A 57671-nucleotide genomic window follows, 5' to 3' on the forward strand; every position below is an offset into this window, starting at 1 on the left:
ATCGCACGGGCGCTTAGCTCAGTTGGTTCAGAGCATCTGGTTTACACCCAGAGGGTCGGGGGTTCGAATCCCTCAGCGCCCACAAAAGGAAGTCAAAAAGGCTTCCTTTCTTTTTTCCCGTAGTTAAAGAGGTGCGATGGGATCGATCGGAAAATCTGTTTTTTTCATGTCATAAGGGGCAAAGTCCCGAATAATCCCTCGGCGTTTTTTACAGTCCGACCGTAACGGGTCATACGGAGATCAGTTCATAATCGAGTGTCCCGACCCCTATTTTTTCTGCGTGTTGAAGTCCGGCCAGCCAATTGGTATCGGGATGGATCAGATGGAATTTATCCGTCCCTTGCAGGTGTTCATGGGGATGAGCTTCCGAGAGTTTATTCCCTCCGATGACAGGGGCTGCAATGACCAGGTCGGCACAGGCTTTATCGAGCGCAACCGGATCGAACGAAGCCAAAATTCCCAGATCCGGAATAATAGCAGCATCATTGTGATTCCAGCAATCACATTCGGGGGATACGTTCATGATAAAGCTGATGTGGAAATGAGGTTTGTCCTTTAGTACGGCCTGTGTGTATTCTGCTATTTTATAATTCAGGCGTTCGGAAGTGTCGCTTTCGCCCATCACGGCGGCATCGTATTGACAAAGTGCCACGCATTGACCACAACCGACACAACGTGAATAATCTATTTCTGCAATATGTTGTGCATCGAAGTGGATGGCTTCGTGGGCACAATGTTTGATGCAGATACCGCATTTCTTACAGTTTTGGCTATCGATAACGGGTTGGGAAGCAGAATGAAGTTCGAGTTTCCCTCCTACACTGGCACATCCCATGCCGAGGTTTTTCAATGCTCCGCCGAATCCAGCCTGTTCATGTCCTTTAAAATGGTTCATCGTGACGATGATATCCGCGTCGGCAATCGCTGCTCCGATTTTCGGAGCCTGACAATATTCTCCCCCGATTTCTATTTCCCTGTACTCCGTCCCTTTAAGTCCGTCGGCAATGATTACCTGGCATTGAGCGGAAATCGGATTGAAACCGTTTTCCATAGCACTTTGCAGATGGTCTACGGCGTTGGCCCGGCGTCCGGAATAAAGCGTGTTACAATCTGTCAGGAAAGGTTTGGCACCTAAAGAACGTAAAACTTGTACCAGGCGGGCGGCATAATTGGGCCGTATGTAGGCTAGATTTCCGGGTTCTCCGAAATGAATCTTTATTGCTGTAAACTGCTGTTCGAATGAAATATCGGCAATACCTGCTTTTCTGACCAAACGCTCCATTTTATCCAACAGATTGCTGTTGGGGGTGGTCCTCAGGTTGGTGAAATATACTTTGGCTTTGTTCATGATGGTTATTTGTCGGCAGGATAAATGATCCCTGATTGTTTGCGTACTTCATCGATGATTTCAAGCGTGGCGAGCGAATGATCATGACTATTGATCGTCGATTCGCATAGCCTTCTTTCTATCAGATCGATAAATTCCGCTATTTCATAATAATATTCGTTGTGTGAGGCCGGGACCGAAAGATCCTGGATTTGTCCCCCTTTGGGGATAAATTTTACTTCACGGATGGTTTGAATACGATCTAAAATAAAAGTTCCTTTTTCTCCCTGGATTTCTGCAGGTAAAAAGGAATCTGCAATCTTTGAATACAGAACGGTAGCATTCAGGTTTTCGTATTCGAAGTTTACAGCCCCTTGGCCGTCTACTCCTGTCGAAAGTTTCAATCCTGTGGCGCTAATACGTTTAGGGCGGCCGAAAAGGACGACCAGGGGATATACGGTGTAAACTCCTAAATCCATCATAGCCCCGTTCGAAAGTTCGGGATTAAAAGCATTCAATACAATTCCCGCTTTTAATTTGTCATAACGCGAAGAATATTGACAATAGCTGGCAAAATAGCGTCTTAAGCATCCTGCTTCCGCTAAATGCCGGCGAAGTTGCCGGAAGTTAGGGGTAAGAGTCGATTTCATGGCTTCCATCAAAGTAACGCCATTTTGCCGGGCTACCCGGATCATTTCCCTGGCTTCTTTTGCATTAGAAGCCAGGGGCTTTTCGCAAAGGACGTGTTTCCCTTGTTGCATGAAAAGAATACTCAAAGCCGCATGTAAAGAATTAGGGACAGCGATATATACGGCATCGATTAAAGAACTGGCTGCCATTTCTTCGGGCGAAGTGAAGAGGTGTGGTATGCCGTGCTTAAGGGCAAAAGCCTGGCCCGTTTCCCTGCTTCGCGAACAGACGGCCGTGGCTTCGAAACGCAACTCTTCGCGGGCTGCTTCAAGAATCCAGTCGGTAATAAAATTGGTACCTATTATTCCGAAACGTACTTTTCTCATACTTTAGAGTACTTTCAATTCAACGACTGCCGGACAGTGGTCCGAGTGCTTTACCTGGGGTAGAATATAGGCATCTTTTAGCAGAGGGATGACTTCCGGGCTGACCATGCAGTAGTCGATACGCCAGCCTTTATTGTTGTTCCGCGCATTCGCCCGGAAACTCCACCAGGTGTATTGATGAGGTTCTTCGGGATGAAAATACCGGAAAGTATCGGTAAATCCTGATTCCAGGAACAGGCTCATCCATTCCCGTTCTTCGGGTAGGAAACCACTACTGTTGGCATTCCGTACCGGATCGTGAATGTCGATCGGACGATGGCAGATGTTATAATCCCCGCAAAGGATCAGTTTTTTACGGGTTTTGCTGAGTTTCATAACATAATGCCGGAAGTCTTCGAGCCATTTCATTTTAAAGGCTTGTCTTTCCTCTCCGGTGGTGCCTGAAGGATGGTAGACACTGACAATAGAAAGGTCGCCGTAATCGGCCCGCAAGAAACGTCCTTCCCGATCGTATTCCTGCATCCCCATTCCGTATTCCAGATGATCGGGGGTGATTCTAGTCAGGATGGCTACCCCACTGTAGCCTTTTTTCTCGGCTGAGAAAAAGAAAGAACGATAACCTAAAGCTTCGAATTCAAGTGTGGGAATTTGATCCGGTTGGGCTTTCGTTTCCTGTAAACAGACAATATCCGGTAGCTCTTCTGCCAGCCAGTCCGTAAATCCTTTCGATAAAGCACTACGCAGGCCATTGACGTTATAAGTGATAATTTTCATAATTGATTTTCTTTATTACAAAATTAAAAAAATATTGGTAATAGAATCATCCGAAGAATCAATTGTGAAATTAAAATTTGATCTTGCCGGCCAAAACACTGATCCCCACAAATCAGACTTTTTGATTTGTGGGGATAGCTCCTCAGGTAGTCCCTGATTTTAAATGTTATAGAAAGTCGTAAACGCTTTGATCACATAATCCTGATCGAGCACACCGGCTGTTTCACGAACAGAGTGCATGGCCCACATGGGGTTACCTATATCTACTCCGCGCATTTCCATTTGCGTCAGGAGGATATTTCCCAAGGTAGAACCTCCTGCCATATCCGAATGATTGACAAAAGTCTGATAAGGTACACCGGCCATCTTACAAATTGTAGCGAATACAGCTGCCGAATCACCGTCAGTTATATATTTTTGGTTTGCGTTGATTTTGATTACCGGTCCCTGGTTCATGATCGGATGGTTGGTCGGATCGTGTTTTTCGGGATAATTAGGATGCAAGGCATGAGCCATATCGGCCGAGATCATAAAAGAATTGTGTATGGCCCGGTAGAGCTCTTCGATTTTATAACCTTGGTTGAAAGCTACCCGTTCCAGAATAGTCCGCAGTATCGGTGATGCTGCACCTTGTTTGGTGCCGCTGCCTACTTCTTCGTTGTCGAAGATGGCTAACACTTTGGTCTTATTACATGGCTTGGAATCGAGAAGAGCCGTCAGGCCTGCATGAACCATAGCCAGGTCGTCCAACCGGCCGGAAGAGATAAATTCGTTGTTTAGTCCGAATAAAGTTCCTTTACCATATTCATATAAGGTGAGGTCGAAATCCAGGATATCTTCTGCCGGAATATTCATTTCCTGAGCAATAAGCTTCAGAAGGAAATTGTCTTTTTCGAAAGTCTCGTTGATCATGGCTATGACAGGAAGCATATCTCTTTGCTTGCTGAGCGGATTACCCTGATCGTTTACTGCCCGGTTGAAATGGATGGCGATATGGGGTATTTCAAGCAACGGCCGGTCGAAATTGATGAATTGAGTGGCCGGTTTAAGGGGTTTGTCACTCTTGACCATGACCCGTCCGGCCATAGACAGAGGCCGGTCGAACCAGGTATACATGATCGGGCCTCCGTAAACTTCTGTGTTCAGTTTCAGGTATTTCCCTTCCACCGGCATTTCTGCATGGGGTTTGATCCGGAAAGTCGGAGAATCACTATGTGCACAAATCAGTTTAAAGCCTTCTTCTGCCAAATTACCGTTGCCCGGAATAAAAGCATATAAAGAAGAATGATTCTTGGTCACGAAATATTTACCCCCGTGTTCGATATGCCAGGCTTCTCCTGAAAAAAGCTGTTTGAAACCATGAGCCTGAAGGCGTTGTTTGATGCTGAGGACAGCATGGAAGTTGGTCGGACTCTCGTGTATAAATTCGAGCAGATCCAAAGCGGCTTGTTTTTCCATAATTTATAGATTTATTTATAACAATTTTATTAGCGACAAATATACCATCGGTGGATGATCATTTTTTACCGACCTTAAATTAGAAAGAATATTTTAAATAACCTGCTCCTTCCGGGAAACATTTTGAATGGAAATGCCGATTTTTTTGTGGTTTGAAAAAAAATGGATTTGTTTTAGTGGTTTTGTTGTGTTTAATGTATTGATTATGAATAATTATAGATTATTTGAATTGTGTTGTAAATATTATTGATTTGATTTATAATTTAAGCGGTTATATATTTGTATCAAAGAAATAAGAAATAGTAGAAATCAATTAAAAATAAGAATTATGAAAACGAAAAATTTAATCGGATTGGATTCAGAGAATGCTCAACAAGTAGTAAACCTTTTAAATGAGTTGTTAGCCAACTATCAGATTTATTATCAGAATCTGCGTGGATTTCATTGGAACGTCAGAGGTAACCGTTTCTTCGTTCTGCATGCTAAATTTGAAGAGTTGTACAACGATGCTATCGAAAAGGTAGATGAAATTGCTGAACGTATTCTTACTTTAGGTGGTGTACCTTTGCATTCTTATGCAGCTTATACTAAAGTGGCTACTTTGAAAGCTAAAGAAAATGTTACTGACGGAGATGCTTGTTTGCGGGCTGTTGTAGAGGATGTGCAGGTATTGTTGAAACAGGAACGTGAAATTTTGAGTGTCGCTGCAGAGATTGGGGACGATGGGACTCAGGATGTGTTTTCTTCTTATGTTTCAAGTCAGGAAAAGCTGTTGTGGATGCTCGATGCCTATCTGAATCAGAAATGAGTAAGGTAAAAGGTATAAAGTAAAAAGTAAAAGGTGGAGAGATCGATTTTCCACCTTTTACTTTTTACTTTATACCTTTTACTTCTTCTTTCGCTTTGCTTTGTGTCACAAGGTACACACCTGTAAATACCAGTAAAGCGGCGATCGGTTTGTCCCAGCTGAATACATCTTGTCCGATAAGAATCGCTATAATGGAAGCGATGATCGGCTGTAAATTGTTGTACATACTGGCTGTAGTGGGACGAATTCGTTTCAAAGCCATAGGAACCAGGAAGTAAGCGATGCCGGTTGCCATAATGACTATATAACTCAGTTTCAGGATAACGAATGGGTTGCTTTCTGTGCCGAAGACTTTAGCTTCCGGCAGATCGGAAATACCGGGAGGAAAAGAGATAAGGGCTGAAAATAAAAACATCCATTTCATCAGAGTGATGGCGGAATAACGTTGTGAGATAGGACGGGTGATGACTAAATAGATGGCATAAGTGATTACATTAACGATGCAAAGTAGGTTACCTATCCAATTGCCGGATGAATCGGTATTTATAGCCGACGATTGAAAAATGATCAGTAAGGCACCCGATGCTCCGATCAAAACTCCGGCAGCTTTTTTGAATGTGACGGGCTCTTTTAATATCAGGGCTGCGATCAGCATAACCGCGAGCGGGGTCATGGCTGCAATGATGGTAATATTGACCGGTGAGGTGTACAGAAGGGCATTGGCAAAAGATACTTGTGCCCCTACCAGACCGAATAAGGCACCCCCAAAGATCGTCCATAGATCCCGTTTTCCGACTTCTTCTTTCGGAGCCAGTAAGCCGATACCCCAAAAAACAAGGGTAGCAAAAACCATCCTTACAAAGGTAAGAGCATACGGACTGATCCATTCCGGGACAATGGTTTTCGCTATGGGCGTATTTAAGCCGAAAATCAGATTCGTAGCCAGTATTGCTCCATGTCCCAGCCATTTGTCTTTTGTCATCTTGTTTTTTTTGTTTTCTGCGGTAAATATAAGATAAATCGGCCGAATAATCTTATTTCTCGCTATTAGTAATTTTACTACTTATCAAAAAAAAGGGAGAAAAAAAAGATTATATAAAAAATAACTCTTAACTTTGCATTTGTCAAGTTTCCTATCGAAGTGTCGATTGGAATTAAAAGGGAATACCGGTGAGAATCCGGAGCTGTACTCGCAGCTGTAAGTCCTAATTAAAGTTTATCGCACTCTTTGCCACTGGTGAAAGCTGGGAAGGCGCGATAAGCGGGATGAGCCAGAAGACCTGCTTGATGAGATATGATTAGTGACCACGGGATAATTGGCATTAAATCAAAATGAACAGAGGCTCCTCCAAAGATTACCTGCATTCTTTTTGATAACCGATTTCTCATTCGTTGCAAATCTATCGCAAAGAAAACGAATGTGTGCTTAAACTTTTTTGTTTAACTTTTAATAATTGAGTTATGAAAAAGAATTTTAGATTTATGGCAATGGCAGCTGTAGCAGTTGCCGCGGCCGTGTTTACGGGATGTTCATCCGATGATGACTTCCTTACTCCGTATGAAGAGAGTGCGATTCAAACCCGCGCTATGAGTTCTACCAATGCGATTATCAATTTTGATAACGCATCCGAAAATGTAATGGCTTCCGACCAGTATGGAGCCAACCTCTATTCGGCAACCGCAGATGGAAATCAGGTAACGACCGGCTACATCGCTCGAATCGGAGAAACCGACACATATATTCAATTCCCGATTAATTATTTGAAACAGGAATGGGTTACCGGACAACCTTGGCAATATGAGTATTGGAATGGAGGCTTTGCTATTTCCAATTTTCATAACATGACACAAGGTGACTACCAGAATCAATGTAGCGTGTATTGGCCTAACGGTGGTCATAGCGGTAATAATTTCGCTGTAGCTTTCGGTTATAGCGATTCATATAATGATTCACAAACAACCTATGACAAGTGTGCCAAGATATATCTGACTGATTCAACTGGATACAAAGTTACAATCCCTAATCGTGCTGTAACTGGAATGGCAAAAACCGGAAGATTCAATAGTCTTTGGGTCTGCAACACGACTTATGCTTATCTGGTCATGAAGGATGGGAACTCGTTTACCCAAGGTTCTTTGCAAGAACAAAACGGATGGTTCAAAGTGGTATTTGTTGCTTTGAATGCAGAAGGACAACCTACCGGTAAGAAAGTCGAATATTATTTGGCAAACTTTGATTCAAGCAAAAATACGGAATCAGGCTTGACGAATCAAATCCGCATGGGTTGGAATCAGGTGGATTTAAGCGGTTTAGGAGATAGTGTGTGTACCGTTGCGATTAACTTCGAAGGAAGTGATTCAAGCACGTACGGCCTGAATACTCCGGCTTATGTTGCCATAGACGATATAGATGTAACTGTAAACTAACATGAATCGGGGGCAAATGCTTTTTAACGATAAATAAAAGTGTTTGCCCCTTTTTATATCCCCGCTGGAGATTGACAAGCTACTTTCTTCAAGGGATTTTTTATTGATTAAAATCATCAACATGAAGAAGTATTTGCTTTTATTCTCCATAGCGGTATTTTTATTCTCTTGTAACAAGGACGAAGAAATATCGCAAGACGTGACCGTTCCCCCTGTTATCGAGTTGGACAGCGAGGACGGTATTTACGTGGTAAAGATAGGAAAAGAGGTCGTTATCGAGCCGACCTATCAAAATGTCGATTACGCCGTTTATTCATGGAAATGCAACGGCCGCATTATTTCCGATGAGCCGCAACTGATATACACTTTCGACGAATGCGGATCGTATTACGTTACCCTGCGGGTGGACACGAGAGATGCCAGCGCGGAAGAGGAGATCCGTGTGAAAGTCAATGAACTGGCGCCTCCTGTCATTTCATTGGTAACTCCCTCGACGGGGCTCAAAGTTGTTGCGGGACGTGAATACATCCTTACCCCTGACATTCAAAATGCTGAAGGAGCTACATACTTGTGGACTCTTGACGGGAAAGAGGTCGGCACGGAAAATACCTATACGTTCAAGCAGGATAAACTGGGGACTTATGAACTGACTCTGACCGTCACGAATGAGGACGGCAAAACGGAAAAGACAATCACAATCGAGGTGGTCGATAAACTTCCGATCGGAATAGAGATTCCGTCATCTTTGTACTTTGCCGAAGATAACACGAAATATATAGAATTGGGTCGTACCCTGTTTATTCGTCCCTACGTGTCGGTAAATGCCGAACCTTCTTACCAGTGGAGTTTGGACGGACAGGAAATCGACGGAGCCAATGCGTTGATATACGGATTCAAACCTACCCAAACCGGAGAATACACACTTACTTTTACGGTGAAATACAATAATCAAGATACGAAGGCAGCCGTTCTTACCCGGAATATTTCGGCCTCCGGCGTAGATGAAGTCAGTGTCGATATTCCGGTGAAATGTTGCGAAGCAACCGAGAAAAGAGCGTTTGCTGCCGGAAATTCCATTTACAGTAATAAGGTATACGAATTTGTTCCTGCTCCCGGACAATTCGTAAACGAAACGAATACGGCAGGATTCAACGGAGAACGTACACATGAATCCGCTTGTGCTTATGCCCAAAAACGCCTCGATAATGAGAAATACGTTTCTCTCGGCGGTTGGGGCGGATATATCGTAGTAGGATTCGACCACAGCATTGAAAATAAAGGCGGTTATGATTTCTCGATCAAGGGGAATGCTTTCGATTCATCGAATGAACCGGGTATCGTTTGGGTTATGCAAGATGTCAATGGGGACGGATTGCCCAACGATGAATGGTATGAATTGAAAGGCTCGGAATATGGAAAACCCGAAACCATTCAGGATTATGCCGTGACTTATTTCCGACCCGGTCTCAATATGGATACACCATGGCAGGACAACAAGGGGAATACGGGTGCGATTGACCGTCTTGGTAACTATCATCCACAAGAGTTTTATTACCCCTTGTGGATTGAAGCGGATTCTTATACGCTATACGGCACATGCCTGAAAGCGCGCACGGAACAAAGTCCTACTACGGGAATGTGGTCCAATAATCCGTTCGGCTGGGGATATGCCGACAATATCGGCGATGATATGCCTGACAAAAATAATCCCGGAGCGGCGGCAATCGGCAACTTCTTCAAGATTTCCGATGCAGTCAATATCGACGGAACCTCGGCGAATCTGACCCATATCGATTTTATCAAGGTGCAAACCGGGGTCAATGTCAAAGCGGGTTGGTTAGGTGAAAATTCCACGGAAGTATTCAAGTTCTGTGACGAAAATAACAATAATGACAAATAAGATTCCATCATGAACAAGCTATATTATTTCATCCTATTCTGTTTCGCTGCACTCTGTTTTACTGCGTGCAGTGATGACGATCTGGAATTCAGCGGAATAGAGGGTAAAGATCATTATATTTCCGATTTTGCCCTGAATGTTGGTGGTATTACTTATCAAGCCACGATTGCCGGGGATAAGATTACTGTTGAGATTCCATACAACACCGATTTGAAGGGTGCAACAGCAGCCTATACTTTAAGTGAAGGAGCCACCATTAACCCCAACCCATCGACCATACAGGATTGGGAGAATGAATGGAAATTCGTTGTTACCTCCAAAATGCAGGAAAGCAAAGTATTTTCCTATACATACCGATATGCCGACATCGAGCAGAGCGGCAGCGTGGTTCTCGCCACACAAGCCGAAGTGGATAATTTTGCCGAGACCGGAATAAATAGAATCGACGGCAACCTAACCATCGGAACGGCTGACGGGGAAGAAATCACCAATTTGGAAGGGCTCGCCAATTTGAAACAGATAAGCAACACCCTTATTCTCAATCCCTCCTACAAGGGTGCCGATTTGTCGGGACTGGACAATCTGGAGCAACTCGGCAGTTTCAAATTAGGCTCAATCATTTCTACGAGTAAAAATACTACGCTCAAAACGGTTAATCTACCCTCCTTGCTTGGAGTGGTCAGTGATTTTGTTATTAACAGTTCCGTCATTGAAAAAGTTTCCATTCCTAAGGTCACAACCATCGGCGAAGATCTGTATGTGACCTCTGACGCGTTACTCGATTTGGATGCAAATGCAGTCGAATCTATCGGTTCTTCCTTAATTGTTAAGGGTTCTGTGATACAAAAAGAATCAGCGACAACCGAAGCAATTGTCTTTTCAGCGCTCAAACGGGTTGGGAACGAACTTACAATACAGTATTTTCCCAAATTGCAAGGAATTTATCTGCCTGCATTAGAAAGTGTTGCAGGTACTGCCTCATTTACCGATATGGCCTTAATCGGGAGTATTGCAATGACTGAATTATATTCGGCAGGAGGTCTGACTATAAAGAATTGCAAAGAAATATCCACCATCGAGCTACCCGGCCTTACATCCTGTGGAGAGTTCAGTGTGGATGCAAACAAAGTCAATAAATTCAATATATCCGCTTTAAGGGACGCATTTGGAAATATGACTTTGAGCAATTTGCTCATTGAAGAGCTGGATTTGTCCCGAATAAATTTTAACGGGAATACACTTACCTTACAGTGTAACCGATTAAATAAGATTGTAGGATCGGAAACATTTAACGGTAATTTGCTGTTGCTTCCCAAAAACTGTCGATTGACAGAATTTACTCTGGAAGGTATCTTGAACATGCAAGGTAACTTTGAATGTAAAGATTATTTTTATGTCAAAAGGTTCATTATGCCATTTGTCAATGTGGCAGGAGATATAACCATTGCTTTGAATACTGGTTCTGTTGATACGGGAGCGGAAATCGAATTTCCTAAATTGCAGGAAATCGGAGGTGCTTTAACATTAGGAAAGAATATAAATGCAAATAAGATCGACTTCCCTTTGTTGAAGAGAATTCTCGGTTCATGTTCAGTTACTACATCATCCCTCAAGGATGACATCGAATTTTCTAATTTGGAAAGTATTGGAACAGAGGCAGGGAGCACACAGGCCGAATTTAATATTAACAAAACTAATATTTTATGCCCCAAATTAAAAACAATACACGGTGGCGTCAATATCATTACCGATGTTGCTATGTTTGGAATGACGGCAAATAATATATCTTATCCTAACGTGGAATCCATATCCGGAGATCTTTCAATAACATGCCCTTTCTCTGCTTTTGGTCCAAACGGCATAGTATCCATAGATTTTTCCGGTCTCAAATCGGTAAAGAGTATTAACATAAGCGGTCAAGGGGATATAAACAACTTCAGTACTTTCAAATATCTGTTCGAGAACAACATTCTTACAGAAGCATCTCAATGGGATGTAACGGATTGTGGCTACAACCCCACCTACCAAGACATGAAAGACGGGAAGTACAAGCCGGCTGAATAGATAACCGAACAATAAATTTTCTGCCGATCCTCGGTATGGATACCGTAAGGTACACATACCGGGGATTAACCGTAACAATAAAGATATGACCCGTCACAAACTGAAATACCTGCTGTGGAGCGCAATTGTGTCGCTGTCTCTCGCCTCCTGCATGAAGTGGGACTACGGCGATGCGGTGGAGGAGTTCAATGCCTCCGGAGCAGGACTGTTCATCACCAACGAGGGCAATTTCCAGTACGGCAACGCCACACTCAGCTACTACGACCCCGCGACCAAAACGGTGCAGAACGAAATCTTTTTCCGCGCCAACGGCATGAAGCTCGGCGACGTGGCGCAGTCGATGTGCATCCACGACGGCAAGGGCTGGGTGGTGGTGAACAACTCCCACGTCATCTTCGCCATCGACCTGAACACCTTCAAGGAGGTGGGACGCATCGAAAACCTCACCTCGCCGCGCTATATCCACTTCCTCTCGGATGAGAAAGCCTACGTCACCCAACTGTGGGACAACCGCATCTTCATCATCAATCCGAAGAAATACGAAATAACCGGTTACATTCAGGTGCCGGACATGACGATGGAGAGCGGCTCGACCGAACAGATGGTGCAGTACGGCAAGTACGTCTACTGCAACTGCTGGTCGTACCAGAACCGCATCATCAAAATCGACACCGAGACCGACCAAGTGGTCGACGAACTGAAAGTCGGCATCCAGCCCACATCGCTGGTCATGGACTGCAATAACAAGATGTGGACGGTCACCGACGGCGGTTACGAGGGCAGCCCCTACGGCTACGAAGCCCCGTCGCTCTACCGCATTGACGCCGAGACGTTCACCGTGGAGAAGCAGTTCAAGTTCAAATTGGGCGACTGGCCCTCGGAAGTGCAGCTCAACGGCGAGCGGGACAAGCTCTACTGGATCAACAAGGACATCTGGTGCATGGACGTGAACGCCGCCCGTGTGCCGGTGCGCCCGTTCCTTGAATACAGCGGCACGATTTATTACGGACTGACGGTAAACCCCGCCAACGGGGAGGTGTATATAGCAGACGCCATCGACTACCAGCAGCAGGGCAAGATATACCGTTATTCGCCCGACGGCGAACTGCTCGACGAATTTTATGTCGGCATCATCCCCGGTGCGTTCTGCTGGAAATAAAAAAGGAGGCAATATGAAAAGACTATATCTGTTATTCGCTTTGGCTGTTTGTCTCCCCGCCGCACTCTTTGCGCAGCAAACGGAAAGCAAGAAGAAATCGGCCTGGCATCTGACCATCCCCGAAGTCACGGTCATCGGTCATCGGCCGATGAAAGACATCGGCGTGCAGAAGACGAAGTTCGATTCGGTCGCGCTCAAGGAGAACATCGCCCTCTCGATGGCGGACATCCTGACGTTCAATTCGTCGGTCTTCGTCAAGAGCTACGGACGCGCGACGCTCTCGACGGTCGCTTTCCGCGGCACGTCGCCCTCGCACACGCAGGTGACATGGAACGGCATGCGCATCAACAATCCCATGCTCGGCATGACCGACTTTTCCACCATACCGTCCTATTTCATCGACCAGGCGTCGCTGCTTCACGGCACCTCGTCGGTGAACGAGACGGGCGGCGGTATCGGCGGCCTCGTCAAACTTGCCACGACGCCCCATGTAGGCGAGGGCTTCAACGTACAGTACGTGCAGGGCGTAGGTTCGTTCAAGACGTTCGACGAGTTCCTGCGCCTGACCTACGGCGGCGACCATTGGCACGTCTCCACCCGTGCGGTCTACTCCTCGTCGCCCAACGACTACAAGTACACCAACCACGACAAGAAAATCAACATCTACGACGACGACAAGAACATCGTCGGACAGTATCATCCCGTGGAGCGTAACCGCAGCGGGGCTTTCAAGGACCTGCACCTGTTGCAGGAGGTGTATTACGACACGCGCAAAGGCGACAAACTGGGGTTGAACGCCTGGTACATCCATTCCAATCGGGAGCTGCCGATGCTCACGACCGACTACGGCGACGCGACCGATTTCGAGAACCGCCAGCGGGAACAGACGTTCCGCGGCGTCGTGTCATGGGACCACATTAAAAGCAACTGGAAAGTCGGCGTGAAAGGCGGCTATATCCACACGTGGATGGCTTACGACTACAAGCGGGAGGTAGCCCCCGACAACTGGGCCTCCATGACGCGTTCGCGCAGCAAGGTGAACACGTTCTACGGTCAGGCGGAGGGCGAGTACAGCCCCTCGAAACGGTGGTTCTTCACTGCCAACGTTTCGCTTCACCAACATTTGGTGCGCAGCGAGGACAAGAACATCATCCTGCAAGACGGCAACAAGGCCATCGTGGGCTACGACAAGGGGCGCGTGGAACTCTCGGGCTCCCTTTCGGCCAAATGGCAGCCCATCGACCGCATGGGGCTGTCGGTGGTGCTGCGCGAAGAGATGTACGGCGATAAGTGGGTGCCGCTTATCCCCGCATTTTTCATCGACGGCATCTTGTCGAAAAAGGGAAACATTGTCGCCAAGGCCTCCGTATCGCGCAACTACCGCTTCCCGACACTGAACGACCTCTACTTCCTGCCGGGCGGCAATCCCGACCTGAGAAACGAGCACGGATTCAGCTACGACGCGGGCGTCAGTTTCGAGGTCGGCAAAAAGAGTATCTACAAACTGAGCGGCAGCGCGAACTGGTTCGATTCCTACATCGACGACTGGATCATCTGGCTACCCACGACCAAGGGTTTCTTCTCGCCGCGCAACGTGAAGAAAGTGCACGCCTACGGTGTCGAGGTCAAGGCGAACCTTGCCGTGCAACCGGCCAAGGATTGGCTTATCGACCTGAACGGCTCCTATTCGTGGACGCCCTCCATCAACGAGGGCGAGAAGATGTCGCCGGCCGACCAGTCGGTAGGTAAACAGCTGCCTTACGTTCCGGAACATTCCGCCTCGCTGACGGGACGCCTTTCATGGCGCTCGTGGGCGTTCCTCTACAAGTGGGCCTATTACTCGGAGCGTTTCACCATGTCGAGCAACGACTACACGCTGACGGGACACCTGCCGGAGTATTTCATGAGCAACATCTCGCTCGAAAAGGGGCTTTCGTTCAAGCCCTTGGATCTGCAACTGAAATTCGCCGTCAACAACCTCTTCAACGAGGATTATCTCTCGGTGCTCTCGCGCCCGATGCCAGGCATCAACTTCGAGCTGTTCATCGGCATCACCCCGAAGTTCGATAAAAACAAGAAAAAACAGTAAACGAAAATCCGCAACGATATGAAAACATGGAAAAACCTGAGCCTGATACTGCTGCTTGCGCTGGCATTGGCAGGCTGTCGCAACAAAAGTTCCAACCTCACCGATTTCAACCGGTCAGTCTATACGCCCGGATACGCCTCGGGCTTCGATGTCAAAGGCGCCGACGGCAGGCAGAGCGTATTGCTCACCGTTACGAATCCGTGGCAGGGTGCCGAGGGTGTCGAAACAGCCCTCTTCATCGCCCGCGACGGCGAGACCGCACCCGAGGGATTCGAGGGGCAGGTACTAGAAGGCGATGCCGGACGTATCGTCTGCGTGTCCTCGACCCATATCGCCATGCTCGATGCCATCGGCGAAGCCGGGCGCGTGGTCGGCGTGTCGGGCATCGACTACATCTCCAATCCCGATATTCAGGCACGCCGCGACAGTATAGGCGATGTCGGCTACGAGGGGAACATCAACTACGAGCTGCTGCTGTCGCTCGACCCCGACCTGGTGTTGCTCTTCGGCGTGAACGGGGCGAGCTCGGCGGAAGGCAAACTGAAAGAGACAGGCATCCCGTTTCTTTATGTCGGCGACTACTTGGAGGAGTCTCCGTTAGGCAAGGCCGAGTGGTTAGTGGCACTCTCGGAGGTCGTAGGCCGGCGTGCGGAGGGCGAAAAGGTCTTCGTGGAAATTCCCGTCCGGTACAACGCTCTGAAACAGCGGGTGGCGGACAACGCCCTCGACGCCCCGTCGGTGATGCTCAATACGCCCTACGGCGATTCGTGGTTCATGCCCTCGACCGGGAGCTATGCCGTGCGGCTGATTACGGATGCGGGTGGCGATTACATCTACAAGAAGAACACGGGCAACGCCTCGACGTCCATCGATATGGAGGAGGCTTACCTGCTGGCATCGGACGCCGACGTGTGGCTGAATGTCGGCATGGCGAACACGCTCGACGAATTGAAGGCCGCCTGCCCGAAGTTCGCCGACATCCGCTGCGTCCGGAACGGCTTCGTGTATAACAATAACGCCCGTATCAACGCCGCCGGGGGCAACGACTACTGGGAATCGGCAGTTGTGAATCCGGACATCGTGCTGCGCGACCTGATAAAGATCTTCCACCCCGAACTGGTGGAGGAACCGTTCGTCTATTACAAGCAATTATTTTAATTTTAAATACATCAAATTATGAAAGTGAAACTTTTTATTGTAGCCATTATTTGTTTGCTACAAAGTTGCTCAACAACAGATTTCTTAGATGAGCAGAGAGTTGAAACGATTTCAAATGATAATAATGAGGTCTCTTATGTTATTCCTCTTGAAGATGCACTAAAAAATGTCGAAAAGGTTCTTGACTGCATTAATGGTGCTTCTGTTTCAAGAGCATCATCTCTTAAATCTGTAAAGAATATACAAATTCTTTCTATTAGCAATACCATTTCTTCTCGTTCTTCTCACGTAAACGCTGACACTGCGATATATATCGTTAATTATGATGACGGTTTTGCATTACTGGGGGCAGATTATAGATTGGATCCGATATACGCGATCTCTACAGAGGGTAATTTTGATCTGTCTGATACTATCCAAAACAAAGGTTTAGCATTGTATATCAATAGCCTGAAATCTGAAATTACCACAAAAATTAATTCTAATGAATCTAATTCACGGGCTTCTATTCCGGAAGTCGATGGTAATATAAATAGTCCTTACCAAATAACAGATATTGCCCTTTCTTACAAACGGGGTCCATATGGTAAAAACCGACTTTGGGGACAAAGCACTCCGTTTAATTATTATTGTCCTACCATATCTGGGACCAAGACTCTTGTTGGATGCGTTGCGGTAGCTACCGGTTTAATTATGGCTCATCATCAACATCCCGATTTTATTGATGGGGAACCCCTAAATTGGACAGCAATAGAGAATGGGCAATCGGATTTGGCTTTGTTCTTATATCGTCTTGGAGGGTCTAAATATTTAGATATGGATTATGGTATTCTTTTAAGTGGTGCTCTATCTACTAATGTACCTAAAACTCTGAGATCATTAGGATATTCATGTGGAGAATTAGAAACATACGATAAAGATAAAATTGTAGCACATTATTCAGAATCGTTTAATCCAATATATATGAGAGGTAATACAGGCTCAGATGATTATGGGCGTTATACTGGAGGTCATGCTTGGATTATTGATGGGGCTATGGATATTTGGATGAAATACGTAATGCCGGGGCGATTAATGGAAACTCATGCTATCTATTTCTATTGTAATTGGGGATGGGAAGGAAGTGCCAATGGTTGGTATAAGCACTTTTCGTTAGCTCCCGTAAATGGGCCTGAATTAGTTGAACATGGGGACCAGAATTCTTCAGTCAATTACAATTTCAATGTTAATATACAAATGATTCTTGATATAAAGCCTTTGTAACATATGGATAGATATCTTATGATGACTCTACTATCATTGCTGTTTCTGTCTTGTTCTCATGAGGAAAATAGCCTTACGAGAAAGGATGGGGATTGGGATGATGACATCAAACTCTCAAAGCATGAAATAGTCTTTGGTTCTGACGAAGGAAGCGAAGTCATTAATTCGGAAGGCCTTTGGTGGTTGTCTGGAGTTAAGATTCCTCAATCAGACATTTGGTACAAAGGTAACGGAGACATCCATACTACCGGTGAACTTGGAACTTATGAATGGATGACATTGGAAAAGCCGACAAATAAATCACTTCTTATAAAAGTTGACAAAAACACCGGAGGAGAACGGAATTTCCAAATTGTGGTCACATGTGGCGACTTCTTTGACTATATCCTTGTAACTCAAAAAGGTGTGAAATAAATGCGCTCCCGCTCGGCCATACCCTTTACCGCATTGTCTGCACTTACGGCCGGTCTTTTTCTGCTGGATCTGGCCGTCGGTGCCGTGCGTATCCCCGTTGCCGACGTGTGGGCGGCCCTGACGGGCGGCGATTGCCCGCAAGCCACGGCGAAAATCGTGGTGAACATCCGGTTGATAAAGGCGGTGGTAGCTTTGCTGGCAGGCGCGGCGCTGTCGGTCAGCGGGTTGCAGATGCAGACGCTGTTCCGCAATCCGTTGGCAGGCCCCTATGTGCTCGGCATCAGCTCGGGCGCCAGCCTCGGCGTGGCGCTCGTGGTGCTTGCCGGCATCGGCTCGTCGATAGGCGTTGCCGCTGCTGCTTGGATAGGTGCGGCTGCCGTGCTGCTGGTAATCGCCACCGTAGGCCACCGCATCAAGGACATCATGGTCATCCTGATCCTCGGCATGATGTTCTCGTCGGGTGTCGGGGCGGTCGTGCAGATCCTGCAATACCTGAGCCGCGAAGAGGCTTTGAAAGCCTTTGTCATCTGGACGATGGGGTCGCTGGGCGACGTGACGGCGCAACAGCTTACTATCCTTGTGCCGTCAATCGTTGTCGGATTGCTGCTGGCCGTATGGACTATCAAACCGCTCAACCTGCTGCTCTTCGGCGAGGAGTACGCCGTGACCATGGGGCTGAATATCCGCCGCTCGCGCGGACTGCTCTTTCTCTCGACGACGCTGCTTGCCGGAACGGTAACCGCTTTCTGCGGACCGATAGGCTTCATCGGGCTGGCCATGCCCCACGTCGCACGGATGCTCTTTCGCAACGGCGATCACCGCGTGTTGGTACCGGGAACGATTCTTTCAGGTGCGGCGGTGCTGCTCCTTTGCGACCTCGTTTCCAAGTTCTTCACCCTGCCGATAAACGCCATCACCGCATTGTTGGGTATCCCGATCGTGGTGTGGGTGGTATTGCGCAACAAATCCTTTACGGCATGATACAACTGCACGATTTTTCCATCGGCTATGGAGAGCGCACGCTGCTCCACGAAGTGGAGGCCGCTATCCCGAAAGGCTCGCTGACAGCGCTTATCGGCCGCAACGGCACGGGCAAGTCGACGCTGCTCCGAGCCATAGCAGGACTCAACCGCCGCTATACGGGCGAGATACTGCTCGACGGACGCGATATTTCTGACATGAGAGCCGACGAAATGGCAAAGACGCTGGCATTCGTTACGACCGAGCGCACGCGTATCGCCAACCTTAAATGCGAGGACGTGGTGGCCGTCGGCCGTGCTCCCTATACCAACTGGATCGGACGGATGCAAGATGCCGACAGGGAGATTGTGGCATGGTCGCTCGCCTCGGTGGGAATGTCGGATTATGCTCGGCGAACAATGGACAAGATGTCGGACGGCGAGTGCCAGCGCATTATGATCGCCCGCGCACTGGCGCAGTCCACGCCCGTCATCCTATTGGACGAACCCACCTCGTTTCTCGACCTGCCCAACCGCTACGAACTCTGCTCGCTGCTGGCTCGGCTGGCGCACGACGAGGGCAAGTGCATCTTCTTTTCGACCCACGAACTCGACATCGCCCTGTCGCTTGCCGACAGCATCGCCCTCATCGACCCGCCGCAGCTGGTATGCCTGCCGACCGACGAGATGCGGCGGAGCGGCTGCATCGAACGACTGTTCAAGAATCAATGCGTATCATTCGATGCTGCAGCAGTTATAAAAGTACGGTCGTGACAACAGAATATACGATAGAATATTTTACGGCTGATATAGGCGTAGATGAATACATCGAACGCTTCCGCGACGAGGCTCGTTTCATCGAACTGTGTGAAAAGTGTCCTAACTTTGGCTGCAGTTGGGGGTGTCCTCCTTTTGATTTCGATACCGACGAATTTTTGCGCCAATATAAATATGCACACCTTATGGCGACGAAGATTATACCTGACCGAAATGATATTCCGGTGGAGATGACGCAGGAATTTATCAGGCCGGAACGGGTCAGGATAGAAAAGGAACTATTGGAAATGGAACGGAAATATGGAGGTCGTGGGTTTGCCTATGTCGGAAAATGCCTGTATTGCAGTGGCTCCGAATGCACCCGCAAACGCAACCGCCCCTGCCTGCACCCCGACAAAGTGCGCCCGTCGCTTGAGGCATTCGGTTTCGATATCGGTCGTACCCTTTCGGAACTTTTCGGAATAAGGCTCCTGTGGGGCAAGGACGGCATCCTGCCGGAATACCTCATGCTTGTAAGCGGGCTTTTTCATAATTCGGTGGCATATTGGCAGCGGTAATGCGACTGGCGAATATCTCTCGTAACAGTAATTGTGCCGTTTATTGTCATTCCGCACCTCCTTAATAAAGTTCTTAAACTTTACAGACTCATTTTTTTGTTGTAACATTGTGGTTTCGGAAACGTTTGAATTATTGTGGGTAAATACTAATATTAGAAAATGATTGTCTATGAAAAAGATGAAATTAGGTCTATTGCCTCGTATTATTATTGCTATTGCTTTAGGTATTGTGTGCGGACTTTTCTTTCCCGGTTGGATTGTCCGGATTTTTTTGACTGTTAATTCTTTGTTCGGTAATTTCCTGAATTTTATTATTCCGTTATTGATATTAGGCTTGGTGGCTCCCGGAATCGCCGATCTGGGGAAAGGAGCCGGACGTTTGTTGCTGATAACCGCTTTGCTGGCTTATGGTTTTACTTTGTTTTCAGGCTTTTTTACTTATTTTACCTGTGATCTTTCTTATCCCTGGTTGTTAAATACCTCCGATAAGCTGTCGGCTGTGGCGGATAATACCGTTGCCTTACAACCGTATTTCACTGTTGAAATGCCTGCTGTCATGGGAGTTATGTCGGCTCTGATATTGGCTTTTACGTTAGGTTTAGGAATGTCGGTGATCGACGGCAACCGGTTGAAGTCGGTTATGGATGATTTTAAAGACATTATCAATCAGGTGATTACTGCCGTGATTATCCCTGTTTTACCTCTCTATATTTTCGGTATTTTCCTGAATATGACCAATTCCGGGCAGGTTGCCGGAGTGATGAATGTATTTCTGAAGATTATTGTCGTTATTTTTGTGATGACCGTAGTCTTGTTGTTTATTCAGTTTTTTATCGCCGGTATGGTCGGTAAAAAGAATCCCCTCCGTTTGTTCCGCAATATGTTACCTGCTTATATGACTGCTTTAGGCACCCAATCTTCGGCGGCAACGATTCCTGTAACCCTGGAGCAAACGATACGGAATGGCGTACGTCCTGACTTGGCCGGTTTCGTTATCCCGTTGTGTGCTACGATTCATCTGTCGGGGAGTACCATGAAAATCGTCGCTTGTTCGATGGCCATCATGTTGATGAGTGGTATGGAAATAAATTTTGCCCAATTCGCCGGATTTATTATGATGCTCGGGATTGCTATGGTGGCAGCACCGGGTGTGCCGGGAGGTGCTATTATGGCAGCCTTGGGATTGTTACAGTCGATGTTGGGATTCGATGAAACTGCCCAGGGATTGATGATCGCACTTTATATTGCTATGGATAGTTTCGGTACGGCGACTAATGTTACCGGTGACGGGGCTATTGCAGTTATTGTAGACCGGATTAATTCCGGGAAATAGATACCTTTGTGAATACCGGATTTTTTGCCTCTGAATTATTTCTATATCTTTGCAGCGGAAAATCAAAATAATATGAACTTGAAGTATATACTGATCGTATGGGGAGCGATGCTATTTTGTGTGGGGTGTAGTGAAGATGACGTGGATTCCAGCTACTCGTTCGATGTGGCCGGGCTGAAAGCTACTGTGACAAATGACAAAGGAAGTGTTGTCGAGATGAATACTATTTTATTGGATTCTTTGCAACAACAGGGATTTGTAGGTGAAGTTAGTTTCTCTGAAGAAACCCGGGCCGAAAACGACCGTTTGGCTGAAGAAAAATTTGCAGAGAAACTGGAAAATATCAAAAATATCAAACCCGCCCGTTTGTTACAGCTTCTACCCGGAGAAAGGGTCATGGTAACTTTTGATTATCTGTTGAAACGCGGAAAAGATGTGCTCGAAGAGGAAGAAATAACCTTAGATGAGGCTATCGCGTTGTAGGGAACGGATTATTGTCCGTATCCAATGGTTCTGTCGGTAAATAATTGTTGTACAACGTATACCGAATCTTCGTAACTACCTGTATAATCCCAAGCAGATAAACACGACGGCTTGTACCATTCAGAAAAACCGCTTCGAATTTTTTTATAAACTACATTCCGTAGTTGAACCTTCAATCGGTCGATTTTGAAAATAAATATTAATCCTGATATTTATTGTTGTAATTTTGTTAATTATTTACTATTTTTGCATACCGAAAAGTATAAAAATATGCCGGATTTGAAAGATGAAATAGTGAATAAATCTTTTTTCCAATTTCTGAACAGAGGATATAAAGCTTGTTCGCTGAAAGATTTGGAGAAAGCTACCGGTTTGACGAAAGGTGCGTTTTATTATTATTTTCGGAATAAAGAAGAAATACTGAAAGCCGGTATCGAAAAGTATTTGTCCGTAGTCAGTGAGATAAGCGAAGAAGAGTTTTTGGAAGTCGGTTCATTGAAGGCCTACATAGATATCGTAGTGGCCCGGAAAGAACGAAGAGCTGAACAATTACAACAGATGTTCGACTTTTTTATTATAGATATCGCTTTTTTTCAGTTGGTTTTGGAAGTAGCCCCTCTCTTTCCGGAATATCGTAAATGGATTGACGAGTTGTCTAAAGATCGTTTGTCCCGTTGGGAATATATGATCTTGAAGGCGAAACAGCAGGGAGAGATCAAAGGTTCGCTCGATACTTCGGTATTGGCGCGTAACCTGATGTCGGTGTCGACCAGTATGTTGAATATCGAGTTGGGTACCGATAATTTGCACTTTATGTTTTCGGATATGCGTATGCAGTTTGAACAATATTATTTATTGATAAAAAAATGAATAATACCCGTCGGCAAATCATAGAAACCGCTTTTCTGCTCTTCTTGAAAAAAGGGTTTAAGGCTGTGCGGCTGAGTGATATAGAACGGGCTGCGAAAATTACCCGCGGTACTTTTTATTATCATTTCACCAATAAAGAAGAAGTACTGAAGGAGGGATTGTATTCTTATTATGCCTTGCTGAACTCAAAAAGAACCGAAGAATTCGGGCATATTTCGACATTGCGGGAATATGTCGACCTCACTATTCAGAAATTGACCGGGATACATAATTATTCAGCACGGACATTCAGTAGTGAAATTCCTGAAATTCTTTGCCTTTCGTTGATCGTGGAAGTGATCGCCCTATTCCCCGAATTTAAAAAAGTGGTTTTGGCTTCGAAAATGTTGCGACTTTCTAAGTTAGAACAGTTGATATTGAATGCCAAACGGGCCGGAGAATTGAGAAATGATGTGGATACCTCTATTTTGGCAAAGAATTTGCTGAATATTAGCGTCGGTGTGATAAACTATCTGATCATGCATCAGGATATATCTTATGCATTGTCGGCGGTGAGATCACAATATGAACAACTTTATTCTCTGGCTGTCGGAGAATAATTTTTTTATTGAAATACATACCGAAAAGTATAAAACAAATTACGTTATAATAGATAGAATTTATTATTCAATAACCGATCATATGAAGAAGTTGATTTGTGGAATATTAATGTTAGGAACGATTGCCGGTGTATATGGGCAAAAAGTGATGAGCTTGGAAGAGTGCAGGCTGTTGGCTCTGGAAAATAACAAAAAGTTGAAAATGGCCGATGAGCAGATAAACGCAGCAAAAGCTAAAAAAGAAGAGGCTTTTACCAAATATTTGCCTGCTTTGGATGCGATGGGGACTTATATGCGCAATCAGAAAGAGATCAATTTATTATCCGAAGATGCCCATTTGCCTGTCGGTACGATCGGACAAGACGGTAAATGGACGCTCGGTAAAGATCAGATTATGATCGGAGCAGACGGAAAACCTGTGATGAATAACGGCCAATATGTCCCTAAAGATTATGCTCTGTTGCCCAAAGAGGCGATGACCGTGGATGATAGAAATATGGCTCTTTTGCAGGTAGGACTGACACAACCGATTTATATGGGGGGTAAGATCAGAGCCTATAACCAACTGGCAGGGTTGTCCGAGAAATTGGCCGAGAGCGGGAGAGAACAGGAATTGCAAAATATTATCCAGGAAACCGACGAAGCTTATTGGCAAATCGTATCTCTGGTCAACCGACAGAAATTAGCCGTTAAATTTGTCGAGACTTTACAGAAATTCGAACATGATATCGAAGTGATGTACCGAACCGGCGTATCGACTAAGGCGGATATGCTCTCGGTGAAGGTAAAACTGAACCAGGCAGAGATGGCTCTGTTGCGGGTGGAGGACGGTTTGAGTCTGGCTCGTATGAATCTGAACCAAATCTGTGGATTAGCTGTAGATTCGGTTTATACCCTGCAAGAAGAATTATTGAATGTTTTGCCTCAGGCCGAACCGAAGTGGTTGAATATCGAGCAGGTATATGATAACCGTCCGGAGATCAGTAGCCTGACGCTGGCAACGGATATTTACCGGAAGAAAGAAAAGATTGCCCGTTCGGCTTATCTGCCGACAGTGGCTTTTATGGCTAATTATTTTGCCATGACCCCTTCTTTCTTCGATGGGATAAGTACCGGATTCGACGGGATGTGGAGTGTCGGTATCGGCGTTAAAGCACCTATATTCCATTGGGGGGCTTCCCGGAAAACGGTGCGTAGTGCCAGGGCGGAGACCAGTCTGATGAATTTTAAATTACAGGAAGCCCGCGAAAAGATAGAGTTACAGGTAAGCCAGGCCCGGTTGAAGGTCAAAGAAGCTGCCCGGAAGATGGAAGTGGCTGAAAAAAATCAGGTGAAGGCCGATGAGAATTTGAAGTATGCCAACCTGGGATTTCAGGAAGGGACGATCCCGGTATCCAATGTGTTGGAAGCCCAAACGGCTTGGTTGGCTGCTCATGCCGATTTGATCGATACACAGATAGAAATGAAATTGTGTGAAGTGTATTTGCAAAAAGCGTATGGTATATTAGGCAAAGAATAGAAATTATAAACGAAAAGATAGTATGGAAAAGATGAATGGAAAATTGGTGACTTTTACCGGAATCATTGTTTTGGTGCTTTTGGTGGCAATTTTCGGTTTTCTGTTTTGGGAGCCGAAACCTGAGTATATTCAGGGAGAGGCTGAGGCAACGGAAGTACGTATTTCCGGAAAAGTGCCGGGGCGGATCGAAATATTCCGTTTTAATGAAGGAGAACAGGTGAGCCGGGGGGATACGGTGGCTATCCTGGATAGTCCTGAGGTGCTGGCCAAATATAGTCAGGCCGAAGCGGCGGAGGCTGCTGCCCAGGCTCTGAACGAAAAGGCTGAAAGAGGTACCCGCTCCGAACAGATCGTAATGACTTACCAAACCTGGCAAAAAGCAAAAGCCGCTGCCGAGGTAGCGAAAAAAACATACGACCGGATCCTGAAACTTTATGAGAGTGAGGTTGTGCCGGCCCAGAAGAAAGATGAGGCCGAAGCTAATTACAAAGCTATGATGGCTACCGAACAGGCTGCTAAAGCCCAATACGAGATGGCACGCAATGGTGCACAAAGAGAAGATAAACAAGCTGCAGAGGCTCAACTGAACCGGGCGAAAGGGGCTGTCGCAGAAGTGGAGGCTTATGTCAAAGAGACTTATTTGATCTCTCCGATAGACGGAGAAATTTCCGAGCGGTATCCGAAGGTCGGAGAATTGGTCGGTACAGGGGCACCGGTGATGGATATTTTGGATTTATCGGACATGTGGGTATCTTTTAATGTGCGTGAAGACCAGCTGAACGATTTCAGGGTAGGAGAAACATTTAAAGCTTTTGTGCCTGCTTTGGATAATCGCGAAGTGGAATTGAAAGTCACTTATCTGAAGGATATGGGAAGTTACGCTGCCTGGCGGGCTACCAAAACGACAGGGCAGTATGATGTAAAAACTTTCCGGGTAAAGGCAAAACCGGTGGACAAAGTAGATGGACTGCGTCCGGGAATGAGTGTTTTGAAAAAATTATGAGTACGCTCGGTTTGTTATCGGCTTTAATGAAACGGGAATTCAGACGTCTGGCTTCCCGGCGGATTTATTGGTTTATTCTGATTTTAGCTCCGGCATTTTGTTTTATCTTTTTTGCCGATTTGTTGAAACAGGGGTTACCAATGAAATTGCCGATAGCCGTGGTGGATGAGGATAATACATCCTTGTCACGGCAATTGGTGCGTTCTTTGGATGCGATGGCCCAAACCGAAGTGGTGATGCGGACGGCTAGCTTTAAAGAAGCCCGGGAAGCGATGCAAACAAGCCGGATCTACGGTATTTTCCATATACCGGCGAATTTCAGACAGGAGGTGTCTGTCGGTAAAAGACCTGAAATTTCATTTTATACAAATGAGACTTATCTGCTACCGGGCTCATTGGTCTATAAAAATATGCGCTTGCAGGCCGCTTTGGCAAACGGGGCTGTACAACAGACCGTATTGTTGGCAAAAGGCGGGGGAGGACCGCTATTGAAAGCCAGGCTGTCACCGATTACAGTGGATACGTTTCCCTTGAATAATCCCTGGATCAGCTATGCCATCTATCTGGCAAGTATTTTAATGCCTGCTTTCGTTTTTATGTTTGCCATGTTTACCGCCACTTATAGCATCAGTCAGGAGACTAAAGAAAAAACGGCAGCCGATTGGTTGCGTCGAAGCAATGATTCTATTGTATTGGCTTTGCTGGGAAAGCTATTGCCTCAAACGCTGATCTTTGTCACTACCGGCTTACTGTATCTTTCTATATTGTACGGTTATTTACATTTTCCTTTGAATAGTGGATTTTTTCCCATGTTTTTAGCTATGTTGCTGTTGGTACTGGCTGCTCAGGGGTTTGCTATTTTTGTTACCGGTATTGCACGGCGCAATCGGATCGCCCTCAGTTTTTGCGGGCTTTGGGGAGTTTTGTCATTCTCTGTCAGTGGTTTTACTTTCCCGGTTCCGGCTATGCCTCAGCTGATGCAGTTGATGTCTGATTTATTTCCGATGAGGCATTACTATCTGCTCTATGTCGATCAGGCTTTGAACGGTATTCCTATGGCCTACTCCTGGAAACCTTATCTGGCTTTGGTATTGTTCGTTCTGTTGCCGTTACTGACTTTGCCTAAATTGAAATTGGATTTACAGGAAAATCGTTATTTACCCTAATGGGAGGTTATGATGAAAGATATCTATTTTATATTTCGGAGAGAGTTTTACCTGGTTTTTCGGGACCATGCAGTACTTACTTTCTTTATTTTTCTGTGTTTAGGCTATCCCCTGATTTATACTTTTATTTATAGTAATGAGGTTGTAAGACAGGTGCCCGTTGCTGTCATCGATCAGTCCAAGTCTCCTTTAAGCCGTGAATTTTTGCGGATGTGGGAAGCTTCTCCGAATGTGAAAGTCGTAGCCCACTGTAACGATCTCGGAGAAGCGCAGCTTTTCATGTGGCAGAAAGAAATATACGGTATTTTAGAGATTCCGGCGGATTTCAGTAAAGATATAAATCGGGGAGAACAGGCCCATGTCGCTTTGTTTTGCGATATGGGGGCTTTACTCAATTATAAAGCTTTACTTCAGGCGACAAGCGATGTGGCTATCACCCTGGGGAAAGAAATACAGGTAGAAAATTTACCTTATGCTTCCCGCATTCAGCAAGAAATAACCGCCTCGCCGGTAGAGATTTCGGAAGTCAAAATGTTTAATCCTCAAAGTGGTTTTGCTTCTTTTATCATCCCGGCAGTATTGATCCTGGTGATCCAACAATCTTTATTGTTGGGAGTGGGAACGATTGCCGGAACAGCCCGCGACAGGAATCCACGCCATAGCCTGGTGCCCGTCGATAAACATTACTGCAAACCCTGGTGCATTGTCATCGGTAAAGCCTGTGTTTATATGCCGGTTTATTTTGTGATGGGATTTTGGGTGTTCTTTATTGTACCCCGGATCTTTAGTTTAACTCAAATCGGCGCTAAATCGGAATTGATGTTATTCCTGTTCCCCTTTTTGTTGGCTTGTGTCTTTTTTGCTATTACAGCTTCTTTTTTAAGTAGGGAGCGGGAACAGCCTTTTTTATTGTTTGTCTTTACCTCGGTGCCGCTCATGTTTATTTCGGGTATTTCGTGGCCGAAGGAGGGGATTGCCGGTTATTGGATCGCCCTGTCGAAAATTTTTCCTTCTACTCACGGAATCGACGGGTTCGTAAAAATGAACAATATGGGGGCTACCCTTGGAGAGGTGTTGCCGGAGTATCTAAATCTCTGGATTTTAGCGATTATTTATTTTATTTTGGCATGTTTATTGTATTATAGAGAAATTGTTAAAAGTCGTAAAGTACGTTCGTAAACGAATAATTAATAGGTGTGTACTATGATCAGACATTATTTATTCCCTGTGGTGGGAATTATCCTTGGATTTTCTGCTTGTCGTTCGTCGGAAACCAATGAAAAGCAGGTCTTGATGGTGAAGACCGAGACAGTAAAAAATTATGAGAACGAATTACAAGTGACCTATCCGGGGCGTGTTAAGGCTGCGGCCGACGTAGATCTGGCATTTCGGGTAGCCGGACCGATCATCCGGATTCCGGTGCAGGTGGGTAGTTTTGTGCGTAAAGGAGAAGTGATTGCAGAGATCGACCCGCGGGATTATGAATTGCAGTATAAAGCTACCGAAGCCGAATACAAACAGATTAAATCCGAGGCTGAACGGGTGATAGAACTGTATAACCGTAAAAGTGTACCTGAAAATGATTACGATAAAGCGGTGTATGGTTTGCAGCAAATCACCTCTAAATATAATGCGCATAAAAATGCTTTGAAAGATACCCGGCTTGTCGCTCCTTTCGATGGGTATATCCAGAAGAAATATTTCGATACCGACGAAACGGTGGCTGCCGGAATGCCGGTTATATCGATGATCGATACCCGTTATTTCGAGGTAGAAATCGATGTGCCTTCCAGCGATTATGTCCGTCGTCACCTTTTTAACCGGTTTACGGCAGTTGCCGATGTCTTTCCGGATCGGGTTTTTCCGTTGGAATTGATCGATGTGACGAAAAAGGCTAATCTGAATCAGCTTTATCAGATGCGTTTGCGGTTGACTCCTGATCCTGCTATTCCTTTGGCGGCAGGTATGAGTGTGAATGTAACGATCGATTATGAAGCGGGAGGCGACAATTTGACAGTGGTTCCATTGAGTGCTATTTTTCAGGACAAGGAAAAATCGTCGGTATGGGTGTATCGGCCGGCGGATAAAAAAGTGACTCAAAGACAGGTTAAAATCCGGCAAATATTGAAAGAAGGCAGAGTGGTTTTGGACGAAGGCCTGCAAAGTGGTGAAATCGTAGTCACTGCCGGTGTACATAAACTGAAAGAGGGTATGGAAGTCGAGAGGTTGAAGCCTGTTGCCGATACGAATATCGGTGGTTTGCTGTAAACGGTCGATCCGGCCTGAAACTGTTGTCTTTTATTAATTCTGATTGGAATGAATCTTGCTGAATATGCATTGAATAATAGGGCACTGGTCAAATTTCTGATTGCAGTGCTTGTTGTTGGCGGAATCTTTTCGTTTGTCTCTATGAGTAAACTGGAAGATCCGGAGATCAAGGTAAAACAAGCTCTGGTCGTGACTGTCTATCCCGGAGCTTCGGCTCATAAAGTGGAATTGGAAGTAACGGATGTGCTCGAGAAAGAAATCCGGGCGATGGGAGATATTGCCAGTGTGGAGTCGAAATCGATGGCTGATCTGTCTATTATTACGGTCGAGTTGGAGAGTACGGTTCCCCCTGCCGAATTGGAACAAAAGTGGGATATCTTACGGCGGCGGGTGACGAATGCAGCTTCACAACTGCCCGACGGATGTGTGACTCCTGTGGTAAAAGATGATTTCGGGGATGTATACGGCATGTTCTATGCCATGACTACCGATGGCATCGCCGACGAAGAAATGGTTGAGTATGCCAATCTGGTGAAGCGTGAGTTACAGGATATACCGGGAGTGAGACGGGTGGATATTTATGGCGACCGAAAACCTTGTATCAATATAGATATCATACAGGACAAAATGGCTAATCTGGGTGTACATCCCGCCGAGATTTTAGCTACCTTGAACAACCAGAATAAAACGGTTTATTCGGGATATTTCAAGACGGGAAAGAGTAGATTGAGGATAGGCGTAGACGATAGTTACGAATCGATCCGTGATATCGAAAACCTGTTGATTCAGGGACATGAAAACGATCAGCTGCGATTGCGGGATGTGGCTTCGGTCACACGGGGATATCAGGATCCTTCCCGGAATGAGATGCGTTATGATACTGTTCGTGCACTAGGGATATCGATCTCTATGGAAAAAGGAGGGAATATTGTGACTTTGGGCGAAAAGGTGGATGCTCGTTTAGAGCAATTGAAATCTTCCCGTATACCTGTCGGCATCGATTTTCAAAAGGTATTTTTCCAACCCGATCGGGTGAGGGAGGCTATCGGTACTTTTATGATCAATCTGGTGGAGTCGGTGCTGGTGGTGATTCTGGTATTGATGCTGACGATGGGATTCCGGAGCGGTGTGATTATCGGTACCGGTCTGGTCATTATCGTTTTGGGGGCTTTCGTGATTCTATATTTACTCGATGGAACTTTACAGCGGGTTTCCCTGGCGGCTTTGATCGTTGCGATGGGGATGCTGGTGGATAATGCGATTGTGATTGTCGACGGAATCCTGGTGGATTTAAAACGGGGTATCCCTAAGCCTGCCGCTTTGACCAATATTGCTAAAAAGACAGCTATGCCCCTGTTGGGAGCTACTTTGATCGCCATACTGGCTTTCTTCCCGATTTTTATGTCGCCCGATACGGTGGGGGAATATGTGCGGGATTTGTTTATCGTTCTGGCGGTGTCGTTATTATTGAGCTGGATTTTGGCTCTGACACAGATTCCGATCCATGCCGATTATTCCTTAAAAGTGAAAAATGAGCATTTGAGTGAGGAACAATTATACGATAGCGGGATGTATCGGTGGTTCAGGAAATTCCTGACCTATATGCTCTATCATAAGAAATTTGCTGTAGGAGCGGTTGTCATCTTATTGGCTTTGAGTGCCTGGTGTTTCCAATATATTCCGCAGGGATTCTTCCCGGATTTGAGTTACACCCAGTTGTATATCGAATATAAAGTGCCTGAAGGGGGGACTTTGGAAGCCGTCCAGGGAGATATTGCAGAAATCGAGGCTTATTTACTTTCCCGCCCGGATATTACACATGTGACTTCGAGTTTCGGCGGTACGCCTTCGCGCTACAATCTGGTCCGCTCGATTGCTTTGCCGGCGATGTCGTACGGTGAATTGATCGTCGACTATACGGATGCCGATGCCCTGAAAAGTTCGATTCCCGGGCTACAGCAATATCTCACAGAACATTATCCGGATGCTTATGTGCGGATCAAGCGTTATAATCTGATGTATGAGGATTTCCCGGTCGAGTTGATGTTTTGCGGACCCGATCCGGCTGTATTGAAGAGCTTGTCGGCTCAGGCTGAACAGATCATGAACGATGAACCGACGGCTACTTTGGTAACGAATAACTGGGAGCCCGAAGCGCCGGTATTGATGGTCGATTATTACCAGCCGATCGCCCGGCAAGCCGGTTTATCCCGTACGGATGTCGGCTTATCTCTGCTCTCGGCTACCGATGGATTACCTGTAGGCTCTTACTACGAAGGAACCACAGCTATGCCTATTTATATCAAAAGCGTAGATAATGAAGGAGAAGAAACTGCTGCGCTGGAAAATATTCCGGTTTGGAGCGTCCTGCCTTCGCTTACCGGTTTGGATGGCGAGACGATAAAAGGGCTTTTGATGGGAACTGTCAAGAAAGAAGACCTTTTGTCGGAAGTGGTCGGTTCTACTCCGTTGTCACAGGCTACCCGGGGAGTGAAAATCGAGTGGGAAGATCCTGTCGTTTGGAGGTATAATGGACAACGGGCCATAAAAGCACGTTGTAACAATGCGCAGGGATATACCGCCGAGAGTGTACGGGGCAAGTTGATCCCGCTCGTCGATACGATCACCTTGCCTGAGGGATATACGAAACAATGGCTGGGCGAACACAAAGCGAGTAGCGAAGCCATGCGGTATCTTTTTAAAAATGTGCCCTGGGCTATTGTTATGATAATTGTTATTTTGATCATGCTGTTTAAAGATTTCCGTAAACCTACGATTATTTTCCTTTGTTTGCCGCTGGCAGCTATCGGCATTGTCTTCGGGATGCTGATCAGTGGAAAAGATTTCGGTTTTGTCGCTATTGTGGGAGCCTTGGGATTGATAGGTATGATGATTAAAAATGGAGTGGTATTGCTGGATGAGATCACTTTGCAGATTGCTTCCGGCAAAGGGAGGTTAGTGGCTTTACTGGATTCGTCGTCTTCGCGTTTCCGGCCGGTAATGATGGCTTCTTTAACGACTATCCTGGGGATGATTCCTTTGCTGGGCGACGACTTGTTCGGTTCTCTGGCGGTCACTATAATGGGCGGATTGCTGGTAGGTACGGTGATCACTTTGGTGTTTATACCTGTATTGTATGCTTTATTCTTTCCCATCGAAAAGGAAGATAAGGTCGGAGCTTTGCATAAAAGCGATAATGAACAATTGGCTAATGAATGATCGACGAATGATGAAAACAACGCTATTAATCCTGACAGTTTTATTCTTTTCCGGAGTTTGTCCGGCTCAGATAGTCGAGCTCGATTTACAGAAATGCCGGAAAATGGCGGTAGAAAATAGTAAAAAATTGCAATCGGCAGAACAACAAGGTCAAAAAGCCGGTTTTGACAAAAAAGCTTACCGGGCTAATTTCCTACCTAAACTTTCGGCTACAGGTTTATATGCCTATGTACACAAGAAGATGAAATTCGATATCGACGGGGGGTATCTGCCGGTATACGATGTGAACGATGTCGGACAGGCAGTGCCGCTGAATAGTTTGTATATGCCCGAAGGCAAACCTGTATTGGGAGCCGATGGGATACCCCTGTTCAAACAATATGCATTTATGCCGGATATCGACCTGGCTTTGGGTATTGAAAATGCTTACACGGTAGGAGTGATGTTGGAACAGCCTCTTTATATGGGGGGGAAAGTGCGTTCTGCTTTTCGCATGGCTTCGATAGGTAAAGAAATTGCAGACCTGAATGTGAAATATAATCAGGCGGAAGTACTTGCCGAAGCAGATGCGGCTTATTGGCAATATCTGAAAGTCTGTGAACAGGTCAAAGCTGCCGGAAAATACCTCGAAGTTGTGAAAGAATTGGTGCGTAATCTGGAAGATGCTTATCGGACGGGGATGGCCGCACAGAACGATCTGCTGAAAGCGCAGGTTAAACAAAATGAGGCGGAATTGATGGTACAAAAGGCACAGAACGGTCTGGCTTTGTCGGGAATGAATCTTTGCCGGATTGTCGGGGTTGATCTGATGAGTGAGCTGACGGTCAGGGATAGCCTCGGAGAAGGTATCGTTTCCGGCCTGTGGGAAGAAGGGGATAATATCACCGGCCGTCCCGAATACAATATGTTGGAACGGCAAATCGAACTGAAAGAAAAAGAAGTAGCCTTGACGCGTTCGGATTTTTTGCCTCAATTGGGAGTCTCTGCTTCGTATGGATATAGTGACGGGATTACGTTAAACGGCAAATCGGACGGTATCGCTTCTTTTGCAGCTTTGGCTTCGTTGAAAATACCTATTTATCATTGGGGAGAAGGACGTAATAAAGTCAAAGCCATGAAAGCCGAAGAAGAGATGGTGCGTTTGAAAAAAGAAGAAACCGAGCAGATGATGCAGCTCGAAGTGGCCCGGGCCCGCTATAATGTCGAAGATGCTGCTACCCGGGTTCGGCTCACACGACGGTCACTTTCTCAGGCCGAAGAAAACCTGCAGGTGAGTAAGAATCGTTTTGAAGTAGGAATGGAGACCCTTACCAATTACATGGAAGCACAGGCACAATGGCAGAAGGCTTGGAGTGATTGGATAGAGGCTAAGGCTGAACTTCGTGTGAATGAAACCTATTATTTGAAATCTACCGGAAGACTTAGTGACTAAGTCTCCGGTTTTTCTATAGGATTTTGCTCCTGGATTTCTTCTTCCGGTGTTTTTTTCGGTTTTTTCAATAACGTACGCAGGTAAAACAGCCGTACCGTTTCCGGAGAGACTTTATAGCGCATTGCAATTTTCTGAAACGAGAAACCTTCGGTCCTTAAATCTTTGATTTCTTGTTCATGTTCGAATAACTTACCGGCCCGCAGACTGCCTTTGGGACGTCCTAACTTTATTCCTTGGGCTCTGCGGCGTGCCAGAGCTTCGCGTGTACGCTGAGAAATCAACGTACGTTCGATTTCAGCACATAGACCAAAAGCGAAAGCGAGTACCTGACTGTTGATAGAAGAATCGAATTTATATCCTTCCTTAATACTGTGAATGGTGATCCCTTTTTCAATCGATTGATGAATAATGTTCATGATATTCATCATTTTCCGGCTTAGCCGGGAAACTTCGGTAATTATCAAGACATCACCTTTTTGCAGTTTTTTGAGCAGTATTCCTAATTCTCTCTCACTTTCTTTTTTTGTTCCACTCACGGTTTCTGTACACCACATGGTAATTTTCAGTTCTTGCCGATGGCAGAAATTAATTACCTCGCTTTTCTGATTCAGAATGGTTTGCTTATCTGTGCTCACCCGCAGATAAGCAGCAACTATAGGAGCTCTGTCCTTCAGTTCCTGTTTCTTTTTTTCGGGCATAGTTGTTTAGATCAGTATGAGATACTGTTAATGCTTTTTTTCTCTTTTAGTTCACAAATATACGAAAGTTGGCCAGTTATGAGAAACTTTTGTGAAAAATGAGATCTGAAAATTAAGAGATTTGAACAGTTTTTGTTTTTTTAACTTACCGATGGGAAAGAAATAAAATTAGTTTTCAAATTCCACCTACTTCGTGAAACATATATTCGATGTCGTAAGTATATATTAAGACTTTAATATTCAGTATATAATAAATAAATGTCAGATACGATGAGAAAAAGTAGGAATAGAATTATGAAGATGAAATGGCTGGTATGGGGTTACATAGCAGCATCGATAGGGATTTTAGGATCTTGTCGGAATAAGCAGGTTCAGGTAGATATTCCGCAATTAGTAAAGACAGCTCCCGTGAATGGACATGATGGGATGACTTCTGTCACTTATCCTGGAAAAATTCAGGCTGCATCGAATGTGAAACTGGCCTTCCGGGTAGCCGGACCTATCCGTAAAATTTATGTAAACGAAGGACAATATGTGAAAAAAGGACAATTATTGGCCGAATTGGATCCCCGGGATTATCAGATTCAATTTAATGCTACTCAGGCCGAATATACCCAGGTGAAAGGCGAAGCAGACCGGATTATAGAGTTGTATCGCCGTGGAAGTGTTTCGGTGAATGAGTACGATAAAGCTGTCGCTGCACGTAAAAGGGTGACCGCTTTATATAATGCACACCGGAATGCATTGAACGATACCCGTTTGAAAGCTCCCTTCGATGGTTATGTACAAAATAAGTACTTCAACGCTCCTGAGATTGTGAATCAGGGTACTCCGGTGGTATCGATGATCGATAACGATTATTTTGAAGTGGACGTCAATATCCCTTCCGGAGATTTTATCCGGCGTGAGGATTTTATGACTTTCCACGCGAATGCCGATGTTTGTCCCGATTCGATTCTGCCTTTGGAACTGCTCGACATCACTCAGGGGGCAAATTACAACCAGTTGTTTACAGCTCGTTTCCGTTTAAAACGGAATCCGGTTCTGGCGCCAGGTATGAGTGTCTCCGTTACAATCGGATTTAAGCCCTCTTCAGAAGCGATGAGTATTGTTCCTGTCTCGGCCTTGTTTATGAAAGACGGACAGTCGTTTGTCTGGTTGTATAATGAGCAGGACGAAACGATCGAACCGGTGAGTGTCGCCGTAGAACGCCTGACAAAAGATGGAGAAGCAATTGTGAGATCTGCTTTGAGGAAAGGGCAAACGGTGATTTCTGCCGGTGTCAATGATTTGAAGGAAGGGCAGAAAGTAAAACTTTTACCTCCCGTCCCGGCTTCGAATGTTGGAGGGCTGTTGTAATGTAAATAGGAATGTCGGGCTTTCAGACCGGTATAGGACTAAATAGGAAAATCTTAAATTATGAACTTTACAGAATATGCTTTAAAAAATAAGGCGCTGGTTTATTTTTTTGTTTTTGTATTGGTAGTCGGAGGAATTTATTCCTTCTTTACCATGAGTAAATTAGAAGACCCGGCCATTACGGTGAAACAAGCTATGGTCGTAACTACTTTCCCCGGTGCATCTGCCTGGCAGGTGGAATTGGAGGTGACCGATGTACTCGAGAAATCGATCCGTTCTATGGGAGACCTGGATCATGTAGAATCGCGTTCTATGGACGATATCTCACTTATTCTGGTCGAATTGAGCAGTACGGTACCATTAGCAGAATTACAGCAGAATTGGGATATCCTGCGCCGTAAAGTGGCGAACGTACAAGCTCAGTTACCGGCCGGCGCCCAGCCTTCGATGGTCATGGACGATTTCGGCGATGTATACGGGATGTTTTATGCAATGACATCGGATGGCTTCGATTATCAGAAAATGATGGACTATGCCCAGTTGGTAAGACGTACTGTGCTGGATATCGACGGGGTGAGCAGTGTCGACATATATGGAGAACGGCCGGCCTGTATCGATATCGATATTCAGGAATCGAAAATGGCCAATTTGGGGGTTCATCCTGCCGAGATCATCCTCACCCTCCGCGGACAAAATGCAACGGTCTATTCCGGTTACTATAACAGTGGGGAAAAAAGAGTACGCGTAGGAATAGACGGCGATTTCAATGGAATTGAAGATATCCGTAATCTCCTGATCCGGGGACACGAAGAAGACGATATCCGTTTGGGAGACGTGGCCGATATTACCAAAGGGTACGTTCAGCCTCAGCAAGAGGGATTGAAATATGATACGCTGCCGGCTATCGCTATATCGATAGCGATGCAAAAAGGGGGAAATATCATCCAGTTGGGAAAAGTAATCGATCAAAAATTGGACGAACTGAAGCAAAATATCATTCCTGCCGGTATAAATTTCGAGAAAGTATTTTTTCAGCCTACCCGGGTAAAAGATGCGATCAGTGTATTTATGGTCAACCTGATCGAATCTGTATTGATTGTGATCATCGTGGTGATGTTAGCCATGGGATTCCGTAGTGGTTATATAATCGGGATCGGATTGGTGGTAGTTGTTTTGGGTTCTTTTGTGATTTTACATATGATGCACGGCACTTTACAAAGGGTATCCCTGGCATCGTTTATTGTAGCTATGGGAATGCTGGTCGATAATGCCATCGTTATTACCGACGGGATTATGGTGGATATGAAACGGGGGATTCCCAAGCCGGATGCTTTGGTCAATATCACGAAGAAAACGGCTTGGGCATTGTTGGGGGCTACTACGATCGGTATCCTGACTTTTTTACCGATCTATATGTCGCCCGATACAACCGGCGAATATGTCCGTGACCTTTTTATCGTATTGGCTGTATCGCTATGGCTGAGCTGGATATTGGCGCTGGCTTATGTTCCGATCCAGGCCGACCGGGCTTTTAAACCCAAAGTGGTCGAACCGGGAGAACCCGATAATCCGTTCAATGGCAGAATTTACCGGCAATATCAGCGACTTCTCCGTTTTGCCATCCACTATCGTTGGATCTGGATTGTAGCTACTGTGATTTTACTGGTTTTTAGTGTTTACGGTTATCGGTTTATAAAACAGGGATTTTTTCCCGACTTGAGTTATAATCAATTGTATATCGAATATAAAATGCCTTTCGGTACCAATCCTGAGACTGTCGAAAAAGATTTGGCCAGTATGGAAAAATATTTGATGAGTCGGCCTGAAATCACCGCCGTAACCACAAGTTTGGGTGGAACTCCCTCGCGTTATAATCTGGTCCGTACGGTGGCCGAGCCCGCTTTAAGTTATGGGGAACTGATCGTTGATTTTACTTCGCCGGCGGCTCTGAAGGAACATTTGAATGAATTGCAGGCTTATCTTTCTTCTCATTATCCGCAGGCATATGTGCGGATGAAACAGTACAACCTGATGTATATGGATTTCCCGATTCAGTTTATGATTTCAGGTCCCGATCCGGCAGTATTAAAATCACTCTGTGCACAGGTTGAAGGGATCATGCGGGCAGATTCATCGGTAATGCTGGTAACCAATAATTGGGGCCCGGAGACTCCGGCGATGCGGGTGGATTATCAACAGCAGACTGCCCGGGATGTAAACCTGAGCCGGGAAGATGTCGGGTTGGCCGTACTGGCTGCTACCGACGGCTTGCCGATCGGTTCTTATTATGAGGGCGAACATCCTTTACCGATCTATCTGAAAAGTGTGAACGATCAGGGACAACGACCCGGGCAGATCGGTAATGTCCCGGTTTGGAGTATGGTTCCTTCGACGAATGGAATAGGCCTCGGTACAGTGAAAGAGTTGATGACCGGAATGATCGGTACCGATGATGTATTAAAACGATTGATCGGTTCAGTACCGCTCAACCAGGCTAGTAGTGGAGTGGAAGTCGGCTGGGAAGTACCGGTCGTACGTCGTTATAACGGACAGCGTTCTATTGCTGTACAATGTAATAACGCTCCCGGATATACGACTACCGCAGCCAGAAATAGCTTGCTTCCGAAAATCGAGGCATTGGATATTCCTCCTGGTTATACTACAGCCTGGCAAGGCGAATACCTGGCAAGTACGCAGTCACAGTTTTATTTGTTTAAAAATGTACCGATCGCTATCGTGCTCATATTGGCTATATTGATCGCTCTGTTTAAAGATTTCCGTAAGCCACTGATGATCTTGTTGTGTTTACCGTTGGCCATTACGGGAGTGGTGGCCGGAATGCTGATCGCCGGTAAAGAATTTGGTTTTGTGGCGATTGTCGGGGCCTTGGGATTGGTCGGCATGATGATTAAGAATGGGGTAGTTTTGGTAGATGAAGTCGATATTCAAATCCGTTCCGGGAAAGATCCTTTTCTGGCTTTGGTAGATGCTTCTACCTCCCGTTTACGTCCGGTATTCCTGGCGGCGATGACGACTATTTTGGGAATGATCCCTTTGGTGAACGACGATATGTTCGGGGCTTTGGCGGTTACGATTATGGGAGGACTGTTTATCGGAACAATCATTACTCTGGTGATTTTACCGATATTATATTCTTTATTTTTCCGTATCCGTCCTGCTAAACACGGAGAAGAAGAACAACAGCAACAACAACAAATACGAATCAATTGGAGGTAATATGAAGGCACTTTTAATGATTTTGATCTTTTTTCCTGGAGTTTTATTGGCTCAGGTGGAGCTGGATTTACAGTTATGCCGGGAAATGGCTATTCGCAATAGTAAGGAGATGGAAATCGCCGACCGGCAACACCGGAAGGCTATGTTCGATACCAAATCCTACCGGGCGGATTATTTGCCTAAATTGTCTGCTGTCGGAGTCGGATTTTATAATCAGAAAAAATATAATTATAAATTGAAAGGAGGATATCTTCCCACTTATAAACCGGGAGAGAATGGGCAATTGGAACCGAATGTAATGATCGATCCCGCAACCCAGAAACCGGTGATTGGAAGTGATGGCAATCCGGTTTTCAATGAATATGCTTTTTTACCGGATATCCGTTTACAATTGAAGTTGAGAGGGGTTTATATGGCTGGGGCTCAGCTCGAACAACCGGTCTATCTGGGAGGTAAAGTCCGGGCTGCACATCGGATGGCACAATTGGGAGAGGACATCGCTGTCGAGAATATCCGGTTGAGCCGTTCTGAAATCGTGGTAGCGACAGACGAAGCTTATTGGCAACTGTTGAGAGTCGGCGAGCAGGTGTCCGCTGCCGAGAAGTACAGACAGGTCCTGAAAGAACTCCTGCAAAACCTGCGGGATGCTCAGGTGGTCGGAATGGCTACACCCAACGATGTACTGAAAGCCCAGGTCCGCTACAATGAGGCTGGCTTGATGTTGCAGAAAGCACAGAACGGACAGGTGTTGGCGAGCATGAATCTATGCCGGTTGGTCGGCCTCAATCTGCAAACGGAATTACACCTGCAAGATTCTTTGACAGATAAGATAGATCCTCGCATCTGGGCTTTGGATACTTCTGTGGAACAGCGCCCCGATTATACGATGTTGGCTCAGGAAGTAGACCTCAGGAAAAAACAAGTCGATTTGACACGGGCTGATTTTTTACCTCAGATCGGAGTGACCGCCGGTTATGGCTATGGAGGAGGATTGCAATTGAATGGAGATGATGAGGCAAGTGCTACTTTCTCGGCTATGGCAGCAGTGAAAATTCCCGTATTCCATTGGGGAGAAGGGAAAAATAAAGTAAGATCCGCCCGGATGGAGGAAGAAATCAGCCGTCTGAATCTTGAAAAAACAACGGATTTGATGCGTCTGCAAATTACTTCCGCCCGGTTTTCTGTTACAGATGCCCAAAAACGGGTAGAGATGGCCCGGAATGCCCTGTCGCAGGCAAAGGAAAACCTGAAAATCAGCAATGACCAGTATCAGGTGGGTATGGAAAACCTCACTGCCTTGCTGGAAGCACAGGCACAGTGGCAAGAAACCTGGAGCCAGTGGATCGATGCGAAAGCCTTGTTACACCTGAGTGTATCCCAATACCTGAAAGCGATTGGAAAGTTGGACTGAAGATAAATTCGAAGACTACTTATGAAAATTTTGATTTGATTTTTCTTTTTGAATTTATTATCTTTGTTTTATTAATTATAAATTTTATTAAATGAAAAGAAGACTAATGTTATTTGTGTTTCAGTGTTAATTATGGGAATTGGTATTATTGGAAGTAATTGGAGTGTGAATGAGCATACTGCTGACTTTTTAGCTTTTGCTAATATGGAGGCATTAGCTCGTGGGGAATCTGGAAGTGGGATCACTTGTTGGAGGACTGTTTCGATGAATGGGGCTGGTAGGCCTGCTCATTACACTTATTGTGGAAGTTGTGATGCTGTATTGGCCCGGGAGGTTGCTGATAAAGATTATTCTCATTTATTTGTATCTCTATGAGAAATCTGTTTTGTCTGTTTTTGGGTGTGGTGCTGGCCATAGCTTGTACGCATAAAGAGTTTTATTCTTTTACAAATGAGAAGAATTTAGAAATGATATCGGTTAAGATCGACGAGATTCTTTTGGCCGATTTTATGATAAAGAAAGGGAATTATTTGTTCATGATCAGTACCCGATCGGATTCTATGGTTTATTTGTATGCTTTACCTGATTTGCAGTACTGTAAAAGTTTTGGGATAAAAGGAAAAGGTCCCGGTGAGTTTATCTTGCCTATGTTTGTAGAAGCTCCGGGAAATGATGTTTATATATGGGGATATTCCGACGTTAGATTGATTCGTTGTTTTTCAGTAGATTCTAATGCACATATTACTGTAAAGCAAGATTATCATTTGGATAAATACGAAACTTTTAATTTTATGCATTTGATCCGGGATTCTATATGTGTATATAGTTTAATGCCTACACAGCCTTTGGTAAAATTATACGATTTGAAAAATGGGAAAAATATGGGGGAATTGAAAATTGGATCTAAAAATAGGGTAAATTCCTATTTGTCCGATGGAGATGGGGTGATGGCTGCCAATGATTCGGTGATTATTGTCGCTTATCATTATAAAAAGCAGATCGATATTTATGATGTCAGTACTTTGAAACTGAAAAAGCGATTGATCGGGGATTACCGCCCTCAAAAATTAACAGACGATTTTACAGAAAATAAATATCATTATGTAGATATAGTTGCCGGAAAGAAAAGATTCTATGCTCTATACCGGGGATGCAGAAATAAAGATGCCAAAGAAAATAGTGATATTCTGGAGTCTTTCGATTATGATGGAAATCCTGTTATTAAATATAAATTCAATGATTTAAGTCCCGATATTTTTTATGTAGATGATGAAGCTGCTGTTTTATATGGTTATAAGTCCGCATACCCGGACTTAATGCTAAAATATGAATTAGAAGAAAGACTTCCGACTTATCAGGTCGATATTGATGAAAAACAAAGCTTTCGTTCCGTGTGCCGAAACTGACGTTTGGCGATTACTGGTTGGAACTGCCCACGCGCTTCAGTAAAGGGCAGTTGACTTATTTACTATATGGCAAAGAACTGTCTTCCTCAGGCTCTTACCTGAAGCTGTGGGTGAAAAAACGATTAAAAATAAGTTTTGACGGCAAAAAGAAACTGGAGAATTTCGATGTCCTGTGACATGTCAATAAGTTCTGTCGGCTCAAAATTAGCAATTATTTATGAAGGGGGTACTTTAAACCTAACCGGATGTATGGATAGCTGAGTTACCCGCTCGGAATAGTTTTCTGTAAGAAATTGATTTTAAATCTGATTCTAATATAAGAGATCAGGAAACCTTCTTTCATTGAAATTTATGGTTTTCAGCTCCGGTTTAGCTTGCCATGCAATGATAACACCGGAGACGAATAGGTACAAAAATCTCCTGCAGAGTTCTGTATTTGAGGAGGATAAATAGAACATCTGCAGGAGATATTTTAATTTGAAATCCGATGTTTTATTTTACGGGAAATTCCGGTATTGCCGGGACTTCTTTCTTTTCGGTTTTCAGTTTTTCCAGGATCACTTCGATGGCTTTGTTCAATTGTTGGTCTTCGCCGTTGAACTCCAGGTAAGGATCGTTTTCCAACAGAATATCCGGATCTACCCCGTGACCTTCGATGATAAAGCCGCTACCGTCAGCTGCAAAAGGAGCATAGGAGGGGGTGACGATAGAACCTCCGTCGACTACCGGAATGGTGCCGCTGTAACCGACTACTCCTCCCCATGTCCGGTGGCCGATGACCGTACCCAGTTTATTGAATTTAAAACGATAGGGGAACAGGTCTCCGTCGGATGCCGAGTATTCGTTTACCAATAACACTTTCGGTCCGAGGAAAGTGCCTACCGGACTTACCGAACCCGAAGTCTGGTTGGTATGCATCGTATAAAAATGAGGGGTACGCATCAGGCGCTCGGTAATCATCGGAGATACATTTCCACCGCCATTGCCCCGATCGTCGATGATCAGGGCTTTTTTACCCAATTGCGGGTAATAATGCTTGACGAATTCGTTCAGCCCGTCGACACCCATGTCCGGAATATGGATGTAACCTACTTCTCCGTTGGTGGCTTCACTCACTTTCCTGATGTTATTTTGTACCCAATTGTAATAATAAAGTTGCGATTCGTCGCTGAGTGGGGTTACTAATACCTGGCGGGCTCCTGCTGTTTCAGGCCGGGTATTCACTGTGAGTTCTACCGTTTTGCCAGCTTTGCCGATCAGTTCGCTAAAGAGATTCTCGGTTTCTTTCAGCGATTTGCCGTTGATGGCCAAAATATAATGACCTTCTTTTACCTCCACGCCGGGCATAGTCAGGGGCGAACGGGTCGCTTCGTTCCAGTTGGCTCCTTCTATGATTTTGGTCACTTTAAAATAACCCGAAGGATCTTTTTTGAAACGGGCGCCTAACAAGCCCATCGGGATTCTTGCGGGTGTCGGATGTTCACCGTTGGCAGAATAAGCATGGCCGACACTCAGTTCTCCGATCATTTCTCCGATGACATAAGTGAGGTCTGTCCGGTGATTGACATGAGGAATCAGGACTTTGTATTTTTCATACACTCCTTGCCAATCTACTCCATGCATATTTTTAGCGTAGAAGAAATCTCGCATTTGCCGCCAACTTTCATTGTAGATTTGCATCCATTCCTGATGATAGTCGATGTATTTTTTCAGGTCCGAAGTAGAAATCGGGTGATTTACACTTACCGGGGCATTAGGGATGTCGATGACCTGAAAAGCCCTGCCTGATTGTGCAATTGCTTTTTCATAACCCGGACCGAAAATGATCCGGCTATTCAGATCTGTTTCCTTCCGGTCTTTCAGGTTATATATACTGGTATTACCATAACGGTTGAAATAAACCTGATTACCGATCATATGCAGATCGTGGTAATTTCCTGCTGAGACTGGTAGTTCGATAATCCGGTTGGCGATATTCGTATAGTCGTATTCATTTTTCGGATGCTCTTTCGTTGCTTTGGATTTCTTGGTCTCCCTGGTGGTCGGTGTTTGTTGGGGAGCTTTCGGATTGTCGTTTTCCGGAGCAAAGGGAATGGTGGCATCTTGGGTAAGAGGCAAAATGTATATTTTATTCATATTGTTGTACACATGGTTCCATTCCGTACTACTGTAGGTCGGGTTGAAGGTACGGGCAGATACGAAAACCAGGTATTTACCGTCTTTACTGAAATTCGGTGAACTGACATTATACCAACCGTCGGTCATTTGATGTTTTTCTTTGCTATTCCGGTCATAAATGATGATATTATCCATCTCTTTTCCCGGTTGGATGTAGGTGATATACCGGCTATCTTGTGACCAGTTGAACGAGTTGATCGGTCCGACACCGGAACTGGCGATAACTTCGGTTTTCCCATCGCTTACCTGAGTCAGATTAAGGGTATTCTTTTTTTCACTCCAAAGAATGGAGCGGGAATCGGGAGCCCATTTCAGATCGAAGATATAGGTTTTCAAATCTTTCGTCAGCATTTTTTCTTCTCCGGTAAAAGCATCTCTCAGCCAGATATTGAATTCTCCGTTTTTGTCCGAGATATAGGCGATCCATTTTCCATCCGGCGACCATTGCGGATTGCGGTCGTTGGCATTTGAGGAATTGGTCAGATTATAGGTAATACCGGATTTTGCCGGTAGGGTGAAAATATCTCCCCGGGCGGCGACGACAACCCGTTCTCCGTTGGGGGCAACGTCCATTCTGCTGATTTGTCCGCTGACATCCTTCCATTCCGGTCGCGCCCAATTTTGGTCGTTATCGATCTCGACAGGAATCGGGGAAGCCTTTTCGGTCCGGGTGTCGAATTTATAGAGGATACCGCCTTGTTCATATACGATCTGATCTCCTCCCAGGGCTGGGAATTTGATGTCGTAGTCTTTGTTGAAGGTTAATTGGCGGGTAGTCTTATCCGATAAGTTATAAACATAGAGATTCATGATGTCGTCCCGGTCGGAAATGAAGTATATTTTATTCCCGTCTGCGGACCACATGGGAATGATATCCTGGCGGATTTCGTCTGTTATTTTCTGTGATTGGTGTGTGTCGAAATCATAAATCCGAATGTCGTCGGCCATACCTCCCTGATATCTTTTCCAGGTACGGAATTCTCTGAATACATAATTGTAAGCCAGTTTTTTCCCATCCGGGGAATAAGATGCGAAGCCTCCGTTTTTGAGGGGGATTTCGACAGCTTCTCCTCCCTCGGCGGGAACAGTCATTAATTGTCCGGTAAAGTCGTTGAAAGTGAATTGCCGGGTGCGGAACAGGATATGTTTGCTGTCCGGGGTCCAGCCGATGACGATGTTGTTAGGGCCCATCCGGTCGCCTAAATCATCCCGGTTCAGGGTTGCGGTATAGGTCAGACGCCGGGGAATACCACCTGCCGAAGGGATCACAAATACTTCTGTATTTCCGTCGTATTGCCCGGTGAATGCAATGTATTTTCCATCCGGTGAAATACGTGGAAACATTTCGTATCCGATATCCGAAGTTAATTTGCGGGCTGTTCCTCCTTGATCGCTTACCGTGTATAAATCGCCGGCATACGAAAAAACGATCTGTTTACCGTTGATATGGGGAAAGCGGATTAAACGTGCTTCTTCTGCTTTGCCGATCGATACGATCAGAAAACAAATGAATGTGAATATAAAAGTTCTCATGTGTGATGAATTATAGGTTTGAACACAAAGATAACAATGAATATTTAATATAAAGAAATAAAAACTGCAGAGTCATAATAAATAATTACAAAGAGAAAAAAAAGCTTGGTGAGAATATCCCTGTAATTTTATGCTCTGCAGAAAACGAAAGGTTCGTTTTTTGGTCGGTTTACGACTTGGGAGGGTCAACCGACAAATCCTATGATTATGATCGTTCGATAACTAAATTTTTGTTGTATCCGTAGAATGGTTTGTAACCTGACAAAGGTAAGGTGAAATCTATTTTTTTTTGAATATCGGTTTCGGACATTGTGGTGGACAAATAGAGAAATAATGTTTAGTTAAATAATTGATAAATATGTGTTTGATGTTTTTGAAATGGGTGGACACTCCATTTCAATTTGCTTTTGTCTACCCAATTTTAATCTTTTTATCGGTTAGAAAATCCAGTTTATAAATTTTTCAGAAACTCATCCAGATCGATTTCTTTTTGAAGTTTCGTCGAGATTTTATGCGCCAGTCGGTTTTTTCTCTTTCGCAGGGCTTCGGGGCTTGCGTGGAAAATGGTGGTCATGTCTGTCATCCTCCACTGGTGGTGAATCATACTGGCTAATAATAATTCGTCTGTATTACATTCGGGAAACATGCGTTGAAACCGGATACTGAAGTTACCGTCAAAATTCGTCAACCGGTAGATTAGTCGCCCGGAAGAATTTGCTTTTTGCTGGATTAAAGCTTCGTAAAGTCTTTTGTAACTTTCCGAAGATAAATGATGGAGGCTTTTTTCCCGATTTAGCAGGCGTTCCAGTTCATCATAGGCAATATGATTTTCGGTGATGAATTCTTTTGTCATCATAAAACTCCATTCCCGGTGTTTGATTGTTTCGGATAATTTTTCATACTGGACTTTCAATTTCCGGTGGCGGAAGTAAAGGAAAAGAGAGATAAGGGAAAAAGTAAATAGGCAAATGATGATGAGTAACAGGATTTGCGAGTAGTTTATCATCGGGGTATGGGAGATGCCGGATGAATTCCGGACTGAAAGGAGGGTGTCTTTCAATCGGAGGGTTTCGTCTTTCCAATAAAGGGCTTCGGCATAATTTCCATGTTGTATTCCGATATTGGCTTGGGTTTGACAATAGCTGATGAGACGGCAGATCGAATCCTGAGTTACCGGTGTAGATCGCTTGTCTAGCCATGAAGACGGGTTAGGGGTGTGGGTTGCACATGAAATTATCAGTGTCAGTATAAAAGTGAGAAAGATAGGTTTGCTCATGCGACTCCGTATTTTGTTTGCAAACATATACTATCTTTAACGGATTATCAATGTTTTTCCGGTTCACTTTTTTAAAGACAATAATTTTTAAGCAAAATACACAACTTTCTAGGTTAACTATTTTTCTTTTATGATTCTGCTTCCTGAATGATTATGTGAATTTTCGATTTGTGGATTCCCTTTTATAACCAAGCGGGAATGCCCGTATAAATCATAGGTCAACCGTTGGTTTACTTGTATCTCGGCTTTGGCTCCGATGGATAATTGGATGTCCGCATTTTGAGTTTCCAATTCCCGGGCTTCCAGACGGGCTGCTGTTTTCAAAATGGCTTGTAAGTTTTGGGCTTCTCCTTTGATCTCCAGGATTCCGGAGGTGCGTGCCTCTGCCTGAATATCTTCGGCTTTTAGTCTGATCCGGATCTGGCCTCCGGTTGTTGCTTCCAGACGGATTGTCCGGAGGTTCCAGATTTGAGGCCAGGCATCTATTCTGGAATGGTTGGAGGCTTTCAGACTCCCGAGGGTCGGCATACTGATCAATACATTCATCGAAGCGTATTTGACGATATTTACGCTGTCCGGAATATAAATTTTTAATACCTTGTTTTTGACCGTAGTTTTAATATAAGAAAACAGGTTATCGTCAGCCTCTACGGTGATCGGTTCCATTTCTCCCCGGACGATAGCGACATCGATTCCCCGGGAAATTTCGATACTGGTGAAATCTGCTGTTTCACGCTGTTGTGTCAGGACATATCCCGAACCTTTTACATTTTTCTGCCCCCAGACAGCAGAAATAGTCAGATAGAAAACTAAAAGTAATAATCCCGGTCGTTTATAAATTTTCATAGCGTTGAATTTTTCTCTGTTTAACGCTTTTATCCGGATCCGGGTTCGGTGAGAATAAAAAAACTGCCGTTGCCGGCAGTCTCTCAAGTTTGTGGTATAGATAGTAGTAATTGGTTATAAGTTTATCCGGCATTGATAAATTTCTTCACCAGTGCCTGAATATTTTCAGGATGGTTACTGATGTCTTGCCGTAAGGTTTTATCGTGATATGAATTTAGTTTGTCGATCATTCCATCGATTAAGCTGGCACTGAAAACGCCCTGAGCTTCATATATGGCTCTTTGGTTAGCGAGGCATTCGGCCGATTCTGCACAAGAAGTCGGTAGATGGCTCAATCGTTCTGCTATATGCTTATGGGCATCGTCGAAAATGTTGACATTGACATACCGTTCCTCTGCATATGGGAGGGCATCGGGCATTTCGAAACCATGCCGTGCGGCTACTGCAAGTCCGGCTAATAACAAATACACATCGGCCGATCCGTCCGGACAACGAAATTCTATGGTTTGTTTAGTACTCAGGTCTGCATGGCCTGCTTGCTCGAGAGGATTGGCATCGGTGATCATTTCATTGGCTCCCTGTGTCCAACCCAGAGGTACACGTACCAGCACCGAACGGTTACGGTCGCCCCAGCAGATATTGGTCGGAGCTTCCTGATGCGGTACCAGACGAAAATAAGATGTCGGATTTGTATTACCGAAAGCTGTCAAAGAAGGAGCTATTTCCAATATACCGGCAATAGCTTTTTTGGCCGCTTCCGTAAGTTGACCGTTTTCGATATACATGTTTTTTCCTTCTTTCATCAGACGGGTATGGATATGTAATCCGCTTCCGGCTTTTCCTGTCGTGATCTTGGGTGCGAAGGTCAGGTCTACCCCATATTGATAAGCAAGTGTCCGGAGTATCCATTTGGCGATAACCAACTGGTCGGCAGCTTCTTCTATATCGACCGGCAAAAATTCGATCTCATTCTGTTCGTATTGCAAGTTACCGATCGTGAAATTCCCGACTTCAGAATGGCCGTATTTGATTTGTCCTCCCGCTTGTGCGATGGCACGCATTGCTTCCTTTCGGAGATTGGCCCATTTGCAGAAAGGCATAGATTCATGGTATCCTCGCTGATCCGGTGTCTCGAATAAGTCTTCTTTCTCGCTGATGACATAATATTCCAGTTCCCCCATAGCCTGAAATTCCATACCGGTAACTTTCTTAAACTCTTCGTGTGCCTTGCGAAGGGTATACTCCGGAGCGCTCTCCAAAGGTTTACCGTCTTTCGTATAGTAACTGCAAAGAATGTCTAGTGCAGGAATATCACTGAAAGGGTTCAAAAAGGCAGTCCGGTAACGGGGTATCACGTATAAATCGCTTGAACCGGCCTGTATATAAGGAAATAAACTGGATCCATCCACCCGTTCACCATAGGTCAGAATGCTATCCAGGTGTTCCAGGCTGTTAATAATGAAGTTCAGTGTTTTCAATCGTCCGTCTGCTCCGGCATAACGAAAATTGATCATTTCAATATCGTTTTTCGTCACATATCGAATAATATCCGCTTTGGTGAACTCTTTTTGAGGCTTATTCAAGAATTTCACCAGTGGATTGGGATTAAGTATCGTATTTCCTTCCATAAATCTTTTGTTAACGGTTACGGAGCAAAACTATGAAAATTTTTCTAAATCGAGAACGTTTGCGTAACAAATTATAAGTTAAAATTCTTTTATTTTTAGGTATTGTTAGTTTTTGTCGCTCTTCTTCTCGGCAAATGACGGGAAAAAAAAGAAGGTATAAATCTGATTTGTGGATAATTATGCATTTATTTTAAATAATAATTCGATTATATTCAAGTGTTTTTCCGGGATGGTGATGAAATAATTGCATAAATATTTGTTTATAATAAATATTTATGCATATCTTTGTCCTGTTGTTTGAATGAAGAGGTTCGTTCAGGCACAATTTAGAAATATCAATATAAATCATTAAAATTTTCAGGTGAGATGAAAATAGATGTTATGGTTGCTTCGGTCGGGCATTTGAAGTATGTAAAAGTAATAAACGATACCATTGATGAGGCTGCAAAAGCCCGGGGGACGGGTATTGCACGAAGAACCGACGAATACATCGCCGATAAAATCAATCAGGGAAAAGCGATTATTGCTCTAAACCGGGAAGAGTTTGTAGGATTTTGTTATATCGAATCCTGGGGACATGAAAAGTTTGTGGCTAATTCAGGATTGATTGTAAAGCCGTCTTACCGGGGAATGGGAGTCGCTAAGCGGATCAAAAAAGCTGCTTTCGATTTGTCCAGAAAAAAGTTCCCCCATGCAAAATTATTCGGTTTGACGACCGGTGAACAAGTGATGCGTATCAATACCGAATTGGGATATGTACCGGTGACCTTTGCTAAACTGACGGACGACGAACAGTTTTGGGCGGGATGTAAATCCTGTGTCAATTATGATATCCTGCTCCGGACGAATATGACGAAATGCTTGTGTACCGGTATGGTGTACGATCCCGAAGTTGCTGCAAAAAGAGAAGCGGATAAAAAGCTGGAAGAGAAAAAACAAAGCAACAGGATTGTAAAATTGTTGAAAAAAGTGATTTAATAGTCAGGATAAAACCATGAAAGAAAAAGTAGTACTGGCCTATAGCGGAGGATTGGATACCTCTTATTGTGTAAAATACCTGAGTGAAGAATTGGGCCTGGAAGTATATACCGCTTTGGCAAATACCGGAGGATTTACCGAAGCCGAGCTGAAAACTGTCGAAAAAAAAGCTTATGCATTGGGGGCGAAGGAACATGTTAACCTGGATGTGACAGAGGATTATTATGAGAAGTGTATCCGTTATATGGTGTTCGGTAATGTTTTGCGGAATAAAACCTACCCTGTATCGGTGAGCTCCGAACGGACTTTCCAGGCATTGGCTATCGTGAACTATGCAAAAAAAGTGGGAGCACAATATATCGCTCACGGGAGTACAGGAGCAGGAAACGATCAAGTGCGTTTCGATTTGTGTTTTGCTGTTTTTGCCCCGGAGATGAAAGTAATTACTCCTACACGCGATCTGAGACTTTCCCGGGAAACGGAGATCGGGTACCTGAAAGCCCATGGTGTCCATTCCGATTGGAAGAAAATGGAATATTCGGTAAACAAAGGTATATGGGGAACTTCTGTCGGGGGAAAAGAAACTTTACATTCCAATACGAATTTACCGGATAAGGCTTATCCTTCTTCTCTCGTGAAAGAAGGTTGTGAATCACTTGAGCTGGAATTCGGGCAGGGAGAGATCGTAGGAGTAAACGGGGAGAAAATTTCCCGGATCGCTGCCATTCGTAAAATAGAAGAGATCGGTGCCGCCTGGGCGATCGGTAGGGATACCCATGTGGGAGATACCCTGGTCGGGATTAAAGGACGGGTAGGGTTTGAGGCTGCTGCTCCGATGCTGATCATTAAAGCACACGAATTGCTCGAAAAACATACACTGACGAAATGGCAACAATATTGGAAAGAACAACTGGGTAATTGGTACGGGATGTTCCTCCACGAAGCGATGTACTCAGAGCCTGTGATGAGGGATATTGAAAGATTTTTAGAAAATAGTCAGCAAAAAGTAAGCGGCAAAGTATTCATTCGCCTTCGGCCTTATCATTTCGATCTGATCGGTATCGAGTCGGAACATGATCTCATGAATTCGGGATTTGCCGAGTATGGTGAAATGAATAAGGCCTGGACAGCAGACGATGTGAAAGGCTTTACTAAAATATTGTCGATGCCTTTGCGGATATACAATGTAGTAAATGGATTATAACCCTGAAAATAAATTGCAATGAGAGTAGGAATTGCCGGAGCTGCCGGTTATACAGCGGGGGAATTGATCCGGATACTGATCGGTCACCCCGGAGCAGAACTCAGATATATTCAGAGTGAATCCCACCAGGGATTGCCGGTATATAAAGTACATCAAGATTTGTTGTATTCCCGGCTTGTTTTCTCGGATATCGATTTTTCAGATATTGACGTACTCTTTCTCTGTATGGGACATGGGGTGTCGGGAAAATTTCTGAATGTTCATCCGATCCCTGCAAATGTGAAGATTATCGACCTTGGGAATGATTTTCGTTTGGAAAAGGAGTCCAACGGTTTTATTTATGGCCTGCCTGAGTTGTCCCGTGAAGAGATTAGAAAGGGGCGATATGTAGCTAACCCGGGATGTTTCGCTACAGCCATCGAGCTGGGACTTATTCCGTTGGCTTCGATCGGGCGCTTACCGGAAGAGATTACTGTTGTGGGGATTACCGGATCGACCGGTGCCGGCCAAAAGCCGACAGCAGATACTCATTTCAGTAATCGTTGTAATAATCTCTCCAATTATAAGGTTTTCACCCACCGGCATTTGGATGAAATCCGGGAGACTTTGGTGAGAGCAGGAGCAAAAGGCTTCCCCGATTTGGCTTTTGTACCGGTGAGGGGGTGCCATACCCGGGGGATACTGGTCAATACGGTGATTCGTACGGATATTACGATCGAAGGCATTACAGCCCTTTATAAAGCTTATTATAATACACATCCTTTTGTATATGTCTCTGACGAACCGTTGTATCTGAAACAAGTAGTGAATACGAACTACTGCTATATTCATATCTCTAAGCAAGGCGAACAAATGCTGATCACTTCAGTGATCGACAACCTGCTGAAGGGGGCTTCCGGCCAGGCAGTTCAAAATATGAACTTGCTTTTTGGCCTGGAAGAAACAACCGGTCTCCGTCTGAAGGCCAACTATTTTTGACTGAAAGCCTGGAAGCGATGTTTCTTTCAGCTTTTTACCTTTACCTTTTTTATTATGGGATTATTCGAAGTTTATAGTTTATTGGATTTGGAACCGGTAAAAGCCAAAGGAGCTTACCTCTGGGATAAAAATGGGGATAAATATCTTGATTTTTATGGAGGACATGCCGTGATTTCCATCGGTCACAGCCATCCGGTATATGTGGAGAAAATGACTCGCCAGCTGAATCGGATCGGTTTTTATTCGAATGCGGTGAGGAATCCTTTACAGGATGAATTGGCTTTGCTATTGGGAAAAGTTTCCGGTTATCCGGAATACAACTTATTCCTTTGCAATAGTGGAGCCGAAGCGAACGAAAATGCGTTGAAGCTGGCCTCTTTCATTACAGACCGGTCCAAAATACTGGCTATGAGAGCTGCGTTTCACGGTAGGACGAGTGTGGCGGTGGCGGTGACGGATAATCCGGCCATTCAAGCACCCTTGAACCGATGTCATGAGGTGACTTTTATTGGATTGAACGATCGGAAGGCATTGGAAAGCGAGCTGGAGACCGGTGCTTATGCTGCTGTGATTGTCGAAGGTATACAGGGAGTCGGTGGTATACAAATGCCTGATACCGGTTTCTTGCAGTCGATGCGCGAACTTTGCACCTCTACAGGTACTCTGATGATTGTAGACGAAGTACAATCCGGATATGGGCGTACAGGTAAATTCTTCGCTCATCAGCATGCCGGTGTTTTACCGGATATCATCACGATGGCTAAAGGGATGGGCAACGGCTTTCCGATAGGTGGTTTGTTGATTTCGCCTAAGATTAAAGCCCGTAAAGGAATGCTCGGGACTACTTTCGGCGGAAATCATCTGGCTTGTGCCGCTGCTCTGGCAGTATTGGAGGTTATACAACAAGAATATTTGGTCAATAATGCTGCCGGCTTGGGGAAATATCTGATTCAGGAATTGAAGAATATGCCGGGGGTGAAGGAAGTACGGGGAAAAGGCTTGATGATAGGAGTAGACGTGAAAATTTCACAGGAAGAGGTCCGGAAGAGATTGATCTCCGAACACCGGATAATGACAGGATATAGTGGAAATTATACCCTTCGTTTACTTCCGCCTTTGATCATTACCCGGAAAGAAGTGGATGAATTTTTGAAGGCTTTCCGGCAAACGATGGACAATGGGATGGCTCGGTTACAGGAGAAGGTCGGCGAGACCTGTAGTCGCTGATCGGTACCTGGCAGCCTGGTGTCTTCGGGGTACGGATCACTTTATAAACTTAATAAATTCTTTATGATCAGAATAATAAAAATCGGTGGTAAACTGATCGAGAACGATGCTGTATTGAACGGTTTGTGTGATGAATTATCCGCCTGCTACCGGGATAGTGTATTGGTACATGGAGGGGGAAGTATGGCCGGACAATTGTCTGCGCGTTTGGGGATCAGGACCCGTATGATCGATGGCCGGCGGATTACCGGCCGGGAAACCCTGGAGGTTGCCGTGATGGCCTATGCCGGATGGGCGAATAAAAAACTGGTCGCAGCTTTACAGGTACGGAATGTGAATGCCTGCGGCCTGTCAGGATGTGACCAAAAAGTGATTCTGGCACATAAGCGGGAGGTGAAAGAAATCGATTGGGGATTTGTCGGAGATATCGATCGCGTGGATACCGGGGTTTTGGCCGGTCTGTTGCATCGGCAGGTGATGCCGGTCATTTCTCCGATTACATACGATGGAGCGGGACAACTCTTAAATACCAATGCCGATAGTGTTGCCGGAGCTGTGGCGGTTGCTCTGAGTCGGATCGATGATACCGAATTGATATTTTGTTTCGATAAACCCGGCGTATTGCTGGATGTAAACGATGCGGATTCGGTGATCCCGGTGCTCGATAAAGAAAAGTATGCCGGATATTTGGAACAAGGAGCGATTCATGCAGGGATGATCCCTAAACTCGATAATGCTTTTAAAACTATAAAGGCCGGAGTAAAATCGGTGCGTTTGACGGATCCCTGCCATTTGGACGGGGGAACGGTTTTAAGATAAAAGACGAAATATGGAGACCATAGAACTTTTAAAGAAAATGATTTCTATTCCTTCGTTCAGCGGGAATGAAGAACGGGTAGCCGATTTGATGGTAGCTACGTGGGTAGAACATGGATATTCCGCAGAACGAAGTGGAAATAACGTATGGGTAAAATCCCGGAATTTCGATCCGGTAAAACCGACGATTCTGCTGGATGCTCATTTGGATACCGTTCGGCCGAATGGAAACTGGGAGAAAGATCCGTTTACTGCCGTAGTGGAAGATGGAAAATTATACGGCTTGGGGAGTAACGATACCGGTGGTAGTGTAGTTGCCATGATGGCCGCTTTTCTACAATTGGCAGAAAAGAAACAGGCCTATAATCTGGTTTGTCTCGAGTCGGCAGAGGAGGAGAATACCGGAAAAAATGGCATACAGCGTATTGTCGGCAACTTAGGTAAAATCGATTTGGCCCTGATCGGTGAGCCCACAGGCATGCAGGCAGCTATTGCTGAAAAAGGTTTGATGGTCGTCGATTGTGTCGCGAAAGGAAAATCCGGACATGCGGCAAGAAATGAAGGACTGAATGCTATTTACGAAGCGATATCCGATATCGAATGGTTCAGGTCCTACCGCTTCGGGAAGGAATCTCCTTTATTAGGTAAAGTAAAAATGACTGTGACCGGAATCGAAGCCGGAACCTTACACAATGTTGTACCGGCTGAATGCCGGTTTATGGTAGACATCCGGGTAAATGAATATTATACGAATTCCGATATTTACGAGACGATTCGCAGAAATGTGAAAAGTGAAGTCCGGCCCCGTTCTTTTTCTCTCAACTCTTCGGCTATTCCTATCGATCACCCGATCGTATTGCGGTGTAAGGATTTAGGCTTGAAAACCTACGGATCGCCTACAACTTCCAATCAGGCCGTTATCCCTTATCCGTCGCTGAAGATCGGACCGGGGGACAGTGCCCGTAGCCATACGGCCGATGAATATATCGGATTGGATGAAATAGAGGAAGGAATCATGCTCTTTGTTAAATTGTTGGATGGCTTTTGTTTTTAAGCCTATGTATAATCGGTCGGTTACCCTACTGGTATCCTCCGGAAAATGATCTGGGAGGGAGGCTGACAGGGGATCGTTAAAATTAAAATGATACTCATATGAAACTTTGGGATAAAGGATACGACATCGATCGTTTCACCGAAGAATTTACGATCGGTAAAGATAGAGAGTTGGATGTAATGTTGGCGAAAGCCGATGTATTAGGTAATATGGCTCATTTAAAAATGCTGCATCATATCGGGCTGATTTCCGATGGTGAATTGAAAGATTTGGCGCAAGGGTTGAAAGATATCTTCGCTGAAATAGAACAGGGAAAATTTCATATAGAGGCGGGGATAGAGGACATCCATTCGCAAATAGAATGCCTCCTCACCCGAAAGTGTGGGGAAGCCGGTAAAAAGATTCATACAGGGCGTTCCCGTAATGATCAGGTACTGACCGATCTGAAACTGTTTACCCGTACTGCCTTGATCGATGTGCTGCAACAGGTGACCTCCTTGTTTCATTTGCTTATGGAAAAGGCAGAAGCCAACAAAGATATTCTGATGCCGGGGTATACCCATCTGCAAATCGCTATGCCTTCTTCATTCGGCATGTGGTTTAGCGCTTATGCGGAGTCTTTGGCAGACGACCTGTTGATGTTGAAAGCTGCTTACGATATGGTCAATACCAATCCCTTGGGATCGGGAGCCGGTTATGGTTCTTCTGTACCTTTAAACCGGACGATGACGACCCGGTTATTGGGATTCGGCGATCTGGCTTATAATTCAGTTTACGCCCAGATGCAAAGAGGGAAAATGGAGAAAAATGTACTCTTTGCTTTGGCTACTGTTGCGACGACACTGGGGAAACTGGCTGCAGACGTGTGTTTGTTTGCTTGTGGAAATTTTGGTTTTCTCAGACTTCCCGATCGGTTTACCACCGGTTCCAGTATTATGCCTCATAAGAAAAACCCGGATATCTTCGAGTTGATCCGGGCGAAGACCAACCGGATTCAGTCTCTGCCTACACAGATGGCTATGCTTTGTGCGAACCTGACTTCCGGGTATTTCAGGGATATGCAGTTGAGTAAGGAGATATATTTGCCGGCATTTAAAGAACTGACCGATTGTCTGTTTATGACAGAGATGGTGTTGAAAGAAATCGAATTGAATCCGCTGATTCTTCAGGATAAAAAATACAGTTATCTCTTTACGGTTGAAGAAGTAAATGACAGAGTCGCTGCGGGGATTCCTTTTCGCGAAGCTTACCGGATGGTCGCTGAAAAAGTGCAGCTCGGAGAATATAGGGGGGATACTTCCCGGCCTTTACATCATACCCATGAAGGAAGTATCGGCAATCTGTGTTTGCAGCAGATTCGGGAGAAATTTGAACGCCATAGTTCGGAATGGAAGCCGGAGCAGGTGTGGCGGGCAGAAGCAGAATTAATGGAATAGTTCCACACTTTTCCACACTGTTGGGGAATCGATTCCCCATTTTTTGAAATATATCGTTTGGGATAATGATTTGATTTTTAGGCTTTTGTATCCGCTCTGACCATTGCTGTTTTTTGTGGCATATATTTTTCTTGTCTTCTATATAAAACAGAAAAAACTTTAAAAGACAAGGAGCATGAAAAATATAAAGAGAACATTATGGATCGCTATTGTGGTTGGGGCGTTTACATTATCTGCATTTGCCGTAGATCTGGTCCCTACTTCAGAATCCTTACTCCAGAAAGTGGAAAAAAAGAACGAAGTACGGACAGAATTGCCCCAGGCTGTCAAGTCGGCTGTGATTTCAAAATATGTCGCTTACGCT

The 57671-nt window shown here is 45.1% G+C and carries 45 protein-coding genes, 1 tRNA gene and 1 riboswitch (1 of these 47 running past the window's edge); of the genes, 36 read left to right on the plus strand and 10 right to left on the minus strand.

Translation table 11 applies throughout. The annotated features are described in order from the left end of the window. Positions 1-7: 7 nt before the first annotated feature. Positions 8-82, plus strand: a tRNA-Val gene (locus AC5RDS_RS06260). Positions 83-229: 147 nt separating this feature from the next. On the opposite strand, the gene AC5RDS_RS06265 is transcribed toward AC5RDS_RS06260, so the two are convergent. From AC5RDS_RS06265 to AC5RDS_RS06280, 4 genes are all read right to left on the minus strand, one after another. Next, positions 230-1348, minus strand: coding sequence for a DUF362 domain-containing protein (locus tag AC5RDS_RS06265; RefSeq protein WP_022159804.1), 1119 nt, complete (start codon positions 1346-1348; stop codon positions 230-232). A gap of 5 nt (positions 1349-1353) precedes the next feature. Further along, on the minus strand, positions 1354-2343 hold the full coding sequence (locus AC5RDS_RS06270; RefSeq protein ID WP_013612940.1) for a Gfo/Idh/MocA family protein: 990 nt from the start codon (positions 2341-2343) through the stop codon (positions 1354-1356). A gap of 3 nt (positions 2344-2346) precedes the next feature. Then, positions 2347-3117, minus strand: a complete 771-nt coding sequence (locus AC5RDS_RS06275; protein ID WP_041556873.1) for an exodeoxyribonuclease III — start codon at positions 3115-3117, stop codon at positions 2347-2349. A gap of 159 nt (positions 3118-3276) precedes the next feature. Continuing rightward, positions 3277-4575, minus strand: a complete 1299-nt coding sequence (locus AC5RDS_RS06280; RefSeq protein WP_013612942.1) for a M18 family aminopeptidase — start codon at positions 4573-4575, stop codon at positions 3277-3279. A gap of 328 nt (positions 4576-4903) precedes the next feature. Between AC5RDS_RS06280 and AC5RDS_RS06285 the strand changes: the two genes are divergently transcribed. Then, the gene (locus tag AC5RDS_RS06285; protein WP_013612943.1) at positions 4904-5383 is read left to right on the plus strand and encodes a Dps family protein; all 480 of its coding nucleotides are present in this window, start codon (positions 4904-4906) and stop codon (positions 5381-5383) included. A 64-nt stretch (positions 5384-5447) separates the two neighbouring features. Here AC5RDS_RS06285 and AC5RDS_RS06290 read toward each other — a convergent pair whose 3' ends face one another. After that, positions 5448-6365 (minus strand): DMT family transporter, encoded by a 918-nt coding sequence (locus AC5RDS_RS06290; RefSeq protein WP_013612944.1) that lies wholly within the window; start codon positions 6363-6365, stop codon positions 5448-5450. Positions 6366-6492: 127 nt separating this feature from the next. Beyond that, a riboswitch (cobalamin riboswitch) is annotated at positions 6493-6685 on the plus strand. Between the two features lie 159 nt (positions 6686-6844). Here AC5RDS_RS06290 and AC5RDS_RS06295 point away from each other — a divergent pair. From AC5RDS_RS06295 to AC5RDS_RS06400, 22 genes are all read left to right on the plus strand, one after another. Continuing rightward, positions 6845-7810: a DUF4465 domain-containing protein gene (locus tag AC5RDS_RS06295; protein ID WP_013612945.1), complete on the plus strand. Its 966-nt coding sequence runs from the start codon at positions 6845-6847 to the stop codon at positions 7808-7810. 121 nt (positions 7811-7931) lie between these two features. After that, the gene (locus tag AC5RDS_RS06300; protein ID WP_013612946.1) at positions 7932-9710 is read left to right on the plus strand and encodes a PKD-like domain-containing protein; all 1779 of its coding nucleotides are present in this window, start codon (positions 7932-7934) and stop codon (positions 9708-9710) included. Positions 9711-9719: 9 nt separating this feature from the next. Beyond that, positions 9720-11774, plus strand: coding sequence for an SGBP N-terminal domain-containing protein (locus AC5RDS_RS06305; protein WP_013612947.1), 2055 nt, complete (start codon positions 9720-9722; stop codon positions 11772-11774). Positions 11775-11859: 85 nt separating this feature from the next. Continuing rightward, positions 11860-12933 carry a DUF5074 domain-containing protein gene (locus tag AC5RDS_RS06310; RefSeq protein ID WP_013612948.1) on the plus strand — a complete coding sequence of 358 codons (1074 nt, stop codon included), beginning with the start codon at positions 11860-11862 and terminating at the stop codon, positions 12931-12933. A gap of 13 nt (positions 12934-12946) precedes the next feature. Beyond that, positions 12947-15022: a TonB-dependent receptor plug domain-containing protein gene (locus AC5RDS_RS06315; RefSeq protein WP_013612949.1), complete on the plus strand. Its 2076-nt coding sequence runs from the start codon at positions 12947-12949 to the stop codon at positions 15020-15022. 18 nt (positions 15023-15040) lie between these two features. Further along, positions 15041-16180, plus strand: coding sequence for an ABC transporter substrate-binding protein (locus AC5RDS_RS06320; RefSeq protein WP_013612950.1), 1140 nt, complete (start codon positions 15041-15043; stop codon positions 16178-16180). Positions 16181-16198: 18 nt separating this feature from the next. Next, positions 16199-17443, plus strand: a complete 1245-nt coding sequence (locus AC5RDS_RS06325) for a C10 family peptidase (protein ID WP_013612951.1) — start codon at positions 16199-16201, stop codon at positions 17441-17443. Positions 17444-17446: 3 nt separating this feature from the next. Continuing rightward, a complete protein-coding gene (locus AC5RDS_RS06330) occupies positions 17447-17857 on the plus strand; it encodes a BACON domain-containing protein (RefSeq protein WP_013612952.1) in 411 nt (136 codons plus the stop codon). Continuing rightward, complete coding sequence (locus AC5RDS_RS06335; protein WP_013612953.1) at positions 17858-18838, plus strand: FecCD family ABC transporter permease; 981 nt, start codon at positions 17858-17860, stop codon at positions 18836-18838. Continuing rightward, positions 18835-19590 (plus strand): ABC transporter ATP-binding protein, encoded by a 756-nt coding sequence (locus AC5RDS_RS06340; RefSeq protein ID WP_013612954.1) that lies wholly within the window; start codon positions 18835-18837, stop codon positions 19588-19590. Before AC5RDS_RS06335 ends, AC5RDS_RS06340 begins: the two co-directional genes overlap by 4 nt. After that, complete coding sequence (locus tag AC5RDS_RS06345; protein WP_049782981.1) at positions 19545-20150, plus strand: DUF2284 domain-containing protein; 606 nt, start codon at positions 19545-19547, stop codon at positions 20148-20150. The genes AC5RDS_RS06340 and AC5RDS_RS06345 overlap by 46 nt, the downstream gene beginning before the upstream one ends. 169 nt (positions 20151-20319) lie before the next feature. Next, a complete protein-coding gene (locus AC5RDS_RS06350; protein ID WP_013612956.1) occupies positions 20320-21483 on the plus strand; it encodes a dicarboxylate/amino acid:cation symporter in 1164 nt (387 codons plus the stop codon). Positions 21484-21555: 72 nt separating this feature from the next. Further along, on the plus strand, positions 21556-21966 hold the full coding sequence (locus AC5RDS_RS06355; protein ID WP_013612957.1) for a hypothetical protein: 411 nt from the start codon (positions 21556-21558) through the stop codon (positions 21964-21966). A gap of 270 nt (positions 21967-22236) precedes the next feature. Then, positions 22237-22836 carry a TetR/AcrR family transcriptional regulator gene (locus AC5RDS_RS06360; protein ID WP_041556879.1) on the plus strand — a complete coding sequence of 200 codons (600 nt, stop codon included), beginning with the start codon at positions 22237-22239 and terminating at the stop codon, positions 22834-22836. Next, complete coding sequence (locus AC5RDS_RS06365; RefSeq protein WP_013612959.1) at positions 22833-23435, plus strand: TetR/AcrR family transcriptional regulator; 603 nt, start codon at positions 22833-22835, stop codon at positions 23433-23435. Before AC5RDS_RS06360 ends, AC5RDS_RS06365 begins: the two co-directional genes overlap by 4 nt. Before the next feature lie 82 nt (positions 23436-23517). Further along, the gene (locus AC5RDS_RS06370; RefSeq protein WP_022159800.1) at positions 23518-24954 is read left to right on the plus strand and encodes a TolC family protein; all 1437 of its coding nucleotides are present in this window, start codon (positions 23518-23520) and stop codon (positions 24952-24954) included. A gap of 22 nt (positions 24955-24976) precedes the next feature. Beyond that, positions 24977-25957: an HlyD family secretion protein gene (locus tag AC5RDS_RS06375; RefSeq protein ID WP_022159799.1), complete on the plus strand. Its 981-nt coding sequence runs from the start codon at positions 24977-24979 to the stop codon at positions 25955-25957. Then, positions 25954-27123 (plus strand): ABC transporter permease, encoded by a 1170-nt coding sequence (locus tag AC5RDS_RS06380; protein WP_013612962.1) that lies wholly within the window; start codon positions 25954-25956, stop codon positions 27121-27123. The genes AC5RDS_RS06375 and AC5RDS_RS06380 overlap by 4 nt, the downstream gene beginning before the upstream one ends. A gap of 9 nt (positions 27124-27132) precedes the next feature. Then, a complete protein-coding gene (locus tag AC5RDS_RS06385) occupies positions 27133-28302 on the plus strand; it encodes an ABC transporter permease (RefSeq protein WP_306447343.1) in 1170 nt (389 codons plus the stop codon). A 24-nt stretch (positions 28303-28326) separates the two neighbouring features. After that, positions 28327-29391: an efflux RND transporter periplasmic adaptor subunit gene (locus AC5RDS_RS06390; RefSeq protein ID WP_013612964.1), complete on the plus strand. Its 1065-nt coding sequence runs from the start codon at positions 28327-28329 to the stop codon at positions 29389-29391. A 48-nt stretch (positions 29392-29439) separates the two neighbouring features. Beyond that, positions 29440-32610, plus strand: coding sequence for an efflux RND transporter permease subunit (locus AC5RDS_RS06395; RefSeq protein WP_013612965.1), 3171 nt, complete (start codon positions 29440-29442; stop codon positions 32608-32610). Positions 32611-32617: 7 nt separating this feature from the next. Beyond that, positions 32618-34042 (plus strand): TolC family protein, encoded by a 1425-nt coding sequence (locus AC5RDS_RS06400; RefSeq protein ID WP_228026214.1) that lies wholly within the window; start codon positions 32618-32620, stop codon positions 34040-34042. Here AC5RDS_RS06400 and AC5RDS_RS06405 read toward each other — a convergent pair. Continuing rightward, positions 34039-34740 carry a recombinase family protein gene (locus tag AC5RDS_RS06405; RefSeq protein ID WP_013612967.1) on the minus strand — a complete coding sequence of 234 codons (702 nt, stop codon included), beginning with the start codon at positions 34738-34740 and terminating at the stop codon, positions 34039-34041. The two genes, AC5RDS_RS06400 and AC5RDS_RS06405, sit on opposite strands and share 4 nt — an antisense overlap. 270 nt (positions 34741-35010) lie before the next feature. Between AC5RDS_RS06405 and AC5RDS_RS06410 the strand changes: the two genes are divergently transcribed. The 4 genes from AC5RDS_RS06410 (at position 35011) to AC5RDS_RS06425 (ending at position 42153) form a co-directional block, all read left to right on the plus strand. Then, positions 35011-36099: an efflux RND transporter periplasmic adaptor subunit gene (locus tag AC5RDS_RS06410; RefSeq protein ID WP_118112541.1), complete on the plus strand. Its 1089-nt coding sequence runs from the start codon at positions 35011-35013 to the stop codon at positions 36097-36099. Between the two features lie 60 nt (positions 36100-36159). Beyond that, positions 36160-39336 carry an efflux RND transporter permease subunit gene (locus tag AC5RDS_RS06415; protein ID WP_046403224.1) on the plus strand — a complete coding sequence of 1059 codons (3177 nt, stop codon included), beginning with the start codon at positions 36160-36162 and terminating at the stop codon, positions 39334-39336. Between the two features lies 1 nt (position 39337). Then, on the plus strand, positions 39338-40747 hold the full coding sequence (locus AC5RDS_RS06420) for a TolC family protein (RefSeq protein WP_494222264.1): 1410 nt from the start codon (positions 39338-39340) through the stop codon (positions 40745-40747). Between the two features lie 371 nt (positions 40748-41118). After that, the gene (locus AC5RDS_RS06425; RefSeq protein ID WP_118102568.1) at positions 41119-42153 is read left to right on the plus strand and encodes a BF3164 family lipoprotein; all 1035 of its coding nucleotides are present in this window, start codon (positions 41119-41121) and stop codon (positions 42151-42153) included. A 492-nt stretch (positions 42154-42645) separates the two neighbouring features. On the opposite strand, the gene AC5RDS_RS06430 is transcribed toward AC5RDS_RS06425, so the two are convergent. The 4 genes from AC5RDS_RS06430 to AC5RDS_RS06445 form a co-directional block, all read right to left on the minus strand. Beyond that, on the minus strand, positions 42646-45864 hold the full coding sequence (locus AC5RDS_RS06430; RefSeq protein ID WP_337584436.1) for a PDZ domain-containing protein: 3219 nt from the start codon (positions 45862-45864) through the stop codon (positions 42646-42648). Positions 45865-46315: 451 nt separating this feature from the next. Further along, positions 46316-47140 (minus strand): hypothetical protein, encoded by an 825-nt coding sequence (locus AC5RDS_RS06435; RefSeq protein WP_095074715.1) that lies wholly within the window; start codon positions 47138-47140, stop codon positions 46316-46318. A gap of 117 nt (positions 47141-47257) precedes the next feature. Further along, positions 47258-47986 carry a head GIN domain-containing protein gene (locus AC5RDS_RS06440; protein ID WP_013612975.1) on the minus strand — a complete coding sequence of 243 codons (729 nt, stop codon included), beginning with the start codon at positions 47984-47986 and terminating at the stop codon, positions 47258-47260. Between the two features lie 122 nt (positions 47987-48108). After that, the gene (locus AC5RDS_RS06445; RefSeq protein ID WP_013612976.1) at positions 48109-49614 is read right to left on the minus strand and encodes a glutamine synthetase family protein; all 1506 of its coding nucleotides are present in this window, start codon (positions 49612-49614) and stop codon (positions 48109-48111) included. A 366-nt stretch (positions 49615-49980) separates the two neighbouring features. On the opposite strand from AC5RDS_RS06445, the gene AC5RDS_RS06450 reads away from it, so the two are divergent. The 8 genes from AC5RDS_RS06450 to AC5RDS_RS06485 all read left to right on the plus strand — a co-directional run. Continuing rightward, positions 49981-50592 carry a GNAT family N-acetyltransferase gene (locus AC5RDS_RS06450; RefSeq protein WP_013612977.1) on the plus strand — a complete coding sequence of 204 codons (612 nt, stop codon included), beginning with the start codon at positions 49981-49983 and terminating at the stop codon, positions 50590-50592. 16 nt (positions 50593-50608) lie between these two features. Beyond that, positions 50609-51796, plus strand: coding sequence for an argininosuccinate synthase (locus AC5RDS_RS06455; RefSeq protein ID WP_046404366.1), 1188 nt, complete (start codon positions 50609-50611; stop codon positions 51794-51796). A gap of 18 nt (positions 51797-51814) precedes the next feature. Next, positions 51815-52774, plus strand: a complete 960-nt coding sequence (gene argC / locus AC5RDS_RS06460) for an N-acetyl-gamma-glutamyl-phosphate reductase (RefSeq protein WP_118108264.1) — start codon at positions 51815-51817, stop codon at positions 52772-52774. 54 nt (positions 52775-52828) lie between these two features. Continuing rightward, the gene (locus AC5RDS_RS06465; protein ID WP_013612980.1) at positions 52829-54001 is read left to right on the plus strand and encodes an aspartate aminotransferase family protein; all 1173 of its coding nucleotides are present in this window, start codon (positions 52829-52831) and stop codon (positions 53999-54001) included. 63 nt (positions 54002-54064) lie between these two features. Next, positions 54065-54820, plus strand: coding sequence for an acetylglutamate kinase (gene argB, locus AC5RDS_RS06470; RefSeq protein ID WP_118102559.1), 756 nt, complete (start codon positions 54065-54067; stop codon positions 54818-54820). Positions 54821-54830: 10 nt separating this feature from the next. Continuing rightward, on the plus strand, positions 54831-55871 hold the full coding sequence (locus AC5RDS_RS06475) for a M20 family metallo-hydrolase (RefSeq protein WP_013612982.1): 1041 nt from the start codon (positions 54831-54833) through the stop codon (positions 55869-55871). Positions 55872-55969: 98 nt separating this feature from the next. After that, positions 55970-57307 carry an argininosuccinate lyase gene (gene argH, locus AC5RDS_RS06480; RefSeq protein WP_013612983.1) on the plus strand — a complete coding sequence of 446 codons (1338 nt, stop codon included), beginning with the start codon at positions 55970-55972 and terminating at the stop codon, positions 57305-57307. Positions 57308-57482: 175 nt separating this feature from the next. Then, a protein-coding gene (locus AC5RDS_RS06485; RefSeq protein ID WP_013612984.1) for a hypothetical protein crosses the window boundary here: on the plus strand, positions 57483-57671 show its 5' portion. Its footprint extends 147 nt past the window's final position; 189 of the gene's 336 nt are visible here — the first part of the coding sequence; its start codon is at positions 57483-57485; the stop codon falls past the right edge of the window.

The organism is Odoribacter sp. (assembly GCF_985060555.1).

Coding starts and splice junctions, on each gene's coding strand:
- AC5RDS_RS06360 (WP_041556879.1), top strand. CDS start 22,237: ATGCCGGATTTGAAAGATGAAATAGTGAATAAATCTTTTTTCCAATTT.
- AC5RDS_RS06320 (WP_013612950.1), top strand. CDS start 15,041: ATGAAAACATGGAAAAACCTGAGCCTGATACTGCTGCTTGCGCTGGCA.
- argH (WP_013612983.1), top strand. CDS start 55,970: ATGAAACTTTGGGATAAAGGATACGACATCGATCGTTTCACCGAAGAA.
- AC5RDS_RS06325 (WP_013612951.1), top strand. CDS start 16,199: ATGAAAGTGAAACTTTTTATTGTAGCCATTATTTGTTTGCTACAAAGT.
- AC5RDS_RS06275 (WP_041556873.1), bottom strand. CDS start 3,117: ATGAAAATTATCACTTATAACGTCAATGGCCTGCGTAGTGCTTTATCG.
- AC5RDS_RS06455 (WP_046404366.1), top strand. CDS start 50,609: ATGAAAGAAAAAGTAGTACTGGCCTATAGCGGAGGATTGGATACCTCT.
- AC5RDS_RS06375 (WP_022159799.1), top strand. CDS start 24,977: ATGGAAAAGATGAATGGAAAATTGGTGACTTTTACCGGAATCATTGTT.
- AC5RDS_RS06300 (WP_013612946.1), top strand. CDS start 7,932: ATGAAGAAGTATTTGCTTTTATTCTCCATAGCGGTATTTTTATTCTCT.
- AC5RDS_RS06425 (WP_118102568.1), top strand. CDS start 41,119: ATGAGAAATCTGTTTTGTCTGTTTTTGGGTGTGGTGCTGGCCATAGCT.
- AC5RDS_RS06380 (WP_013612962.1), top strand. CDS start 25,954: ATGAGTACGCTCGGTTTGTTATCGGCTTTAATGAAACGGGAATTCAGA.
- argC (WP_118108264.1), top strand. CDS start 51,815: ATGAGAGTAGGAATTGCCGGAGCTGCCGGTTATACAGCGGGGGAATTG.
- AC5RDS_RS06365 (WP_013612959.1), top strand. CDS start 22,833: ATGAATAATACCCGTCGGCAAATCATAGAAACCGCTTTTCTGCTCTTC.
- AC5RDS_RS06435 (WP_095074715.1), bottom strand. CDS start 47,140: ATGAGCAAACCTATCTTTCTCACTTTTATACTGACACTGATAATTTCA.
- AC5RDS_RS06390 (WP_013612964.1), top strand. CDS start 28,327: ATGATCAGACATTATTTATTCCCTGTGGTGGGAATTATCCTTGGATTT.
- AC5RDS_RS06335 (WP_013612953.1), top strand. CDS start 17,858: ATGCGCTCCCGCTCGGCCATACCCTTTACCGCATTGTCTGCACTTACG.
- AC5RDS_RS06265 (WP_022159804.1), bottom strand. CDS start 1,348: ATGAACAAAGCCAAAGTATATTTCACCAACCTGAGGACCACCCCCAAC.
- AC5RDS_RS06330 (WP_013612952.1), top strand. CDS start 17,447: ATGGATAGATATCTTATGATGACTCTACTATCATTGCTGTTTCTGTCT.
- AC5RDS_RS06345 (WP_049782981.1), top strand. CDS start 19,545: ATGCGTATCATTCGATGCTGCAGCAGTTATAAAAGTACGGTCGTGACA.
- AC5RDS_RS06415 (WP_046403224.1), top strand. CDS start 36,160: ATGAACTTTACAGAATATGCTTTAAAAAATAAGGCGCTGGTTTATTTT.
- AC5RDS_RS06385 (WP_306447343.1), top strand. CDS start 27,133: ATGATGAAAGATATCTATTTTATATTTCGGAGAGAGTTTTACCTGGTT.
- AC5RDS_RS06290 (WP_013612944.1), bottom strand. CDS start 6,365: ATGACAAAAGACAAATGGCTGGGACATGGAGCAATACTGGCTACGAAT.
- AC5RDS_RS06280 (WP_013612942.1), bottom strand. CDS start 4,575: ATGGAAAAACAAGCCGCTTTGGATCTGCTCGAATTTATACACGAGAGT.
- AC5RDS_RS06445 (WP_013612976.1), bottom strand. CDS start 49,614: ATGGAAGGAAATACGATACTTAATCCCAATCCACTGGTGAAATTCTTG.
- AC5RDS_RS06395 (WP_013612965.1), top strand. CDS start 29,440: ATGAATCTTGCTGAATATGCATTGAATAATAGGGCACTGGTCAAATTT.
- AC5RDS_RS06440 (WP_013612975.1), bottom strand. CDS start 47,986: ATGAAAATTTATAAACGACCGGGATTATTACTTTTAGTTTTCTATCTG.
- AC5RDS_RS06465 (WP_013612980.1), top strand. CDS start 52,829: ATGGGATTATTCGAAGTTTATAGTTTATTGGATTTGGAACCGGTAAAA.
- AC5RDS_RS06475 (WP_013612982.1), top strand. CDS start 54,831: ATGGAGACCATAGAACTTTTAAAGAAAATGATTTCTATTCCTTCGTTC.
- AC5RDS_RS06410 (WP_118112541.1), top strand. CDS start 35,011: ATGAGAAAAAGTAGGAATAGAATTATGAAGATGAAATGGCTGGTATGG.
- AC5RDS_RS06305 (WP_013612947.1), top strand. CDS start 9,720: ATGAACAAGCTATATTATTTCATCCTATTCTGTTTCGCTGCACTCTGT.
- AC5RDS_RS06450 (WP_013612977.1), top strand. CDS start 49,981: ATGAAAATAGATGTTATGGTTGCTTCGGTCGGGCATTTGAAGTATGTA.
- AC5RDS_RS06350 (WP_013612956.1), top strand. CDS start 20,320: ATGAAAAAGATGAAATTAGGTCTATTGCCTCGTATTATTATTGCTATT.
- AC5RDS_RS06405 (WP_013612967.1), bottom strand. CDS start 34,740: ATGCCCGAAAAAAAGAAACAGGAACTGAAGGACAGAGCTCCTATAGTT.
- AC5RDS_RS06355 (WP_013612957.1), top strand. CDS start 21,556: ATGAACTTGAAGTATATACTGATCGTATGGGGAGCGATGCTATTTTGT.
- AC5RDS_RS06285 (WP_013612943.1), top strand. CDS start 4,904: ATGAAAACGAAAAATTTAATCGGATTGGATTCAGAGAATGCTCAACAA.
- AC5RDS_RS06400 (WP_228026214.1), top strand. CDS start 32,618: ATGATGAAAACAACGCTATTAATCCTGACAGTTTTATTCTTTTCCGGA.
- AC5RDS_RS06420 (WP_494222264.1), top strand. CDS start 39,338: ATGAAGGCACTTTTAATGATTTTGATCTTTTTTCCTGGAGTTTTATTG.
- AC5RDS_RS06295 (WP_013612945.1), top strand. CDS start 6,845: ATGAAAAAGAATTTTAGATTTATGGCAATGGCAGCTGTAGCAGTTGCC.
- AC5RDS_RS06315 (WP_013612949.1), top strand. CDS start 12,947: ATGAAAAGACTATATCTGTTATTCGCTTTGGCTGTTTGTCTCCCCGCC.
- AC5RDS_RS06430 (WP_337584436.1), bottom strand. CDS start 45,864: ATGAGAACTTTTATATTCACATTCATTTGTTTTCTGATCGTATCGATC.
- AC5RDS_RS06270 (WP_013612940.1), bottom strand. CDS start 2,343: ATGAGAAAAGTACGTTTCGGAATAATAGGTACCAATTTTATTACCGAC.
- argB (WP_118102559.1), top strand. CDS start 54,065: ATGATCAGAATAATAAAAATCGGTGGTAAACTGATCGAGAACGATGCT.
- AC5RDS_RS06340 (WP_013612954.1), top strand. CDS start 18,835: ATGATACAACTGCACGATTTTTCCATCGGCTATGGAGAGCGCACGCTG.
- AC5RDS_RS06370 (WP_022159800.1), top strand. CDS start 23,518: ATGAAGAAGTTGATTTGTGGAATATTAATGTTAGGAACGATTGCCGGT.
- AC5RDS_RS06310 (WP_013612948.1), top strand. CDS start 11,860: ATGACCCGTCACAAACTGAAATACCTGCTGTGGAGCGCAATTGTGTCG.